We start from the raw sequence: 57,671 nt of genomic DNA on the forward strand, positions 1-57,671 counted from the left end.
CCACTTTTTTACTGTCATACTAATCAATTCTCTCTGCTGCTAGCTGCGTAATCAAAAACTGAGCCTGATGATTCTGTTCACCCGAAACACGATAGGTTGGTTGCACATCTGCACCCCAGCTATCAATACCGCCAACACCGCGAACGGCACCTAAAATCGAGACAACACCGCGTCTCACAGGGGGTAACTCATTCAAATGCGTGGCTGCTTCAAGCTCCAACGGCGAAAAAGGCAGCACTGAGAAAGCAAACGGTTGTGCATTTTTTTCGATTCGCAGTCCTTGTTGTGCCAAATTTTTTAAGACCACCGAATCCGTTTTAATATGCATCCCCATTTCTTGGGGGACTAAATACGGTGTTATCGGCATTCCCGCGATATCATACGTACCAACCTCACCACCGCGCCAGCGGTCTGGATATGTTTCTCCCGATAGGCCTGTGTAGGTGTACCCTTGAAATGGCGTCGGCGTTACAAATCGTAATCCGAACACCGGTAGTTCTGGTAACCCTTTCCGACCAGTATAGTGTGCCGTCACCTGTAATGTTCCGGCCGGCATCACGGTATAGCTAATGTCAACCGTCGTTTGCGGTTCAGTCGCGGTTGTATACGTAAACACAATCGTCACTGTCGTGGCAAATTGCTGGTCATCATAGTGATTATTTTGTGGCGCAATTGGCTGACCAATGGTTTGCTGGTCGACTGACACGACAAAATTGGTAACCGTACTGAATTGGTCAGCACCAAGCCATTGTGCTGACCGGCGCGAGAAACCATTCCCCCGATCGTTATCGGTCGTGGCACGCCAAAAGGCTGGCTTCGGGCCACGGTATAGCCACTCTTGTCCACCGAATCGTAACGACTCCAGACCACCACGTTCATAACTAAATAAATAACTCACTGCCCGATGATGCACGCCAAGGACACCATCTCCGTAAACAATACGTAATGGCTTAGTTGTCAAATTGTTCATAATAGTACGCTACTTCCTGTAAAGCTGGTTTTGGTTGACGGTCAGCAAAGAATAATCCATTACCGGAAAACTCGTAATCTGAATGGCGATCATTGAAGTCACCACCATAACTTAATACTTGTTCACCTGTTATAGCGTCACGTTGCCAAATCGCCTGGTCCACATAGTCCCAGACAAATCCACCTGTGTAAGCTGGCGACTGATTATACAGCGCCATATAGTCATCAAAGCCGCCAACTGAATTCCCCATACTATGCATGAACTCACAGTTTAGGTACGATTTGGCCGGCTTTTGCTGGAGATACGCTAAAATGTCTGCCGGGGATGCATACATCCGACTTTCAACGTCAGAAATCACTGCATTGAATTGGCGATTGTGAAAGACACCCTCATAATGGGTTAACCGTGTCTTATCGTGCTCCTTATAGAATGCATTCATTGCGGCAATATTTTCACCCGCATATGATTCATTACCAAGTGACCAAAATAGAATCGAGACGTGATTTTTAAACTGCTCATAATTGCTACGTGCCCGATCTAGCACCACTTCTCGCCATGCGCTATGACTCCCTGGTACATTCACAGAAGGCCCAACGGCACCCATTTTTTGCCAGGTACCATGAGATTCTAAATTGGTTTCCGCCATAACGTAGACGCCCGCTTCATCTATCATGAAATACCAAGCCATTTGATTTGGATAGTGCGACGTTCGCACCGCATTGATGTGAAACTTTTTAAACAACGCCACATCTTCTGCCATATCAGCCACCGTCAACGCACGTCCACGGCTTGGATGCCACTCATGACGGTTCACACCATTTAAAAATAATTGCCGGCCATTCAACTGAATTTGTTGTTCATCCGTTACCGAAAGCGTCCGAAATCCAATTCGATAAGTTACAAAAGCTAATTCAGCACCATCAGCTGCACGAATAGTCAACTGCATCTCATAGAGTGTCGGCGACTGATGCGACCATACTTGCACCTCCGGGACTGACAACTCAAAAATGACCTCATCATTTGCAAGCGGACGTTGGGTCGTCGCCACCACCTGATTATCTGGACCAATGACAACCGCTTCCAGTCGTGCATCTATTAACCCGGCGTGTTGCACAGTAACCGTCCCCGTTACTTTACCCACGTTGCCAGTAACGGTTGGCACAAGGACACATCTTGTACATCGACTGGTGTGCTTGCTTCTAACCAGACACTCCGAAAAATACCCGAAAAGCGAAACATACCCTGATCTTCTAAAAATGCTGCTGTGCTTAACTTATAAACAACCACCGCTAAAAAGTTCTCACCGGATACCAAGTATGACGTGATATCAAACTCCGCCCGACTGAAACTGTCTTCTGAATACCCGACAAAGTGGCCATTGACCCAAACATACATCGCCTGTTAGACGCCTTCAAATTGCAGTCGCACCGTACGATTCGTAAAATATTCTGGCACTTCAAATGTCCGGGTATATTCACCCACCGGGTTATCGCTAGCTTCACTAAAAATACTGGGATAACTCGTTTCATCTTCATCAATCATTGGTGGTCGCCGATACACATGGCCATCCCAAGGATATAACGTATTAATGTACTGAATTTGCCCAAAACCTTGTAACTGAATATGGCCCGGGACCTGAATAGAAGTAAAATTTTGCCGAGCGACCTGATTCTTTGGCTCAAAAAACGCCGGCGTACGGTGTTGTGGTGTTTCACCATAATGAACTGTCGTAACCGCTGTGACCCATTTCGATAAGCCGATGCCGACTCATATACTGTGTGATCACTACGGGCAGGTAATTTGCCAACCCTAAAAACTGTTGGATCATCCAACCATGCTAACGATGCTTCCATAATTCCCCCCAATCATTTGTAAACGCTTTCAAACTATAGTCTACACACATTTCACAAAATGACCACCCAACTTTTTATACCGTTTTTTACTAATAACAAAACAGCGCCCAAACTGCACCGATAAAACCGGCCGTTTAAGCGCTGTGTATTAATTATTTGCAGTTAGCTTAGTCCGCTGCAACTTCTGAAATCTCAATTGTGTCATCGACCAAATCAGCTTGCAACGTCTTAGCATCCAAGTGATCCAAGTAGAAGTCAGTCACCTTGTCACGAATTTGCTGTTCAATTACACGACGTAGTGGTCGTGCACCCATTGCTTCATCGTAGCCTTCCTCAATCAACCAATCCTTGGCAGCTGGCGTTACTGACAAAGTAATGTCTTTCTTAGCTAATGTGTGGTTCACATCAGCCAACATCAAATCAACAATTTGTTGCAAATCATCCTTAGTCAAATGTGAGAATTCGACAATCGCATTAAAACGATTCAAGAATTCTGGACGGAAGTATGGTGCCAAACGGTCATTAAGCGTTTGGTCAGCAACATCTTGCCCCGTGAGCGCTTCATTACCAAAGCCCGCGTTTGACGTTGCAATCACCACGGTATTCTTAAAGTTGACCGTGTTACCTTGACCATCCGTCAAACGACCATCATCCATAACTTGTAGTAGCAAAGTCAAGACTTGCGGATTTGCCTTTTCAATCTCGTCAAGCAAGACGATGGCATATGGTTGACGACGAACCCGTTCAGTCAACGTGTTACTGTTATCATCGTACCCAACATAACCAGCTGTCGCCCCAATCAACTTTGAGACTGCTGTCAAGTCAGAATACTCTGACATATCCAAGCGAATGACGTGCTCCTTAGATCCAAACATATCCAAAGCTAATTGCTTGGCTAGTTCAGTCTTACCAGTTCCCGTTGGACCAACAAACAAGAAGCTACCGATTGGACGGTTACCATCATCGAAGCCGGCACGGTTACGACGAATTGCCCGTGATACAGCTTCGACCGCTTCATCTTGACCAATAACCTTACCACGCAAACGTTCGTTAATTCCCTTCAAACGCTCAATATCTGAAGCGCCCATTTGGGCAACAGGAACCCCTGTCAAACGTTCAACACTTTCAGCAACATCATTCACCGTCGCCGTCACGTGCTTAGCCTCACCAGCATTATCAATCTGCTCTTGCAGCTTATCAATCGTCATCTTGTGCTTAGCTGCTTGCTCATAATCTTCCTTGTCAGCCGCAGCTTGCTGTAAGTCACGTTCACGCTTAATATCCGCTTCCAAAGACACGACGTCAGCCACTGGATTCTTTGCAGCCAAGTGAGCTGCCGTCATATCCAACAAATCAATCGCCTTATCTGGCAATGACCGTTGTGGAATATATTGCACTGAATAGTCGACCGCAGCCTTCAAAACATTATCTGGAATTTCAACATTGTGGTGCTCTGCATACAAATCGCGAATCCCCAACAAAATGTTGAATGTATCTTCTGAACTTGGTGCGTTAACCGTCACCTCATTGAAACGACGCGCCAAGGCTGCGTTCTTCAAAATCGTGTTACGGTACTCATCTTGCGTCGTGGCCCCAATGACCGTGAACTCACCACGGCTCAAAGCTGGCTTTAAAATATCAGCCAACCCCTTCGAACCAGAATCACCACCCATGGCACCTGTACCTAAAATTTGGTGAATTTCGTCAAAGAAGATGATAACGTTCCCTGCTTCATTAACTTCCTTAATCAAATTTTGGACGTTCTCTTCAAAGCTACCACGGTATTGGGTACCCGCCTCGATACTTGAAAGATCAATTGAAATAATCTCTTTGTTTCGAATTGACGCTGGTACGTCACCAGCAATAATCGCTTGTGCTAATCCTTCAACCACAGCCGTCTTTCCAACGCCCGCGTCACCAACTAACACTGGGTTATTCTTCGTACGACGACTCAAAATTTCGGCTGTTTCCTGAATCTCCTTATTTCGGCCAATTACCGGATCTAACAAACCTTCGCGCGCCTCTTGTGTTAGATTACGACCAAGCTTAGCCAACATACCATCTTGCTTCATCGCACCATTCTGTGGTTCAACCTCTGGTAGGTCATTACCTTCTTGACCAGGAAGACGGCCACTTTGTCGATATGCTGCAAACTCTTCCGGCGTCACTTCACGCCCATTGATCAAATAACGTGAGTTCTCTGAGTTCAAGCCACCCATGCGGCCCATCATGCGGTTGAAAATATCATTCATATCTGAGTTAAAAGCGTCATTGTAATTTGCCATAAGTTTAATTACGCTCCTTTTTTGTTTATTTTCAGTCTGCCAAGGCTGAGACCCCTCTCTCATTACCTTGTAACATTATTATATACCCGTAACAAACTGATTACAAGTGTTTTTTAGCACTCTTTTTAATAGAGTGCTAAAAAACAATCACAACTCTGAATAATCCTTAACAGGTGCATGAAAAAACCGGTTGAATCCAAACGAATTCAACCGGTTTTGGTTTATTTCTCGATTTATTAAATGACAGTCGCGACGGCTTACGCGTGGTATGACGATTTCATCTCATTTGATTGTCCAGCCACCATCAATCGTAAATACTTGCCCTTGGATATACGTCGCCTCAGGGCTCGTTAGGTACAGTGTTAAATCTGCAACTTCTTGTGGATCAGCCCACCTTCCAGCGGGCGTGTCGGCTGCGACTTGCGCTGCCATTGCACCATTGCCAGCAAAATCGGCCGCATTCATGGGCGTATTAATGGCACCTGGTGCAATGGCATTGACGCGAATACCCTTGTCAGCATAATCTAACGCCAATTGTTTCATCCAACCTACCAGCGCGTGCTTCGACATCGTGTAAGCAGCGCCACCACCACCAGCAACTTGACCGGCGATTGATGCCATAAAAACAAACGTGCCATCCTGACGCGCTACCATGTACGGTAGAACCGCCAATGATATTTGAACAGCTGCATACACATTGACCTGCATCAGTTGTTTAATGACCGGGTAAGTGGTTGACAGCGCCGGCTCAAAGGCATCCAGTACACCGGCAGTTGAGAGAAAGACATCAACCTGTTCCAATAGCTTTGCATGCCTTGTTAACCAGGTGGCCAGCTGTTCTTCATCTGCCAAATCTAGTTGAAATGCTCTTAAGCGAGGATGATCAATTGAAATGACTTGTTTATCCAACGCGATGACAGTTGCACCTGCCACCAAGTAAGTCTTCATTTGCGAAAATCCAATTCCGGAAGCTGCCCCAGTCAGCAAAATCGTCCGCCGTTCATAATTTTGAGTAATCATTTATTTTTCCAAATCAACACGACGACTTAATAGGTAGAAAATAATTGCCCCAATAATCAAAGCAGCAAGTTCCCCCAACGCAGTCCAAGCAAATGTTGCCCAGAATGGTGTCTTCGCCATAAAGTATAACTCTGCAGCAACGACCCACATCATCAAGGCATCAATAATTGCACTAATCGCTAAACGTTTCACAACGTTTTTTACTTTGCGTGTCGCAAAGTATGACATCGTCGTCATTGCTAACGTTCCAGCTGTTCCAACGATCATATCAACAATGCCATACGGCGACCAAATGTTAGCGATAAATACACCAATTGTCAGTGCAATGATATAGCGCTTGTTAAAGACCACCAGGTGATTAAACCCTTCTGAAAAGCGCAACTGAAATGGACCATACGATGCAAACGGCAGCGCCACCGTCGCCACGGCATAAAGCGCAGCAATAACGGCAATCAGGGATATATCACGAGTTGAAAAAGACTTCTTTTTTGTTTCCATCTTCAATTCTCCTAGTTTTTTTGAGTGGGATGGTTACGAACCACTGACTTACAGGATAGCAAAATGACACCCGACAAGCAAGCCACGCTTTTAGGACATGGTTGCTAATTTTATCCGATATATGCTACTTTAAAAGAATATTAATTATTAATACGGAGGAATTATATGAAGCGTTTTTTTGAGCGATCATTTATCGTCGGCATCGTCACGACGTTAACAATGGTCACAATTATTAGTATTTGGAATGGAACATGGATAGCAGGCTGGCATCGACGTACCATCTTAGCTACCCTAACCATTGTCCCGTTAACGTTCGTTTTAGCCACTTTGCTGAAAGAGAACGTTACATTGCCACTAGTCATTAAATTACATAACATCTTACCCAAATGGTTTTCAGAACTCGTCCCTCGTCGACACTCCATGGCTATTTTCATCGTAACTGGGAATGTATCAGTCATGTCCTTCTACGGCCTGTATATGTCACATCATTACGATTCACAGCATTTGGTTCTGTCATACTTCATTCAATGGGCCCACACCTTATTATTCGCAATTCCCTTATTATTATTTATCGTGCGACCTCTAATAACCGTCGTATTCGATTTAATTTGGCGTGAGGATGATCCTGCTTAATGTAAATACATACTAAAAGATCGGTCTAGTCCAACAGGCCGGTCTTTTTAAGCCCCAAAATTAGATTTTTATGTGATTTTTTGATAAGCTAGTTCTCATACGTGTACGAGGAGGTCACATGAAAAATTCAAAAAAGACCAAAAAAATCGGCCTATTCCAACTAATCATGCTTGGATTAGGTTCATTGATCGGGTCAGGTTGGCTCTTCGGCGCCTGGGAAGCATCCCAAGTCGCCGGACCAGCCGCCATTATTTCCTGGGTAATCGGTGGTATAGTTATCGGTGCAATCGCTTATAACTACGTCGAACTGGGAACCATGTTCCCGCAATCTGGGGGGATGAGTAAATACGCACAATACACTCATGGCTCATTATTAGGGTTCATCGCTTCATGGGCTAATTGGATTTCGCTCATTACGCTAATTCCAATTGAATCAGTTGCCGCTGTGCAATATATGAGCTCGTGGCCTTGGTCCTGGACAAAATGGACTCAAAGTTTCATGACCAATGGTACGATTACAAACGAAGGGTTATTAGCCGTCTTCTTCTTTATCGTCGTGTTCACGTTATTGAACTATTGGTCAGTCGAATTGCTCACAAACTTTACAAGTTTTATTTCTGTCTTCAAAATTGGTGTTCCGCTATTAACAATCATCATGTTAACTTTATCAGGATTCCATCCTGGTAACTACGGGTCATCACTACATGAATTTATGCCATATGGCACGGCACCAATCTTTGCTGCCACGACAGTATCTGGTATTATCTTCTCATTTAATGCGTTCCAAACCGTTATTAACATGGGAAGTGAAATCGAAAACCCCAAGCGTAATATTGGGCGCGGTATTACTTATTCACTATTAATTAGTGGTGTACTATACATTCTGTTACAGAGTACATTTATTACCGCATTGAAGCCTGACATGATTGCAGCAAATGGTTGGCACGGCATTAACTTCGCCTCACCATTCGCTGATCTGGCTATTCTACTAGGTATTCACTGGCTGTCAGTTTTGCTATATATGGACGCTTTTGTATCACCATTTGGAACCGGCGTATCCTTCGTCGCATCTTCAAGTCGTACATTGGCTGCCATGGTAACCAATAACCACATTCCAAAATTCGTCGGAAAAATCAACGATAAATACGGTACACCCCGTATCGCAGTGGTTGTTAATGCCATTTTGAGCATGCTGATGGTCTCAATTTTCCGTTCATGGGGAACGTTGGCCAGTGTTATTTCAACGTCAACCTTGATTGCCTACTTGACTGGACCAGTAACTGTTATCTCGTTGCGTAAAATGGCGCCCGAATTTACCCGGCCATTTCGTGGTAAAATCCTTAAGTTTATGGCACCTCTGTCATTCGTTCTTGCTTCATTAGCAACGTATTGGGCAATGTGGCCTACCACTGTGGAAGTGATTTTGGTTATCTTACTTGGCCTACCATTCTATTTCTACTACGAATGGCGCAATGGTTTCAATAAAACGAAGCGCGCCTTTAAAGGTAGCTTCTGGATGATTGGCTACTTGATTTTCATTTCGATTATGTCTTATATTGGGTCGAAAGAATTCAACGGCCAAAATTTGATTCATTACCCACTCGATTTCGTGGTAATTATCGTTGGTTCTCTCCTGTTCTATCACTGGGGAACCGGCAGCCACGTCATGACCAAATATTTCAAGCAAGCGCAACGCGTAAACGCAAAGGTTAAATTTAAAAAATAATCAAAAAACCTGATGACTTTAAGATCATCAGGTTTTTTGTATATTATCCTCATTAACTGCGCCATTTCGCCAAATGGCTGGCAGCGGCGTCAACATCTGGCACCCGCAAGCGTTCACCAGTAACTGGCTCTGCGTTCTCAAAGTGCAAAGTACCGATCAACTCACCAACCGTCTTCGATGAAACATAATTGTCTTTGCGATAAGAACTTGGTCGCACACGTGTATTTACCGGTCCAAGGACCAACGCATTCACATTAAAGCGACCTGCCATTTCAACAGCATATAACTCGCTCAACATCAAAACCGCTGCACCGGCCGGTGCAACTGGCCCAGAATATTTGCTAAACGCAGCATCTTCAGCAGACACTCCACTAATAAATGTATAGTTCGAACCTTGACGTAACAATGGCATTAAAGTCTTACTAGCTACAAAATGGGCAGTAAGCAGGCCCTGCATCAACTCTTCCCATTCCGCCTTTGTAATGTCCGTCAAAGCAGCGCCTTGCCACCATCCACCTAGTGATGATACCATGCCATCCAATTGTTCAAAGTGATCAACAATCACATCGTGCATCTTTTGTGCATCTGCTTCATCTGAAATATCGCCAAATAAGTAAAAGACATTCTTCCGGTATGGTTGGTCAACATACCCCAGCGCGTCAAGCGCTTTGTCTTCAGAGCGAGTGGGCACCAGAACGGTAGCGCCATTTTCGGCTAAGTACTTTACAATTCCTTCGCCGACTGCGCCTGTCCCGCCAGCGACCAAAATTACTTTACCTTCATACATATCATTCGCCTCTTCGTTAGTTAATACAATTATATTAACGAAACGAAGGCCGGAAGTGTTATAAAAAGGGCATTTCAAGTCTTAACATCGCCACTCATCACGAATAACCCGCAAAATAGCTTGTGACATTGGCCCCACTTCAGCTCGATCACGTGACAATAAATAGATATCAAAAGTTGGCATATCGACGTCCAAAATATTAATTTGCTTTAGCCCGGTTTTATTTTGCGTTAGCGCCAAAGCCGTAATAAAACTCATTCCCACACCATCGCGCAACACGTTTTTCAACGTTTCAGGGTTTGAGGTTTGAAACAGAATTTTTGGATGCGCGTCGCTCGCTTCGGTTAAACGTTTAAAAATACGGATATGCACAAACTCCTCATCCAGCATGACAAATTCCTCAGCACCAATTTCATCGAAATACATACTGTCCGGTTTCGTCACATCGCCAGTCGCAAACACAAATGGAAATGAGGCAATTTTCGTTGCCGTCACCCCGCTAATACGTATCGGATCAACCGAACTAACCATGCCAAAATCTAACTGACCTGTCTTAATTTGGGACATCAAATCGGCGCTACCCATTTCAACCGTCTCCAAATAAGGTAATAGTTCTAACACGCCCAATTTTTTAAGTAAATCTCGAAAGTAGTACATACCAATGATTGGTGGCAATCCAAAACGCAACTTCTCAATTGACTGTAATGCGACTTCTTCTTTTGTAAAAGCAATTTCTCGCCTAATTTTGACTGCCAATTCATAGACTAATTGACCGGTTTTTGTCAGAACAACCGACTTTTTAGTGGTGTCTCGGACAATCAGCGCCGATTCGAACTCTTCTTCCAAACGTTTTAACGCATACGAAATCGTTGGTTGGGTAACCCCGAATTGTTCAGATACAGCCGTAAACTGTTTTTGCTCTGCCAATGCCGCAAAATAAGTTAAATGTAAGGTTGTCAACGTTGAAAATTTATTATTTATTTTTTGTAGGGAGATGTTTACATATGCGTGGACAAGAAATTTTGAATAACCCCTTCCTAAATAAGGGGGACTGCCTTTACTGAGGCAGAACGCGAAGAATTTGGCTTGACTGGTATGTTGCCAGCCCACGTTCAAACAATTCAAGAGCAAGCTGACCAAGCTTATGCCCAATATCTAACAAAGGTTAATGACGTTGAAAAGCGTATTTTCCTTTCAACGTTGTTCTACTACTTGGTTGATCAACACGTCGCTGAGTTCATGCCCGTTGTCTACGATCCAACAATTGCCGACACGATTGAGAACTATTCAGCATTGTTCGTTAACCCATAAAACGCTGCATTTTTGGACATCAACCACCCAGAGAACATCGAAGCAACGTTGAAGAACGCTGCTGATGGCCGTGACATTAAGTTGTTGGTTGCTACCGATGCTGAAGGTATCTTGGGAATCGGTGACTGGGGGTTCAAGGTGTTGATATTGCCGTTGGTAAGTTGATGGTTTATACGGCTGCCGCTGGCATCGATCCCGCTTCAGTTTTGCCAGTTTCTGTCGATGCTGGTACGAACCGCAAGGAATTGTTGGCAGACCCACTATACTTGGGAAACCGTCACGGACGAGTTCGTGGTGACCAATACTTTGAGTTCATTGATAAGTTCGTTAAGACGGCCCAATCATTGTTCCCAGAGATGTACTTGCACTTTGAAGATTTCGGTCGTTCAACAGCTACGAAGATCTTGAATACGTACAAGAATGAGTGGCCAACGTTTAACGATGATATTCAAGGTACGGGTATCGTTGTCACGTCAGCTGTTTTGGGTGCCTTGGCTATTACGGGTGAAGACATCAAGACACAAACGTACTTGACGTACGGTGGTGGTTCAGCTGGTACGGGTATTGCTAACCGTGTCTTGGCTGAGTTTATGCAACAAGGTTTATCAGAAGAAGCTCGTAAGCACTTCTACATGGTTGACCGACAAGGATTGTTGTTCGACGATGACGAAACGTTGACACCTGAGCAAAAGCCATTCGCCCGTTCATGTTCAGAATTTGAGAACGCTGACGAGTTGACGGATTTGTTGTCAGTTGTTAAGGCTGTTAAGCCAACTGTTTTGGTTGGTACGTCAACTAACCCTGGTTCATTTACTAAGGAAGTCGTTGAAGCAATGGTTACTAACACGGATCACCCAAAGATCTTCCCATTGTCAAACCCTACGAAGTTTCACGAAGTAATGCCAGATGATTTGATCAAGTGGTCAGATGGTAAGGCATTGGTTGCAACTGGTGTGCCTGTTGACCCTGTTACGGCTTCAAACGGTGTCACTTACGAAATTGGACAAGCTAACAACATGTTGGTTTACATGGGTTTGGGATTGGGTACGATTGTTGCTAGGGCTAAGGTTTTGTCAGATGGTATGATTTCAGCTGCTGCCCACGCTTTGGGTGGTATGGTTGATGCCTCACAACCCGGTGCCCCTGTTTTGCCACCTGTTTCACGTTTGTCAGAAATGTCATTCCGTGTTGCGGTTGCTGTGGCTAAGCAAGCAATTGCTGAAGGTTTGAGTCGAGTTGAAATCGACGACGTTGAAGCTGCCGTTAAGGCTGCTCAATGGACGCCTGAATACTAATCGCACATAGGAGTCATTTAAGATGTCTGCATTGCTAACTTCAATCTCATCTGTTGTTGAGATTATTTTTGTGATTGCTTTGGGTTTCTTTCTCCGTAACGGCGGCAAGTTCCACGACTCATTCAAGCACGATATTGAATTTTTGATTATGAAGGTCGCATTGCCCTTAAACATTTTCGTAGGTGTTTTGGACAACTTGACCCGCTCAAAGTTACTATCCCTTTCTGGATCGTTGATTTTTGTTATTATTTCTTTTGCCGTTGGTTACTTGGTAGCTTAGCTATTAACAAAGACTTTGAAGGTTCGTGAAGGTCGCCGTGGTACGTTTATTAACATGTTTGTTAATGCAAACACGATTTTTATCGGATTGCCTTTGAATTTGGCCTTGTTTGGTAACCATTCATTATCATTCTTCTTGGTTTACTACCTAGCAAACACCGTTTCAACGTGGGCTATTGGTATTTTCTTCGTTTCAAGCGATGGACCAAAGTCGGACATTGCGAAAAAGTTTAACTGGAAAAAGTTGTTACCTGCCCCATTGCTTGGGTTTATCGTTGCCTTGATCTGGTTGCTGCTTGATTTGCCATTACCAACGCTTGTTGATAAGACTTTCTCAATGGTTGGCGGTGTCGTGACACCATTGTCATTGATTTACATCGGTATCGTCTTGGCCGACGCCGGATTGAAGTCAATCCACTTTGACCGTGATACCATTGTTGCCTTACCCGGTCGTTTCGTCTTTGCGCCTGCCGTCATGATTGTTGTCATGATGATGTTCAAGCACAATATGACGATTCCTTCTGTCGAGCAAGGAACGTTAATTATCCAAGCGGCCGCCCCTGGATTAGCTGTTTTGCCAATCCTAGTGGGTGAAGCTAAGGGTGATGTTGAATATGCAACAAACGTTGTGACAACGTCAACGGTCCTATTCGTGATCGTGGTGCCAATTTTGATGGAAATTATCACCCTCTTGTAAGAATGAATTCATTGATACCAAATTAACCTTTTAAACCAATCTCATAGAATAAACTTGATGCATCGTGCTATAAACACCTACACGAACTAGCAGAACACTTTTACAAAACAAATTATTGTTTGCTGTTGCGATACACCAAGCGATTGTACCTACCATTTACAGAAATGTATGGTCCTAAAATCCCCCGTTGCCTTACCAGCAACGGGGGATTTTTTATCAGAACAAATTTTTAATTATAATTGGCCCCATGCTGATGAGGCAATTGATGGGAACAAATGTACCATACGCTCAATTTCAGCTTGACCAAATTTAAACTCAATCGCTGGCAACAAGGCATTAATGACATCATCCGCCTTAGGCGACACTTCGGTCGCACCAACCAACTTATGTGCTTGATCAAAAATCAAAATATTGTCACCAATCTTTTCTTGATCAACTTGACGGTACCAATCGTCTGGAATGTGATTTTGGACCATCGTGTACAATTCAGGATTAGCTTCAGCTTCAGCCACCGTCACCCCGACCTGTGCCAAACGAGGCGACGTAAAGACAACAGACGGAATCACTGGATACACAATTGGATCCGTTGTCTCACCGGCAAACGTATGCATCAAGTAAAGTGACTCAAAAATAGCCGTTGGTGTTAACTTAGGTTGCACCTTATCGATCACGTCACCTGACGCATAAATATTTGGTACCGTCGTCCGCAAATAATCGTCAACGACAATTCCCTTTGCATTATAACTAACGCCAACTGTTTCCAAGCCAAGCTCTTCGACATTCGGAATACGGCCAGTTGCGTCTAAGACCCAATCTGTTTCAACCGCCAAATCAGCACCACGCACAACTAGGCCATCTGCGCCCTGCACAATAGCATCAACTTGTGTGTCACGATCGAATACAACGCCACGTGATGTCAAATCAGCAATGATTTGTTCCACGAACGGTTGGTGGTAAGCGCGGAGTGCCTGTGTGCCGCGCATCAAAACAGTGACTTCTGCACCAGCAGCATTTGCCATTGTTGCAAATTCCATTGCAATATAACCCGCACCAATAATTGTCACTCGGTTTGGCATGTCACTCAAATTCAAGAAATCTGAAGAATCATGCGCTAAATCTGCACCTGGGATTGTCAGACGGTTTGGACGCAATCCTGTCGCAATGACAATCTTGTCTGCCGTCTTAGCCTCACCATTAACCATCACTGTGTGGGCATCTGCCAACGTTCCACGACCAAACAACACATCAACATCAGTTGAATCCAACAAGCCTTGGATGAATGCTGGCAAACCATCAATAACATCGTGCTTGTGCGCTTGATTAGCAGGCCAATCAATCTTAACGTCACCTGTTACAACGCCGTGAACATCCTCCATATGACGTTGGAAAGCCACTGGTGAATCTAATACAATTTTTGCGTTGCAGCCACGATTTGGGCAGGTTCCACCGACCAAATCCTGTTCAACAACACCAACCTTCTTCCCTTTCGCTCCCAACGGAATTGCCCCGTCAAATGTACCGTGGCCACTACCGATATACAACACATCATAATCATACGTTGTCATAAAATCTTTCCTCCCGTGGAAATATGCGATTGTTTAGATATAATTGAGCTCTCAAAATCAATTACATTATCTAGTATATCGGAAAAGTAAGCGAATTCATAATATTTAACCTAATACAAAAAGTCGACCTTGATTGATGACAATCAAAGTCGGCTTTCTTAAGGTTTATTATTTAAATAGTGCCCGCGATGCTAACGCAATCAACTCAGTTAATTCATCATTAGAAACTGTTAACCCATTACGCAAACGCGATTGCAATAACCACTGCATCGGTTGCAATGACTGCGCAACAATAATATCCACATTAGCCGTCATCAATAGTTGTTGCTGGTATGCGCGCTTAATAACAGTTAACATTGCCGGTCCCAGCAAAGATCCTTCCCCCTGAATCTCCGTTGGCAGGAATTCTGGATTCGCTACCAACGTTGCCATAAAGGCAACTTGCTTGGGATGCTGCTCAAATGTTTGTGCGTACGCTCGCATCACGACTTCGAATTGTTCTTGTGGTGTCTGGTCATCGTCAGGCACCGCAATACTCCCCACTAACAATGTCTGAACTTTTTCAAATAGTTGCCCCAGTAAATCTGCTTTATTTGCGTAATAAATGTAAGCTGTGGCAACCGAAACACCTGCTCGCTTAGCCAATTTATTAATACTAAAATTCGCAATACCTGCTTCTTCGACGAGGTCATATGTCGCATCTTCTAATGCTTTTATTTTATTACTGTCTCTTGTTCTCATACTCTTATATTAAGGGAGTTTCCCTTTCCGTTCAAGCGTGAATTCGACGCCAAATCGCTCGCACGATAACAACCAGAACAACCGCCGTTAATGCGCCCGTGCTATCAAGCATCACATCCGCAAACATTGGTGACCGACCACCCGTCAAAGACTGATGGAATTCATCCAGGCCAGCATACCCCGTCGCAGCCTGCCACGCGATGAAAGCAGCAATGAACCAATTACCTAGTTGTTTGTGAATAGCCATATACCAAGCCATTCCAAGAATAAAGTAAGTGCTAAAATGCGCAAACTTACGCATAAAAAACTCAACATATTTAAAATAATTTCGCGATGCGTCCGTCACATCCCCACCGTAATGAATTGGGAACTGCGCGAAAACATCCTTTAAGGGTTCGTTGGCCAATACATGGTGCAACGTACCAATTTGACTCTGTTGGGCATAGGTTTGACTACTCGAATAAAAAAGCACCGCCATGATCAAAAAGGCGATGCCATACCAAATGGTGGTTCCTTGTAATTTTCTCATGCCCATATGTTACTAAGCTTCTCTTGGCGCCGTCAAGTGGGCAAAAGTAAGTGTATCAGGTCTTTTCTGATAAGCGACCGTCGACAATTTCATACGTCCGATCTGCAAACTCCTGCAACCGGACATCGTGCGTCACCACAACAACTGCTTTGTGCTGTTGATGTGCAATTTCAGCCAGCAGTTGACCGACCTCGTTTACCCGCTCACTATCTAACGCAGCTGTCGGTTCGTCAGCCAAAATAATTGTTGGATCCGCATATAGTGCTCGTGCCAACGCCACCCGTTGCTTTTGACCACCTGATAATTCATCTGGATATCGGTGCGTCATGGCCACGATACCCAGACGTCTCAAAATACGCTCAAACGGTTTTTCGGCTACATTAGGCGTTTTCTTTACCTGATCAACCAACTTAAATTGATCGGCAACCGTCAAATAAGGTACCAAATTGTACGCTTGTAAAACGAAGCCAATTTTATCAAGCCGTAGTTTCTCTAAATCGCGTTGCAGTAATGCTTGTAAATCTTCGTTCATCAGGCGCACCTCACCCTCAGTTGGTGTTTGCAACCCTCCTAAAATCGTCAAGAGCGTGCTCTTACCAGAGCCCGAGGGACCGATAATCAACACAACTTCACTCGCACGGACTGACATCGACGCATCTTGTAACGCCACGACTTGATTTTCGCCCTGACCAAACCGTTTTGTTACATGGCGAACTGCTAACACTTCCTTTGTCATGATTACCCTCCAATCACACTTGCTGGGTCAATTTTACTAATCAACCGAATTGGTACGATGGTTCCTAACAGCCCCGTCAGCAACAGGCCTAGCGCGATTAGTCCTGTAACGGGCCAACTGATATACACCGGCACGGTAGCTGGTAATAGGGCTAAGGTCATCACAGCCAAACCACCTCCAATAACCACCGCCGTAAGTACAATTGCCCCTGTTTCGAAGATTGTATTGCGAGTCAAAAAACGGTTTGGTATGCCTTGCGCACGTAAGACAGCCAAATTAGGCAATTTTTGAATCGTCAAAATATATAGGAAAATTGTCATAATAATCATCGAAATGATAATCAAAAAGCCAATCATCAGGCCAAACGTGGCTTTTTGTGCCACATACCCGGGTAGTTTATCAATAAGTTGCTTCGTTGAATAGGTTACCAACTCACGCGGTACGTTCGGCGCATCCCCGCGATAAACGGCTAAACTTCCGGCATAATCATTTGAAACACCCTTGATTGAAGACCAAGCTTCTAAATCACCATAAACAACCGGTGCCATATTGTACTGTGCTTGGGCGACATAGCCAACGATCTTATAACGCGTTGCTGATAAGCCTAATGTCACCGTCTCGTGGCGGGGGTACCGTGCATGATTTAACGTCGTATCAACAGCAATTTCGTCCGCATGCTGTGGCAGCCGACCACTAACAACTTGCAACCGGTCCTTCACAAATTCATTTGCATGCAACCCAATAAACTGGACTGACTCACGATGTCCGGCACGTTTCATCGTTGTCGGCGTAATCCCTAAAATTGCTGTGCCACGCTTTTGCTGTAATGACCGCGCTTCTTGCTCAGTTAACAAGGACTGACCAGCATTGCCATTTGCATCTCGTGTCATTACGGCTGATTTAATTTGCCAACTCTCGATGGCCACTGTATTTTCACGTGCAAGACCGATCGCCAATGCGCAGAGTACGAAGACGAGATAACTAATTAACATGACGACCGTGATAACTAGCCCGTATCGCATTTTCTCTTTTTTAATTTCACGCCAAGCTAAGAACATTGGAGCACCTCCCATGATTGATAGCGTTATCATATCAACGAGTTGCCGCTCACGATACTATCAAACGCGCAAAAACGGCTGTCACACCCACAACAGCCGCAACCATTACCGCGACCACTTCAACTACCGTTTGCTTTATGGCTGCCGTTGTGTCCGCCACCATTTGGCGCAATGTCGTCTTGCTCTCAGAAGCCATCGTTTTCGCTGTATTGCGTTCTGGTTTCAAAACAGATGATTGACTACTTTGACTTGAACTTGCCTGAGAGACGATTGTCGCACGACTCAATGACGTTGCTGCAACAGACACGACCTGCTTACTTATTTCTGTTGACTAAGCAGCGACTGTCATTGCAGATGAAGCACGGTTCTTAGCCGATGACACCTCCCGGTTACTTGTTATTGCTGATGACGTAGGCGCACTAACCAACGCTGATTCTGTTACCGTCGAACTGTCTGCGACAAATATAGACTTCGGTGCATCAAATGCCGCCTTATCGATTTCACGTCCGTGTGACGTCAAATCTACCTTTAAAGTTTCATAATCATGCGCTTGACCACCCAACTGGCCACCTGTTGGCGCCATCAAGGTTGAATTTTGGTCATGATTCAACCCTAACGAATGCCCCATTTCATGGCTAATAACCGTTTGCAAATCAACCCCTTGCGTCGCAATTCGAGCTGGATAAACATCTGTAATCTCGGCAGGCGCATATGTAAACGCAACGTTCGGATCAGTATCCCTACTGTCGTCTCTTGTTTTTCAACTTTAACAGTCGCCGCAGCTGAATCATTTGTAACCTGAACAACAGTTGTGCCAGCTAAACTATTCCAGTAGGCGGCCGCCTGAGCTGTTTGCGCGGGATAATCGGCAGAATAGGCCACTACCTCGCCTGTGAATCTAAATTACTGTACTCTCACGTACAGCATGCACAGGCTGCCCAAACGGCAGCGAAGCCACTGTCAGTGACGTGAGAGTACAACTTTAATGGATCGCATTGTTTCTCTCTCCTTAAGAACTCAGCATCTATCATATTACTTTTGTTTTGTAAAAAGAAAGCGAATCGTTTCATGTAATTGCTTACGATATACAAGTGTAATTTTGTTACAAAAAAGACACTTAGCCTAAAGCGAAGTGTCTCTTGTTAAGTCTTGTTATTACGCTTCTCGCGCTGTCATAAATGCACGCGTCATTGGCAACCCTTGTCCTGCAGGTCCCTTTGTCATCAAGAATTGAATAACATCAATGTTACCCGCTTCAAATGATGCCGCACTACCTTGCAAATACAAGTCCCATGCCCGTGCAAACGGTTCACCATGTTCAGCAATCGTCTCGTCATACACGTTGTGGTAATTTGCCGTCCAAGCTTCCAATGTTTTTTGGTAGTGGCGTCGCAATGGCTCAATATCATCCATTTGCAAACCAGCTTCCATAATATGCGTCACATTTTCTGCGATATTTGGTATATAACCACCTGGGAAGATATACTTTTGAATAAATGGATCGACACCAGCACCATAGTGTTGTCCCGTAATACCGTGAATCAATGCACGCCCATTAGGGACGAGATACTCAGCAACCTTCTTAAAGTACTCACCAAGGTTCTCTTTTCCAACGTGCTCAAACATGCCGACTGATGTGATGTAGTTAAATTGCATATCCTTGATATCACGGTAATCCATCAACATGACGTGCACCTTATCTTCAAGACCCAATTCCTTAACACGCTCTTGCGTTAAGGCATATTGCTCTTCAGACAAAGTCACACCATAGGCATCTAAGCCATACTCTTGGGCGGCCGTAATAATCAACGTTCCCCAACCTGAACCGATATCCAATAACTTCTTACCAGGTTCAGCGTGCAACTTATCCAAGATGTGGTGCACCTTGGCAACTTGCGCTTCTTCAAGCGTCATATCATCACGTGCCCAATAAGCAGCTGAATAAGTCATCGTCTTGTCTAGCCACTTATTGTAGAAGTCATTTCCGATATCATAGTGACTATGAATATCTTCCTTAGATGCTTGCTTATCGTGGCCATGCAACATCTTCGTCAAAGTCCCCTTAAAGCCACTTTGGTTTGTTAGAAAACTACCTGACTTACGATAAGCCGACGCAATCAATTCTTGAATACTACCTTCAATTTCAATGTCACGACTCATATAAGCCTCAGACAAAGTCAACGTTGGCATTTTAGCCAGCGTCTTAATATCCAATTTTTTATTTAACTTAATGTGGACCTTTGGCAGGCCCTCGCCATAGTTTTCAGTCTTGCCATCCCAGTATGTCACCATAACCGGCATGTCAAAGGCATTTGCTAAAAGCTTACTTAAAACATTTTTTTCTAACATCCCTGCAATACACCTCAACTAAAATTAGATACTAACGTCATTCTACTCTTTTATTTTGGAAAACGTATTAGTATTGTATTAAATTTTACTTATTTGGCATTAATAGTTAAGGGTATAACTTATATTAGATGCCCGACACTCCAAAGTACAAGCCGTCTGGATTGGCGAAATTAAAAACTCTTTGCAGTCCCATCTCAACTAGTTCTCCTGTTTCAATCCCTAGACTTTGCATTTTTCCATACAAGGTCTCAATATCATCAGAATGCAACATCACTGATGGCACGTTATCTGCTACCTCAGGGGAGTTCTCTTTAATAAACGCCAAATCAAAAATGTTAAACGCAAAAGCGCCATCTTCACTAGGTGCCATTTGCACCATTTCTGTTGTTTCCATATCTTGGCGATCACGCTCAACAAAACCCACAGATTGCCAGAAATTCGCCTCACGGTCCACATCCGTCACATATAACATCACTTCAACATCATTATTCATCTCTTTATGCCTACCATTCTGACTTTTCTAAATCATACCATAATGGCGTAAAAAAAAGCATCTACGTAAAACGCAGATGCTTTCTTTAAGACTTAAGGCAAAATGCAGATTACCAAGAGGCCTTCTTAACACCAGGGATCAAGCCCTTGTGTGCCAATTGACGGAAGTTCAAACGTGACATTCCGAACTCACGCATGTAAGCGTGAGGACGTCCATCAATCTTATCACGGTTGTGCATACGTACAGGTGAGGCGTTGCGAGGCAACTTTGACAAACCTACGTAATCACCAGCAGCCTTCAAGGCAGCACGCTTCTCAGCGTACTTCTCGACAGTTGCTTCAATCTTCTTAGCCTTAGCGATCTTTGACTTCTTAGCCATGATTACTTAACCTCCTTGAACACAGTAACACGACGCAACTTTGGAGAGTACTTCTTCAACTCCAAGCGGTCTGGTGTGTTACGACGGTTCTTAGAAGTTAGGTAGATACGCTCACCAGTTTCGGCGGCTTCTAACAAAATGTTAATGCGCATTAACATAACTCCTTGAATTTAATTTGTGAGGTGCCCCTCACCACTAATTTGAACGACAGGATTAGCTGCATTGGGCTAATCCCCAAGCTTGCGCCGTTACAATATAGCTAGTAAATTACAAATAATTATATTACACAGTTTGTTCGCAAATATCAAGTGTTTTGACCAAAAAAGTGACAAGTAATTTTACTTGACACATATTTAGTTGCCAAACAAACATAAAATAACCATAGGGTATCCTTAAAAAAGGTGCACCGAAAAATGATATATATTAAGGGACAGCCTTTCGGAACCCGTTTAAAAAGCCACCAATCCTCGGAGCTTTAATCGGGAAATTGGTGGCTTTTATTAGTTTAATTAATCTGTCACAGTGGCTGTTTCGTCACGAATCTCAGGCGTGTCATCAATGACACCTGAATCTCCACGCAACACAACCCCGCCAAACTTCTTAACATCCAAAACCATGTTAGGAATCATGTAGTCCTTTGAGTAACCCTTGATTGGCAATGGTCCGATGTTTGAATCGATTGTTTCGTCGAACCATGGCAACAAAGGTTGGTCCTCACGAATAATGGCAAACACGAATGAAACTTGCATGGCAACCTCACCGTGGTGTGAATATGGTGACACACCATCTTCATACATCATCACCAAACGGCGACCAGGCTCGGCCTTCAAAATAGGGTTAATCTTCTCCAATGCAGCATCAGTAATTGTCAAATACATGATTTCTTCCTCCTTCAGATTTTGTCTGAATTCATTCAATTTAATTGTTTCATCTCTTTCAACAATTAAAGTATAGCACCCTGAATTTTGAGCGGTTGAAAAAAGGCACACTTCTGTCACGATACCTAATTACCAGAGATCATCAGTCCGCTAAGCGCATAAAATACCAACTCATTAGACCAAAACTAGCTGCTAAGACATCAAGTGCTAAGACATCAAAGAACCCTGCCAATGGCCAGCCTAATAGCGGCACAATAAATTGCAAGACATGGAACAAACCGAAAAGAATTGTTAGCAACTTCAGCCCATTAGCTAAAGAATCCATTTCGCGGCGCACACTAGCAATTGCAACGCGCCAGAGCGACCAAATAAGCACAATTACCAAGCCACCAAACACAACATCACGGACAATGACACCACGTGCTAGCACTGCCTCTGTGATCGAATTCAACGGCCAAACTAACTGTAAAATCACGGTTGCTAACCAGACAATCACTAATTGTTGCATTGCTGCAGACAACGTTTTGTCTTGCTCATACCGGGCAAAACGCCACACAGCAACCAAGGTTAATAATATTAATAGCCCTGCCACTAACTCTAACCCGTGAAAACCACTTGCAAACATCGCATCCGGGGCAGTCAGCACCGCTAATGGGTATTTCGCTAATTTATAAGTGGGCCAAACAAATGTTGCGATAACACTCTCTAACATTAAAATAATTGCGCCAATTAACCCAGCGCCTAAAACAAATTTCCGTTGCCACCATTGTTGCATGTCATCACCTCGTTTAAATCAATAGTTCCATTGTACAAAAAAACGTCCAGATGCGCCTAGCACCTGAACGTTTTCTTGTCGTCTCATTAAGGTTTACTTCATTTTAGTTGTCCGGATTTCTTCGAACTGGCCGTCAAAGACGTTTGTTCGATTGGCTGAGGCCCCCATTTTATCAAATGGCGTCACATGATCCACTTTAACAACAACGCGCTTCAGACGGTGCTTACCGTAAAACCAAAAGCCGATCGCTGCAATTATCAAAATTGTTAGCATTTAATGTCCCCCTTATTCATATACAAAGTATACCTGGCGAACCTTAAATTTTACTTTCCTGCTTGTGCCTTAAGACGTTCAACATCACGGGCAATTTCTAGTTCTTCATTGGTTGGGACTAACAACACCGTTGCACTTGATTCGGGTGTTGAGATAATACGCTCTACACCACGAACATTGTTTGCTTCCTTATCCATTTCAATACCAAGGAACTTTAGACGCGCAATAATATCCTCACGCACATTAGCGGCATTCTCACCGATACCAGCTGTGAAGACAATACCATCAACACCACCCATTTCAAATGTGTACTGGCCAAGGTAACGCACCACACGATTCAAGAACATATCCAGTGCCAACTTTGCGTGTTCATTTGTATCAGCCACTTCTTCTAAGTCGCGCATGTCTGAGGACAACGTCGAAACGCCTAACAACCCTGACTTATTGTTCAAAATACGCAACATTTCAGCGTTTGAAAGGCCCTCACGCTCTTGAATGTAGTAAATCAAAGATGGGTCAACGTCACCTGAACGCGTCGCCATCATCAAACCAGCCAATGGCGTGAAGCCCATTGAGGTATCAAATGATTTACCATCTTTAATTGCCGTAATTGACGCCCCCGCACCTAAGTGCAACGTAATCAGCTTTAACTCTGACAATGGCTTGCCCATCATATCAGCTGCGCGTTCAGCAACATAGCGATGTGAAGTCCCGTGCGCCCCGTACTTACGTGCCCCATACTTCGCGTAGTACTCGTATGGCAATGGGTACAAATAGTTTTCGCGAGGCAAGGTCTGGTGGAACGCCGTATCAAACACCGCGACTGAAACCGCGTCGGGCAAGAGTTCTTGGAACACTTCAATTCCCGTCGCATTCGCTGGATTATGCAACGGTGCATAATCCGCCAAACGATGAATCTTATGAAGTACCTCGTCATCAACAATCACTGATTTGTTGAACCATTCACCACCTGCCACAACACGGTGACCGACACCGGTGATTTCGCTCTTATCTGCGACATTTTGGGTGCGGAACTGTTCCAGCATCTCTTCAATGGCTGCTTTGTGATCGGCAATGTCGCGCACAATTTCAGTTTTTTCCCCATTAAACTTCATTGTAAAGACACTCTCAGGCAAGCCAATTCGTTCAACTTGACCCTTTGCGATGACCGTTTCGGCCGGCATATCTAGTAGTTGAAACTTCAATGAAGAAGATCCCGCGTTAATTGCCAATGTTTTTGCCATATTTCATGTGCTCCCTGTTTGCAATGGATATCATCCAATTTATTGGACTAATTATAACATGTAAGCGTTATCATGACTAGTCCATTCCAGAAGATGCTGAAGGATTGACAATCAAAAAAAGCCAGGCAGGCCATTAATAGGCATACCCGACTTTTAATCAACATTGATTACTTGTTATTCAATTCAATAATCTTCAAAATTGTGTCAACCGCTTGGTTCATCACCTTTGTTGACACATATTCATAACGGCCGTGCATGTTCTCACCACCAGCAAACAAGTTTGGTGTAGGCAAGCCCAAGAACGTAATCTTTGAACCATCCGTGCCACCACGAACTGGCTCAATAACTGGCTTGATATCCAATGCCTTCATGGCCGCTTCAGCCAAATCTACCGGCGTCATATCATCCTTAAGAATTTCACCCATATTGTAGTATTGGTCATTCATCTCAAGCTTAATACGCTCAAGGCCGAACTCACCATTCATCTTTTCGACGATATCACGCAAAATTTGCTTACGTTGCTCAAAAATAACGCGATCGTGATCACGAATGATGTAAGCCATTTCAGCTTCTTCTGGCGTACCAGTCAACTTCAAGATGTGGAAGAACCCTTGACGACCTTCTGTCAATTCAGGGCGGTCTCCGGCGGGCAAAGCTGCGTGCAAATCCATGGCAACTTGCAACGCATTGACCATCGTGTCCTTGGCTGAACCAGGGTGTACGTTACGACCTTGAATCTTGATCGTTGCTGCAGCAGCTGAGAAAGTTTCCCATTCCAACTCGCCCAATGGACCACCATCGACCGTGTAAGCAAAATCAGCACCAAATTCAGCCACGTGGAAGTTATCGGCACCAATACCAATTTCCTCGTCTGGGCCAAAGCCGAAGACAACCTTACCGCGCTTGATATCAGGGTTAGCAATCAAGTATTCGGCTGCTGACACAATTTCAGCAACCCCAGACTTATCATCCGCACCCAACAATGTCGTCCCATCAGACGTAATCAACGTGTGACCCGCATACTTCTTCAATGATGGGAAATCAGCTGGTGACAACGTGTACTCTTCGTTCAACTTGATATCTGATTGACCATCATAGTTTTCAACGAATTGTGGGTTAACGTTTTCTGAGTTGAAGTCAGCCGTATCAACGTGAGAAATAAACCCAATCGTTGGCACATCAGCATCTGTGTTCGCTGCTAATTCAGCAAATACATAACCGTCAGCCATAGTACGAACGTTTTCTAGTCCCAAGTCCTTTAGTTCTGTTGCCAAATCAGCCAAAAAAACAACTTCCTTTGGATCTGATGGCACCGTCGTCGACTCTTCGTTTGAACGCGTGTTGACCTTTGCGTAACGTACAAAACGGTCAATTAAGTTTGGATATACTGTTTCTGTCATGTCTATTACCTCTTATCTATATTAAATATATGTGTAAGGATCGGTGTTCTGCGCTGAAGCAAAGACATCGGTCAGTTGCCAACCATTTTCTGTTTGCCAAGTTATCACTAGGTCGACTAACCTGGCCTTGGCAATGGCCTCCATGTGATGATCTGGATCAATCACGACAAAATCATCAGCCAATACATCGTGAGCGGTATGGTAGTAAAAATCTGCTGTCACATAGGCATCAGCCCCCGCTGCCAATGCTGCCGGATATTCGCTACCCCCATCACCACCAAGGACAGCAATACGCTTCAACTGGCGGTTCATATCATTGGCGATAACGCGAACATGGGCAACTTGAAATAAGTCACGCACAAAGGTTGCATAATCCGCAACCGTTTGTGGTGTTGCCAATTCACCAATTCGTCCGAGACCCGTTTGGCCATCTGAATTTGGAATGAGGGGCTTAACCTGTTCCAGTTGCAAGGCACTGGCCAGCCAATCATTCATGCCACCCGCTGCTGCATCTAAATTCGTATGCGCCGCATAAACGACAATGTCATGCTTAATCAAATCAGCATACATACGATTCTGCGGTACTGATAAATCTAAATTCTTAGCCGGCCGGAAAATCATTGGGTGATGGGCAAAAATGAAATCAACGTGCTTGTCAATCGCTTCTTGCACGACTTCTGGTCGGACGTCCAATGCGGTCATCACCGTTTGAATCTCTTGCTCTGGATCGCCGAGTTGCAACCCGATTGGATCGCGTTCCCAAGCTAATTCGCGGGGAGCATAAGCTTCAATTCGTGCAATTAATTCTTTTGCCTTCATTCTCCCAAGACCTCCCCAATATCACGTTGCATCGCTTGATACTCTTGATAAGCCGGGGTGTCCTGCTTATTAGCATCAGCTAACTTCGCCATAATCACACCAATGCGTTCATATTCACGTTGCCACTTCGTTAGCCACGCCTCTGGTCGATTAATCAAGTTATAAGGACCAAATTGTAGCGCTTGCTTATCGTAAGTTACATGACCCGGTACCGCAACCAAAATTTCATAGAAGTGACCATCATCAGCCACAACCGTTTCGTCGGTTAGCTGGTAACCGTTATCCATCAACCATGTTCGCACCACATCAATATCAATATTAGGTTGCAGAATGAGCCGCTGGTAACGTTGGACATCGGCATGGCCAGCCGTTAGAATCTGGGCAATTAAGCGGCCACCCATTCCAGCGATTGTGACCGTGTCAATCAAGTCTTCGGGTTGAACTGCCGCCAGGCCATCAGCCAAACGGGGCACTAACACATCCCCTAACCGATGCCGATTAATTTCATGTTGCACATTATCTAACGGCCCCTGCGCGACTTCACCTGCAATCGCAAATGAAATCCGCTTATTCAACAAGAGATTTGCTGGCAAATAAGCGTGATCTGAGCCAATATCAGCCAGGCGGGCACCACCGGGTACATACGACGCAACCGTCGCCAACCGTCGTGACAATTGCAATGCATCCATTCGCATGTCCTCGTTTCCATTAAGTTTATTACAAATATATTAGCACAAATAACGCCGGCCTGCTAACAGGTCGGCGTTTCTCATCATTTTTGTTTAATCTTCAATTTTGATACCCGACGTTTTTGTAGCCTCGGTCGTCGGCCAACTGACCCGAAACTACGTTCAGATTGCAAAATATTACCATCCTTGTCTGAGTGATCTTTAATTTCATGACGCGTGGCCGCAATATGTAACGTATCTGCTTCGTAATCCACCTTCACGTCTGACTTATCAGCACCAGGGATATCGGCAGTGACTTCAAAGCAATCATCCTTCTCAACAACGTCCGACTTCATATCAGTGCCAAACGTTTGTGAGTGTGCCAATGACGCATCTATTTTATTAAGCAATTCCCCTAGTGTTTCATGTCGTCGACGTAACAATTCATGTGCCATGCATTTAGTCCCCCATTTTTCTAACATGTTTACCCTTTATTTTTAACACGTCAGTTAACTCAGACAATAGCGATAAGACTCGGCTTCACAAACTGTTTAACTTCGTTACGTAGCCATGGTATTTGTGTGAATAAAAAAGCCCATACCGTAAAGTATGAGCTAAAAATTTATAGGCCCTTTTCTTCCTTAAGTTGGTCGTAAAGTTCGGCCATCTCGTAGTCGTTTGGTGCCAATTGCGTGTAGTTGAATAACGCCTCTTCAGCCAATGCTGTCTCACCTTCTTCGCGGAAGTAGTAGTAGGCTGGCTTCAAGAAGTTAATGTTGTCCAAGAAGAATGGCAAAGCGGCGTTCCAGTACTTCGTAGCCATCTCGAAGTCCTCCAAAGCCGTGTAGCTTTGTGCCAAGTTCCAGTACAATTGTGGATCGGTTTCAGAATCATCTTCACCTAAGAACGCATTCAACAAGTTAATGTTTCCCACGTGATCACCCATGGCAACCAATAGTTTTGAATAACCAATCGTCAACGTCAAATCTTCAGGATTATTCTCAAGCGCTTCACGATAAATACGATCAGCTTCTTCATCTTCTCCTCGGATTTGTGCAACAGCTGCTGCACGTTGGTAAAGCGCGGTGTTAAAGGCGTCAACCGCGATACCAGCCTGGTACGTAATCAACGCTTGTTCTTGATCATTTGTATCTTCATACAATTGGCCAAGTGGTTCATACAACCCAGCGTATGATGGATCGATTTCTTGCAATTCCTCTAGGGCGTCGATCGCCTTATCGGCCGTTTCAGGGTCCGCCGCATATGTCATTCCCAATTGGAAACGAACATCTGGTGTCAAGTCAGTCGTCTTGATTTGCTCGAGGTAACCCAAAGCGTTCTTGAAGTTACCTACGAGTGCGTACGCTACACCAATACGTGACGCAATGTCCAAACCAGAGAATCGACGCTCGCCAGCTTGTAGCAACTCACGGTAGAACGGAATGGCTGTGTTATATTGTCCAGTCGCAAAGTAAAACTCAGCCAAGGCAAACTTAATGATTGACTCTTCTGGTGCCAAATCATAAGCTTCACGGAGCTTTGCTTCAGCCGCTTCATTCAATCCTTCAGTTTGATACAAGTCAGCTAGCACTAACAATGATTCAATGTAAGCATTTGACTCTGGTGAAATTTCAGCCAAATAAGCAATCGCTTCATCTGTCTTATCCTCGTCAATTGCAATATCAGCCAACGCCGTACGCAATTGATCTTCATCCGGATACTTCTCCAACAACTTCTGGTAAGCACGCTTCGCTTGGCTTGAGAATCCCAAACCATATAGCTCCTCGGCCAATGAGTAAACTGTGTCATCGTTATCATAACGCAATGACGACGAAAATGACTTCTTTGCATCCTCCAATTGTCCACCAGACAATTCATCAAGCATGCGTTCTGCAAATGTTGCCATAAGTACCACTCTTCCTTCTTGTTTAAAGTCAACAATTTATCATACAGAAAACGCGCCAGGATTGCCAATAAAAAGGGTTTCCTGACGCACTTTGGCTACTTTGTTTCTGTTGCCGTCGCTTTCGCCTTAGCACGTGCTTTTTCTAGCAACGCTTGACGTAACGACTGCTTTTGATCACGCGTTACAGCACCCTTAGACGCTGCCCCACGCGCGAAGTCATTTGACTTGATGGTTCCCTTACCCATTCTGACATACCTCTCTTGTATAAAACGGTACTTATATTATATAAGTACCACGTCCTTACTTCAAAGATTTGTTCGTCAACGTAATGACATTCGCAACTGAGGCCTCTTTAACTGTCTTGGCCTTAATTTGAACGTCATCCCCAGCTTGTAACAACAATGCAGTCTGCGCCTTTGATGGATCTAACGTAAAGAGCTTGTCATTGTCAACTAGCTTAAAAATAACAACTTGTTTGTCATCAAGCGTCGCATTTGCATTGACGCGCGCTACCTTACCAGTGATTGTTTCCGTCTTGATGCTGTCGTCGTTGGCGCTGGCAGTTTGGACGCTACCCGCTAACGCATTTCGGTAAGAAGCCAAGGCATCGGCAGCATTTGCTCCTTCACCAATAACATTTTGGTCCGCCCCCTTAATGTAGGCATACTCGCGGAAGCGTTCGTTTTGATCCATCATCGACACAACCCAAGTTGGCGTACCATCAATGTTCATAATAACCGGGTTTGAGCCGTGCCACTTATTCTGCGGATGCAATTGCTTAGCAACCTTCATCGCCCCATCCGAATCCATGATACCAACGTTCTTACCAACGTAGAACGTCAAGTCACCAGTCCGCGTATTAATCAATGAGTATCCCTTATCCGAATCAGCGTTCGATGTTACCGTCGTAAAGTCGTCGAAGTATGAGATTGACCGATCATTATTAAAGACCGGTGTCACACCACTTTCTGACCCGTTTTCAGTGGGCTTAATTTGGTTCTTGTGGCGGAAATTGAAGGCGTATGGGTTACCATACGTGCGGTTCATCCGTGTAGCTGCCTCTGGGGATACTCCAGCGTCCACCCACTTTGGCAAGTCCTTAGTTGCATAAACCGTCGTCTTACCTGTGTCCGCATTGGTCAACGACACATGAATATCATTAAACACCAACTGTCCTGCCCAACGAACATTCAACAGGGTTTGCACCCAGTATGGTTGCCCATCGTTGTCGATTTCCAAAATTGGTTCACCAACTTGTTCAAACTTTGGATTGCGCATATAAATTTTGCGTGCAATATTATGTGAGAACCAGCTGGTTTCAGAGTAATCCAACTTTTCTTTGACAAAGTGAGCTGTGTCGTTAATGTCAGTCGCTGAAATGATGAAATATCCCGGCAACGTGCGATTTATAAACCATGACATAAACCCAGCGAATTCAACTGGTGCCACGTAATAAGGCTTGCCGTTGATGTATTGGGCTGACAAATCCCCCAAACGGTACATTGATGAATCCGGCACTTGTGAAAAAGCCTTCTTCATCATGTTCTGCGATGCTTGTGCTGAAAGCGCAATTGGCTGATCGTCTTTTGTCAAAGGCGCCTCTTTTTCCACCGTTGCTTTGACAGAGTCATACATTGGCCGCACAGTGACTGCCTGCGAAATACCGGCCGCTAATGAAATCACAAAGGCAACAATTGGAATCACAAACGGCCAAATGGTTAATCCGGCAAAACTAATGCGGCTGCCACGCTTAGTTACTCGTTCAACAACTTGCGCTGAAGCACCGGCAAACAGTGTCCATAGCACAAGAGCCGTTGTTTCAATGGCCACTGGACTCACTAACTGCGAGAGTGTTGGTACCGGCATGAGCCAATACACATAAATCACATTTAGAACCGTCACAGCAATAAACGTCCAAATTGTTAGTTTAGAAATCTTGAACTTAATTGCCCAGACTAACGCAACCAACGCCGTTAGCTCGAGCACTAGAAATGATGTTAACATATCCTACCCCTAATCCACGTAATACCTTAATACTACCTTAGTTCAGACGTGGTGCCTAGACAGAAAAACGCCGACTATTTGTCAGCATTTTTCTGGGGTTCCTTATTCTGAATCGTATTGTGACTTCAGGTTTAGTTTAGGCAATTCTGCATGTTGATGGTCGAAATCCAACACCGGAATACCGTGTGCCATCGTATGGGCATTTCGGTGTTCAAACTGCGCTTCTTCCCACGCCGCATCAGCTTCCTGCCACGACCCCGTTTGCGCCAAAATCTCACGATATTTAGCTGGCATTTGTTGCGCGCCGATGTCTGCATGCGCTTGTAATGCTAGATTAAATACTGCGTGTGGTTCGGCCAACCAAGCAAACAGGCCAATCGTGTCAATTTCCAACGGAGTATAATCCATTTCAGTGACCGGCGTGAATGTATCTGGTTCAAGGTGCATCGCTTTTGGCGCAACCAGCATCTTCGGTGCAGGTTCCCACTCAAAGAAACCTGCACGTCTGTTGATGGCGTCACACGGTTGATTGTCACAACCCCTAACTGGTAGCCCATTGCAAGTCCTAAGGTATACTCATCCGGTAATGGTTCGTCAGCAGACACCATTAAAAATTCAGTCACATCTGTGGCTGGTTCATATGGAAAAGCTAACAACACTTGCTGTCCAACATGGCATCGTTGGCGATTGGTTGTGCCACAACAAGAGCTTTCATTACTCATTCCTCAATCTGTTTCAGTTTCAATCTTCAAAAAGTTCCGCCAAGCGGTTCATTAGGTAGGCTTCAGCCGCTTCTACGGCATCTTCTAATTCCTCAGCATCATCTTCAGTAAAATTTCCAACAGCCTCGCGATTATGTAAATTATGGATCGTTAACAATGTTGTGCGCTCGCCGTCTGACAATCCTGTATGTAGATTCTCCAAAGCGAGACTCACCATGTCATCGGTGGCTGGCAATTCAGCAAACACTAAAAATGATTGCATAATCTTACGGCGCTCTGATTCATATTCAGCGTGGATGTCCTCTTCCAGGCCTTGGGATTTGGCAATTTCTGTTGTTTCACGCTCGGTCACTTGGTCTAGGTACAAAACCGTCCCTAGCTCTATATCAAATTCATCAAACGTCATATCAACCTCCTGTACGTTACTGTGGCCCTTATTGTAACATATTCACAGAAGTAAGTTAGTCAATCAAACCAGTATAATCGTTGATCAAAGCGCCCAAGCCACTATGATACAATGATCTTTAGTTAAATCCTCGGGGGGCCTATGATGGTGATGGAAAATTACTTTAATGCGCTACGTGAAAAAATCGGCCATGATGAAATCATTATGCCAGGTGTCGCCGGTGTTCTATTCGATGCCACACGTACAAAAGTTTTGCTGGAAAAACGTGGCGATGGTGAAGTCGGCTGGAGTCTGGTTGCCGGCATGCAAAACCTGGGCGAATCTTCAGTGACCACGATTATTCGGGAATTTAAGGAAGAAGCCGGCATCGATGTGACGGTAACGGCTCTAATCGGCGTTGACTCAAATTTTCACCACACTTTTCCAAGCGGTGATCAAGCCCAAATACCAATGACCTTGTACGAAGTTAAACAGACTGGTGGTGACCTGCGAGCGGATGGGGATGAGACCTTGGCACTCGCGTTCGTCCCGCTAGCTGATAACCCTAAAATGTACAACAGCCAACACCAACTAGTTATCGAACAATTGCAGCGTCAGGTACCTTATGGTTGGTTCTTCTAATAACCATAACCAACTGCCACTATTTTTCGGCACATTAACAAACGGCCAGCCCAGAAAATACTGAGCTGGCCTTTTCATTGATAGTTAATCTATTACCTGACCAATCGTTGCCAATACATTAGCCCGGTAATCTGTTGACGTCGCATTTAATTGACGCATCTTGTAATAGGCATCCTTATAATCAAAATCACCACGGCGCGTTGCTGCGTAAACCATTAACAAATTGCAGACATCAGTTAACGAATCCATCGGACGCAACTCGCCACTCGCTTCTAACGTACGAATGTCGGTCATATAATCTTCATGATCAAACTCATACCACGTTTGCACCTGCAACAAGACCCCCATCGCCCATCCTTCTTCGCGAACAATTAAAGACATCGTTTGTCCTGCTCGCATCTTCCGTAAAACATTGTTGAATCGGTTGCTCACATTCAGAATACTTGTCGCAATTAATGCCATTTGTCATTACCTCTAAATCAAAATCTTTCTGAATTTATCTTACCACAAGTTTGTGAAATAAAAAACAAAAATTACAACAAACAGCAATTGAACAAGCTTACAAAGCGGTTTTTAATTGTGAAAACTTTTTCATTTTGTGATTAGCCCGACAAAATGAAAAGGTATCTGGCTTAAAATCAGCCAGACACCTTTTATCACAGCAGTTAGTGGGCACGTCAGCAGTCTAAAACCCACCGACATTCCCAGACTGCTTTATTGTTTACTTATCTTCTGCCAAAAAAGCATCAATTTCTGCCGGCGAATCAACCAACTCTACGTGGATCAAACCACGCTTCAGTTGTAACTCAGTTTCCTTTGTCAATCGGGTTGCTTGCTTCTTTGCTAACTTTTCAGACTTCTTCATGAGACGGCCTCTTTTCATTTAATACCTTTATTATACACGACGAGGCATGCTCTTAATTTTCATTTGTTCGATGCAACTTTGCAAAGCACGTCATCACCCAGTGTTCAACATCAGCTGCCACCGTTGAAAAGGTCACCGCATACCAAACACCTAGTACCAAAGCCATCAATCCAACTGTAAACATTACTGACCACACACCGCTGATACCCATATTAGGGAAAACAAAATAATCCAGTAACATAAAAATTATGGGACTAGCAATCACCAAGGTTAAGGTCATCATTAAATCATTTTCGTGTTGGGTCCGGGCTTTGTCGGCCGCCAGGTGCAAATCATGGGTTAACTCATGCAAACCCGTCGCAGTCAAAATTTGCACCCGGTCCTGTACCGCAATCGGTAAAGCTTGCTTAATCAAAATGGCAGCCATCATGCTATCACCTGCAGCACGTGGCGCCAAGAAAAGAGTGCGACGCTTAGGTAGCATCGCGTACAAATCCGTTGCATTTAATTTTTCAGCATAAATATCATCTTCACTTTGAGCAAATAAGATTATTTCGTCTGCCAATGGTTGTACAACAAAAAACATCGCACACACCTCCATCACTAAGCCGTTAAATTTCTCTCTGAGAGACCATTATTCCCCTATTCATTAACAAAAGCAATGCGTTTGTTCTAGAAATTCCGGTAAAGCGGTTTCATTGGTTTAGACCATTCTATATGTCAAACGACTGCGTCCATCCCCGAGTTTCGTAACAACCATCTGCTGCTGAATTTGGCGTTTCATTGATTCCACGTGCGAAATGACACCAATCAAGCGACCACTTTGCTCGACCATCGAGAGCGCTTCCAAGGCCTGATTCAATGTGTTACTGTCCAATGAACCAAATCCTTCATCAATAAATAGTGCATCAATTTTGGCACCACCAGCCCGTTGTTGCACAATCTCTGCCATCGACAGCGCAATCGACAACGCTGCAATAAATGATTCACCACCTGACAACGTACTTGTCGACCGGACCTTACCCCCATCCTGATCATAGATATCAATATCTAGCCCATTCTGGTTCGCTCGTCCTGCCTGTCGACTTGATAGCACAAATTGGTATCGACCACCTGATAAAGTACCAATATAGTGTTCGTTCGCATAACTTAAAACTTCATACAGGAAACTACGTAATACATAAGGTTCCAAACGAAGATGTAACAAATTATTACCATCGACCACCTGAGTCAATTTAATCAAATCAGCCGACTTTGCTGTAATGGCATCAATGTCTGTTTGCAATTTCGAAATTGTAGTCTGTTGCTGTTGCAAAGCCTCCAATAGCCATTCTGCTTTATTTAAACTTTCGGTTGCTTCAGCTAAAGCAGTTTGCTTTTGCGTCAATTCAGCTTGTAACTGTGACAAATTGGGCCGTTCTTGGCCAGCAGTTAACGTCTGACTCTGCGCAATGGCTGTCGCGACCGTCTCACGTTGCGTGTCATAAGCAGCTATTTGCCGTTCTAATTGGATTAATTCATCCGGTTGATTCTGAAGGCGTGCTAACAATACCTTAAACGCTCGTTCATCCGCAACCGGACCGTCAGTAATCGCAACACCGAGACGACCCTTTGCCCCATCTAATGCCGCTTGGTACGTCTCTTGCTCTTGACTTAGGACTCTCCGTCGCTGCGAAAGTTCTGCCTGCGTCTGTTCAGCAGAGCGAATTTTCTCGTCAGCGATCTGGACAGCTTGTTGATGGATCGCAATTTTTTCAGACAACGCCTGTTGTTCGACCTCATAATCACTGACTGTTGTAAGCTGACCGTCCGAATTCAGATCGTCTTGCTCACTGTCATTTCCAGCCATCTGCGTCGTAATGCCCGATAATTGCGTTTGCGTCCGTGCTAGATTAGTCTTAACAAATGCAATATCCTCCGTCATAGTCGCTAATGTCTCTGTCAGGTGTTCTTGTTTAGTGACCTGATCTGATAGGTGCTGGCGTACTTGTGAAATGACAGTCTGTACGGTTGACGTATCATACGTATCTGGCAACAAATTGTTTGGAAACACGGTTGCCCATGCTGTGAAAAATTGATTATACTCACGAGCAAATCCGTCTCGTTCTGACATAAGTTGCTTTGCCAACGCATCATATTGTTGTTTGGTTTGTGTGGCGTCCGTCGTCAAACTTGCTTCAGTCGCGATTGCTTGTTGCTCGGCAGTCTCAGCCTCATCAACAGCCGCCATAGCCACCTTAATTTCAGCATACGAGGTGCTACCAACGTGCGGGTCAGCTCCCTCGCCAGTATAAATCTGACCACAAACCATGCAAGCCTCACCAATTTTCAATTCACTGTGAAGTTGTTTAATCATGAGTTCCCGGCGTAATGTCGCCTTCGCTTCACGCATCGAAATGACATCCTGCAGATTAGCTTTAGCCGTATCTAACTTACGTGTCACCTGCATCAAATTCTCAGCCTGTTGCGCGACCTTTTTTTCAGTCTGTTGCAATCGTTCATCAGTCCGTTGTAGCTCATCAGCTTGGGCAGTAAAAACCAACGATTGCTCACGCGATGCTGAAACAGACGCTACTTTCGCCAAAGACGTTTGTAGCTCAACTTCCTTGGCAGTTAATTCAGTCAATTCGGCCGTTAACTGGGCTTCGTTAGTTTGTAGCGTTTGCCGTTGCTGGGCCAACTGAGTTGCTTGCGCAATCAGCATTGCCAGACGCTGCGCATTAGGCAACAAAGTTCGTGTAATTCTTGTCAAACGTGCTTCAGCAGTTTTGATATCAGCTGCTTGTGTTAAAAGTTCCGCTTTAGTAGCCATCGCCACTGACAGGCTATTGGTTGTAGTGGCTTCGCGTATCGCCAACTGTGTTAATTCAGTCGCAACCCGCGCTAGTTGTTCTTCATATCGCGTCACATCATTCACGATGCTTTGCTGTTGGGTTCCCCACTGCAATAGCGTTGCTTGCTGCCGTTGCTCATTAATTTGCTCGGCTTGTTCATCAAGCTGTTGCTGCTTAGCCGTATTTTCAGCCAACAACTCAAATTCACGATTTAATTGTTCGGCGACTTTCACCCGTTCCTGCGATTGCGCAACGGCCATAGTTGCCGTCGTCTTTTCGGTGTCTCGGGTCGTCACTATGTCTGTTGACCGCGCAATATAAACAGTTAAAGCGTTAATTTTCTCAACGGCCGTCGGTACGCTTTCTGCAATTGCTGGATCATCCCACGAAATTTGTGACAACGCCACATCTCGTTGGGTCTCAAGATTCGTAATTTGTTTTAACGTGTCTTTTTGTTGTTCCTTCAACGACTCTGTGAATTGATTAAAAACTTCCGTACCAAATAGACTCCGCAAAATGGTCATCTTATCATCGCTCTGGGCGGCCAAAAATTCACGGAATTGATTCTGTGGCAACAAAATGATTTTACGGAATTGGTCTGCATTCAGATGCAATAATTCTTGAATCGCATCCCGCACAACCGGAATTTTCTCACCCATCGCTGCAATAGGCACTTGCAAAGTTTCATCAACTTCAGTCAATGACACTTCGGCTTTGCGTTCAGTGGTATCATCGTCTGATTTCGCACCACGCTTTTTCTTTAATTGTTGCGTCGGTTTGCGACTAATTCGATAGTACCGCCCGTTGTGCTCAAACCAAAAAGTCACAACCGTTTCTGCTGTTGTGGGCGCAAATTCACTGCGCATTTCCTCTGGCTTACGTTCACTGGTCCCTTCCCCAAACAAGGCGTAGGTCATTCCATCAAACATTGTTGTTTTACCGGCACCGGTATCGCCAGTGATCAAAAACAATTTCGATTCTGTAAAACGCTCAAAATCGACCGTCGTTTGTTCATAGGGCCCAAAATATTGTAACGCTAATTTAATTGGACGCATCTTTATCCCTCTTCCTGCTGGCGTAACTGTACTAGTGTATCTGCGATAACACGTTCTTGCGCTGCGGTTAGTGATTCTTGTGTGACTTCTTGGTAGAAGGTCGCAATCAAATCATCATCGGACACATCCTCGGCAACGACTTTTGGAATAACCTGATTAACCATCGTGAGTGCAGGTAAGTCATACTGTACTTCAACGACATCCCCATAAATGTCAACCAAGGTTGCACGTGCATTCGTTGTGTGTGCAACGCCCTGAATACGAATACTAAAAAAATTGGCGTGGTTTCTAGCATACTGTTGATAAAATTCAGGATTTATCAAGGTCTCAAACGGTGCTGATAGGACAATCAAATCTTTGGTCGGTGTAATTGGGTACCAAGTTGTGTGAACCGCGTCAGATGTAATATCGACAATAAAGACACCCTTCTCAGTTTGCGCTTCCTTGGTATTGAATTTGACAGGTGAGCCAGCATATTGAATTGTTGTGGTTGGACTAGCTTCGCGTAAATGCAAGTGTCCCAATGCCACATAGTCAAATGCCGAAAATTGGTCGGCAGTAATCCCCTTTAATCCACCGACGCGTGAATTCGTTTCACTGGTAAATTCATAATCCGCATTGCCTGCGCCTGTCACATAATAATGGGTTACCAAAATATGTTGCTTTTGTGGATCAAACGTCGCCACCATATCTTGCACAATCCGGCTCATAACCTGTTCAATACTTTGGTACGCCGCCAATTCGTCTTCTGGGATTTGATAATAAACACGTGCGGTTGTCGGTTCAATAAATGGTAGTAAATAAATTTGCGTTTCTGGTGTTTCCACTGGTTTAAATGCACCCGCTAGCGTTGTATTTAGGAATAACTCGGTTTGCTCACGCCACTCATGGCCCGCTCCCAAACGTGTCGCACCATCGTGGTTCCCAGAGACTGCGTAAATCGGTAAATGATGGGTCAGATTCATTTCTTTCAGCATCCGCTCCAAGGCCGTCACTGCCTGTGTCGATGCAATCGCGCGATCATAAAGGTCGCCAGCAATAATGACCCCGTCGACTTTTTCGGCAATCGCAATGTCTAATATCTTTTTAAAAGCAGCTTCCTGCTCTGATAACAAACTGAAGCCACCTAATTCTTTACCGATGTGCCAATCAGCTGTATGTAATAATTTCATGTGTCTCTCATTTCTCAAATGAAAAAGGCGACCAAACACGCACCGCTTGTTTGGGTCACCTTTCAGTGTCTTACAATGTGTCGACAATCTCGTCAAACTTTTCTTGGATACAGTCACGTGATGCTAATAGCTTTTCTTGCTCATCAGTTGTTAAGTCTAGATTAGCTTCTGCTAACACGCCGTCACGGCCAATCACCGCCGGGTATGACAAATAAATGCCCATATCATCACGTCGGTTCGAAACCACTAATTCTGCGTGCGCATCAGCCATCACAGCTTTTGCAATCCGAACCGCAGTCGTTGCGACACCGTAACTCGTATAACCTTTGCCGTTTAACACGGTAAAGCCTCCCTTACGCGCTTCGGCTTCGATACCGGCCAAATCAATATCACCAGCATCGGCCAGCTTAGCAATTGGCTGACCAAGCACTTGCACCGTTGACCACGCGACAAATTGCGAATTACCGTGTTCACCTAAGTTATAACCGGATACTGAACGAGGGTCCAAGTCCAACGCCTCGCCCACAGCACGTTGCATACGCGCCGTGTCTAGCAAGGTTCCCGTACCAATCACCTTGTGTGTTGAAAAGCCAGTAACTTGCTGGAATAATGCGGTAATAACGTCGACCGGGTTTGAAATCACAATCAGAACCCCGTTAAAGCCCGATTCTTTTAAATTGGTCCCCACCGATTGCACCATACTACTCGTAAACTTTAGTTCCGCAAATCGATCACCGCTTGGATTGTCCTGTTGCAACTTAATGTTCCCTAACGTCGAAATCACAACATCCGCGTCTTCCAACACTGACCAATCATTAATTGTGATATTACCATGCATTTCTAAATTAGCCATCGCATCTTGGAAGTCCAGTTGATCCGCCATTACCTTACGCTCGTTTGCGTCGATAAATACGTAATCATCTGCAACCCCTTGTGCAATTAACGCGTGTGCCACTGCACTACCGACGTTCCCCAACCCGATAATTCCGACTTTACGTGCCATATCATCCTCCAAAGTTTTAATAATTTCATTATACCGAAAACGGCCATCGTTCTCCACCGAACAACAGCCGTTACCTTTATGCTTTAAATAAATGTTTCGTTGCCGCCATCAACAATGCGGCTGCAATCATCAAAACCACCAAAATTAGATAAACAATATTCTGAATTTCGCCAGCTGGATTTGCCGTAAAGGCCATCCCGTAAAGCATTGGCCCAAACGCAGACATGAAGTAGCCACCGGCCTGAGCCATTCCGGATAGTCGCGCAGTTTCAACTGGTGAATCCGTCTTTGCAGCAAACATAGTCATCGTGTAAAGGAAGAAGAACGATGTCGCAAAACCAATCAAGACGGTTAATGTCCACCAATATACCAGCGATGACGTATCCTGATTAAACAACATGACTGCCCCAGCCAGCGACAGCGCACCCGCAATAGCAATTGCCATCATCGTCCCACGACGACGCATGTGAACAAGAATGTTTGGTACGATTATCGAAATTGGCATACCGATAAATGAGTAAAACGACATAATAACTGAAATTGCCCCTGCTGACACGTGATGGTGAGCCATCATCGTTGGTAACCAAGCAACTCCCGTGTAATTAATCGTGGCCTGAATCCCAAAAACAATCAAGAAAGGCCAAGCCCGTACATTGGCCCAAATACGCTTCTTAGGCGCTACGTTTTGTTTTTCAGTCGCGGTTGCTTTCACTTTTTCTGGCACCAACCGTGCCGTATAGAACCAGAAGCCCAAGACAATTGCTGGCAATAGCACCAGCAACCACATCACGGCATGCCAACCGAACATCGCAACAACCGGTGCAGTTAACAAACTAAACGCGGCTGAACCTACCATAATCGTGAGTGAGTAGAGCGATGTATAGACCCCAACTTTATGTGAAAAATAAGCAGCCACAAATGAAGGCATAAAGACATTCAAATGGGCAATACCAATTCCCACAAACACCGTGCCCAACAACATCGTTGGCATCGTCACAACTAGTCGCAGTGCCGTCCCCAGAAAAATACTTGCAATTGACAAGAATAATGCTTTTTTAAGGCCAAACACAGCCATTGTTTTGGATGCAAAGTTTGAGATTAATAAAAATATCACCAATGGAATCGTTGTTAATATACCTAACTGACCGCTAGGAACACCTAATTCCTGCGATATTTGTGACAACATCAATGGCAATGTTGTAATTGGCGACCGCATAATTAATCCGATCAGCATGACACTTGCCGCTAATGCAATGCCCGTTGGTAAAACTTGTTTCTTACTCATGTACCCGCTCCTAAACCTTTTAAATCAAGGTATCTAGCATACCATTGTTTCAGATATGAAAAAAGCCACCAGACGTCTCAATCCGGTGACTTTTTTGTTACTTTGCAAAGTTAGTGACTTTTAGGCATCAAAATCTTGCGCAACGGTACGCTCAGCAACAAAGCCAAGATAAATCCGGCCAATACTTGCATGATGTTAGCTGGCACATCGGCTAGTCCCGCCAAAAAGGCTGGGCCAAGCTGCATTTTTGCACCACCGTTCAACCAGATTAAGAATGAACCGGCTAACCAGTACCCAACGACCATCACCAAACCGCCTAAGAAATTGCCGAAGACGCGCTTCCCAATCGAAGGATTTAACCCATACTTACCAATCACCCAACCTTCACCACCGTGAATAAGTAATGAAAAGATCATCCACTGGGGATAGCCAGCAAGCAAATCAAGCAATAAACCCGTTAACCCACCGACCATTGCGCCGGTTCTTGACCCATAATGCCAAGCTGCGATAAAAATACCAGTTTCCACCAATGACACAAAGCCTGTTGGCGTCGGTATCTTGGCGACATAACTTAAGACAATATTGATAGCGACAATCACGGCCGCGATGGTTAATTGTTTCGTTTTCATTTTATTGTTCCTCACTCAAACGTCTCGCGGCCTGCCAAACATTACCAACCGGCAACGCGTCGTTTAACGGTACCCCATGTTTGATACCTTCATACACAAATGCTTTTGCATCTGAAACTGCATGCGCCGTTGTTGCCCCAGCAGCTAACTGACTAGCTATCGCAGAAGAAAACGTGCAACCAGCCCCATTATTGTAGGCATTGGCCACCTTTTCTGTCTTAAAGGTCTTCAGCCCATCAGCCGCCACTAAAACATCAACTGCTTCTTGGCCGGCTAAACGCTTACCACCTTTCACCACGACCGATTTGGCGCCCATTTGCTGCATGATACGAGCTGTCTCAGTCATATCTGCGGCTGTTTTAATCGGTCGACCGCTTAACAACTCTGCTTCAACTAAGTTCGGTGTGGTAATGGTCGCCAACGGCAATAATTCTGTTTGAATGGCTTTCACCAGTTCATTGACATTCGTCGTGTTTGTCTCTTTAAAAGCCATCACCGGATCAATTATAACTGGTAGGTGACTGGCATACTCTTTTAAATACTTCGCAACCAGTTTAACGTGCGCAACGGTCGGTAGCAAGCCAACCTTCACACCAGCAATATCATCAATCGCAAAAATGGCGTCAAGCTGGGCTGCTAAAATGGCAATCGGCACGGGATGAATGGTGAAATCATCTGGCGTGACAGTCGCAATGCTGGTGATAGCACTAAGCCCAAAGTAACCATATTCATTAAACGTTGCTAAATCGGCTTGAATGCCCCCACCAGCCAAAACATCCGAACCTGCAATCGTCAACATTTTTGTTGGTTTCAATCTGCCATACCTCCACATTGATATCAATAAAATTAAGTTTAGCACATAATTTTATGAGAATGTATGAAAAAATAAAAAGAGTGAATATCATCATTCACTCTTTCCATATTATCAACCTTTTAGGCCCCACGAATCACCGTGAATACCAGTATTACAGGTTTTAAATTACTTGATGGCGTCCTTCAAGGCCTTACCAGGCTTAAAGGCAGGAATCTTTGATGCAGCGATCTCAATTTCCTCACCCGTTTGTGGGTTGCGACCCTTACGAGCTGCACGTGTACGAACTTCGAAGTTACCAAAACCAATCAATTGTACCTTGTCACCCTTTGCCAAAGTATCTTGGATTGATGCAAAGACAGCATCAACTGCTGCCGTTGCGTCCTTCTTAGTCAAACCAGTTGTCGTTGCAACGTCGTTTACCAATTCTTGCTTGTTAGCCATGTTAATATCCTCCTGCTTAGTAGCTGATTGGGATTCCCAATGTACGAAATGAAACTCGTTGTTCCCTTATTTCGATATTTAGAATAGCATAGTTACCCGACCTTAACAAGCGATTGTTTGCTTAAAACGTTGATACAGCGCGCTTTTCAGCCTTTTTCAACAAAAATTCATGTTTTGTCATCATTTTGCGTACAAAAAACGAAAAAGCACCAAATCCGAACGGACCGGTGCTTTTTGCTCACTTGCTTACGTACGAGCACGCTTAATCAAGTGAATTGGTGTTCCTGTAAAGTCGAATGACTTACGAATTTGATTCTCAAGGAATCGCGCGTAAGAGAAGTGCATCAATTCTGGATCGTTAACAAACACCACAAAAGTTGGTGGTTGAATGGCAACCTGTGTCGCATAGTAAACACGCAAACGCTTACCATTGACCGTTGGGGTTGGGTTCAAAGCTAACGCATCCATAATCACTTCATTCAGCGTTGCAGATTGCACACGCTTTTGGTGGTTTTCGTTAACCTGCTTAATCAACTCAGGTAACTTGTTCAAACGTTGCTTCGTCTTGGCTGAAACGAAAATAATTGGTGCGTATGACAAGTATTGGAACTCATCACGAATCTGATTTTCAAAGTCAGACATCGTGTGATTGTCCTTTTCGAGCGTATCCCACTTATTAACCACGATGATAATGGCACGACCAGCTTCGTGCGCATAGCCTGCAACGTGCTTGTCTTGCTCACGAATACCTTCTTCAGCGTTCAAAACCATCAAAACAACGTTGGAATCATCAATTGCACGCATTGCGCGCATCACTGAATACTTTTCAGTTGATTCATAGACCTTACCACGCTTACGAATACCAGCAGTGTCAACCATGACAAACTCATCACCGTCAGCAGATGTAAAGCGCGTGTCAATGGCATCACGGGTCGTTCCTGAGATATCAGAAACAATGACACGTTCTTCGCCCAGGATGGCATTAACAAGTGATGACTTACCAACATTGGGACGTCCAATGAATGAGAAGCGGATTGAATCATCATCAGCTTCGGTGTCCGTTTCTGGGAAGTGTGAGACAACTTGATCTAACAAGTCTCCCAACCCAGTTCCGTGAGAACCTGAGATTGGGAATGGATCACCAAATCCCAACGCATAGAACTCATAGATTTCTGAACGCATTTCAATGTTATCGACCTTATTAACGGCCAATACGACTGGCTTTTTTGAACGGTACAAAATTTTTGCAACGCGTTCATCAGCTTCTGTTAAACCTTCTTGCGCAGAAACCATGAAAACAATCACATCAGCTTCATCAATCGCAATCTCAGCTTGTTGAACAATCTGCGTCATAAATGGCTCATCAGCCATGTCAATTCCACCGGTATCAATCAGACGAAATTCGCGGGTCAACCATTCTGCGCGCGTATAAATACGATCACGCGTAACGCCTGGCGTGTCCTCAACAATTGAGATACGATCACCAGCAATACGGTTAAAAATAGTTGACTTACCGACGTTTGGGCGGCCGACAACGGCCACAACAGGAAATCCCATGTTACCCTCTTTTCTGTCAGCGCACCGAAGCGGCCGACGTGTTCATTACTATTTTCGATTATACTGTTTAATACAGCATGTGTCTGTTATCGTGTGACCAGCACAAAAAATAGCCCATTTACGAAATTAAGCGTGCGTTAGGACAACCCAACACACGCTTAATTTTTTAAGCTATTAAAAGCTGATTAGTTGAAGTCCTTGAAGATATCTCCAAAGGCATCACCCAACGTAGCTGAACCCTCTTCTTCTGAAGTTGAGTAGTTAGTTGGAGCTTGTTCTTGGCGAGGACGACGTTGGCGACGAGGACGATCGTTGTTTGATTGACCTTCTTCGCGAGCAGGAGCCTCTTCCAAAGCCTTGATTGACAATGACAAACGTTGCTTATCAGGGTTTACTTCCAAAACCTTAACCTTAACCTTGTCACCGGCCTTCAAAACATCACTTGGGTTAGCGATGTGCTTGTGTGAGATTTGTGAAACGTGAACCAAACCTTCAACACCAGGGAATACTTCAACAAAGGCACCAAAGTCAACAACGCGCTTAACAGTACCTTCCAAAACAGTTCCTTCTGGAGCTTCTGAAGCAGCAGCTTCCCAAGGACCAGGTTGCGTAGCCTTGATTGACAATGAGATACGTTCCTTTTCAGGATCCAATCCCAAAACCTTAACCTTAACATCTTCACCAACTGACAAAACGTCTGAAGGTTGTGAAACGCGCTCGTGTGAGATTTCAGATACGTGTACCAATCCGTCTACACCACCAAGGTCGATGAATGCACCGAAGTTAGTCATGCGGGCAACCTTACCTTCAACGACATCACCAACTGACAATTCGTTGAATACACGTGCCAATGCTGCTGAACGCTCTTCGTTCAAAACATCACGACGTGACAAGATCAAGCGGCTGTCAGCAGCGTTGATCTCAATAATCTTCGCGCGAATAGTCTGACCCTTGTATTGGTTCAAATCTTGCACGAAACGGTTCTCGATCATTGAAGCAGGTACGAATCCACGTACACCTTCAACGTCAACAACCAATCCACCCTTAACGACTTGCGTTACAGGTGCTTCCACAATGTCATCAACATTGTGCTTGCTTGCGATTTCTTCCCAAGCACGACGAGCTTCCAAACGACGCTTTGACAATAGGTATGATCCACCTTCCTTGTCAGAACCGATAGTTGAAACCACTACCAAATCCAAAACGTCTCCTACCTTGACAAGGTCATTAACGTTAGCATCACGGTCAGCCGTCAATTCGCGCATTGGGATAACACCCTCAACACCGGCACCTTCGATACCTACGATAACTTGACGAGCATCGTCAATTGCCAAGACTTCACCCTTAACTACATCGCCAACTTTAACTTCGGCTACGCTGTCAAGAGCTGCCAATAGCTCGTTGTTCTCTTCGTTCATTACAATATATCCTCCTGGTCACACGACTCTAGTAACTATTATACCTAATCCTTTTATAAAATACTAGTAGTCACGGCCAACTTTCTTTACTAATTTATATTATTTGTTTGTTTTTGTCGCGATGATATCCTTGACTGCTGCCACAACACCATCAATTGACAAACCGGTTGTATCTAGTTCAACTGCATCGTCAGCCTTCTTGAGTGGTGAAATTTCGCGGTGTGAGTCAAGATAATCACGCTTTTCAATCGCAACTTCCAACTCAGCCAACGTTGTGTCCATGCCCTTGGCTTGGTTTTCCTTAAAACGACGTTGGGCACGTTCAGCAACTGATGCAATCAAGAAAATCTTAACTTCCGCATTTGGCAAGACAGTTGTACCAATATCACGGCCATCCATCACAACGCCACCCTTAGCCGCAATGTCGCGTTGCAAATCGGTCATTGCTTCGCGAACAGCCGCATACGCTGAGACTGCTGAAACATTGGCTGTCACTTCAACAGAACGAATAGCTTCGGTCACTTCTGTGCCATTCAAGAAAACCCGTTGCACAGGTTCACCTGGTTCAAAAGTAATCGTTAGGTCTGGTAATAATGCTGTGACCCCTGCTTCATCTTCTGACTTAACGCCAGCCTGAAAAGCAGCTAGTGTAATTGCGCGATACATAGCACCAGTATCAACATACACAAAGTTTAAATCTGATGCCAAAATTTTGGCAATCGTTGACTTACCTGCTGATGCAGGCCCGTCAATCGCAATTTGAATCGGATTCATTTCAGTAAGTTCCTCACTCGTTAATTTAACAACTAATTGTACGCTATTTCAGAACAAAATAAAAGAGACACATGATCATTGTGTCTCCTTATTTTTACTTCACTTTTAGCGATTGTCCGTAGTAACTCGAATAATTTGCCGCCGTTAAACCTGGATTCAACGAGTAAAGTGCTTCAGGGGTTGTCCCATTCGCAACAGCAAAACTGTACAAAGTACCTGATTCGAATTTTACACTTCCTGCCTCATCAGCTTCTGATGAAGAAGATAACGCTGATGACGAACTAGCTGATGACGAGGATGCCTCCTCAGAACTCATGCTACTTGTCTCAGCATTCGCAACGCTTTCAGACTCAGCAACCGCCTTAGACGATGCTGCGGCTTCTTTAGCTGCTTTTTCGCTGGCTGCCTTTGCTGCCTTTTTTGATGCCTGTGTGGCTGCCTGCTTTGCCCGTGACTCTGACTTAGCCGTTTCCGTTACTTTGCTTGTAGTCGTCGTGGTCTTAGTTGATGATGCAGCTGGCAATTCCGTGTTAGTGGTCGCATCTACCGGCTTATTCAACGCTTGCAAATACTTGTAAACGGGCACAAATGACAGAGCAATCACAATCAATACCAAAATTCCAACAACCATGCTGACACGTTGTGACTTACGTCGATTTTGTGTACGTGAGTATTGCTCAGGCGTGTCTTCTTTAAAAGACGCTTCCCATGGCTGCTGTTCATTATTTTTCTCGGTCATGATTGGTCTCCTTACTTCTCTTTTGATTACACCTTAGTCTACACTAATGGCTCATCAAAATTTAGTGTCACACCCATTCCTTAACCTAAATTAAAAAGTTTTGCCACTTGCGTACGCCAATCCGTCACACCAACTGGTTGTTCATCCTGTGTCGTCGCAACTAACGCAAGTTCTTCAGGGTGCCAATCATGTGCGCCGACCGACTCAGTGTTTGCTGCACCAATCGTCTCATCCCCAAAGTGCGTTAGTAACGTCGCGCGGAGACCAGACGGTGACTTAGCATACCCAACCAAACGCGCCAAATCAGCCTGACGTTGTTGCCGACGCTCATTAAACATGTCTGCAATTTGATCTGCCGTTAGTCCTTGCTTGGTGTAAAAGTCTAACAAATTAGCCTTATCTTTACCGATTTCATCTGTTCCAAAGCGCTTTTCAAGATAACCAAAAATCACTTCACGCGTTGGAATTGTACTATCGATCATATGAAATTGCATCGTTTCATCACCGGGCACATACAACAAAATAGCCGCTGATTGCTCGCCATCACGCCCGGCACGTCCAATTTCTTGTAAATAATTTGCTAAGTCATTGCTCAAATGATAGTGAATGACATAGCGAACATCGTCTTTATCAATTCCCATACCGAAGGCTGATGTTGCTGTAATCACATCGATTTGTCCCAACATAAACTGTTGTTGAATGCGGTAACGCGACATTGTATCCAATCCCGCATGGTAAGCAGCCACACGTTGGCCGGTTGTCTCACGCAACCATTCGGCCATTAAAGTCGCTAGCTTACGACTCGAAAAGTAAACAATCCCTGGTCCTTTCAACTGCCGCACTAATTCAGCCAAGCGTTCATGCTTTTGACTTTCGTTATCTAGCTGCTCAGTGTGCAAATAAATATTTGGACGATCCACTGATTGCCGATAAATAAACCAATCTTCTGGTACTAACCCAAATGGTGATGTGATATTTGACATCATTTGAGGAGTTGCTGTCGCCGTTAATAACAAAAGTTGTGGTTGGCCAAGCTTCTGATGAACCTGTGGCAGAGCCAGATAGTCGGGCCGAAAATCAGGTCCCCAACTCACAATCGTGTGTGCTTCATCAACAACCAGCAAATTAATCTTCACTTTCCGTAAAGCTGATTGGACCACCGTTTGACCAAGCATTTCAGGAGACACAAACAAAAACTTGTATTGGTTCAAGCCCCGCAAAATCGTACGGCGTGCATCTTGTGGCAGTGTTGAATTTAACGCAACCACCTTAGACTCACCCGCATAATTCAAACGGGCCACTTGGTCTTGCATCAAAGACAGCAATGGTGTCACGATAACAACTAACCCTTCGCGCAGATTACCCATCATTTGATAAATAAGTGACTTACCACCACCAGTTGGCAACATCGCCAATGTATTTTTACCAGCGGTTAACGCTTCCAACACCTCTGCTTGACCCGGCTTAAAGCTGGTAAAACCAAACTTGTCAGTCAATACGGCGGTCAATGCTTCCTTATCCACGAGCAGCCACCTCCATTTTGGTTAAGTAAATTTCATATAAACGGAACAAGAAGAACTCACGCGGATCATCTGAAGTCCGCACCGTTGTAAATTCCCATTCCTCAATTGGGCCAACCAATTTTTCTTCAAAGTAACTCACAACATCTGGCGTTAAGTAGTTTTTATAAGGAAAATCACGAATTGGTAGCCAAATAGCCGCCGTTAATAAATGCTCACGGATTGTCCCAACTTTCAAGCGACGGCTCTTCACCATTTCGTCCATTGGACGTCCTGCGACTACACCGTTGTATGACGCTTGTACGCTGTTTGGCAACAAAGGCCGGTGTGCAACTGAATCCCACAACAGTTTTAAGGGAGTATTCGCCCCGCGTTGTAGTTCCTCAGACCAAATAGCATACTGATCTAATTGCCAGAAATAAAAATCTTCATCCGTCCAGGGTGCTGGGAAGCCAAGTTGTTCAAAATTGAAGCCTGGTGTGTTGTGACCGACCCATGTGGCAACCAAACGATCAGCATCCGCTTGTGGCCGACGCTGTAAGAAACGCTGAATTGTTATAGCCCAAGTGGCAACCAGGCGTGGCGAATTCATATTTGCGTACCATTGCTTCACCGCCAGCATTGTGCGCGGATCGATTTGCAAAGGATAATACTTCTTATTTTCGTATGCGACCTCAGAGACGACCTGGTTTGCTAGCCAAAAAGCTTGCATAAATGTCAGTACGTCATACTTGAGCAAAACAGCTAAGTGCTCGGGCACGTAATGCGCGGTTTGGTATGCCGTTTGCGCTGCCTGACCGGCTGCAGTCAACACGTACTGGCCTTCTGTCACTTCGGACAGTAACCCCTCAGTTACCAACGTTGCAATACGCTGATCAAAAGCTGCCCTATCTAATCGAGGCATCAAACCCGAGATTTGCAATAAATCATAACGCAGACCCCAATACTCCGTTGACACCGTTGCTTGACGCTTCAATAAACCAAAAATCACCCTGTGTCGGCGAGGTTCATCTGCCGAAAACAGGGTGATCAAGAAATCATTTGTCAACTGCTTGACCACCTCTCACTATTTTCTACTCAGTTTAAAGAAGAAATATCAGTCGTGCAAGCAATTTAGGATAAAGTGGCCGGTCATAGCGCAGGTTCTACCCAACAACATGACAAACCATCATTGAAATTAATTTAATTGAGAATGAGTGTTCGTGATGACACGTCGCAAAGCAACAAAGACCAGACCGGCCACTGCCGTTAGGATGACGCCTTCAATCAAGTTAAACGGAATTACCATCCAAAGCAAATATGTCCCTAGACCAATCGTTGCCTTAATATCGAAATTAGCAAACATCGCATACAACGGCACCGCATAAACATAATTCAAGATGACCATCGCCAACGTCAATCCAACTGTTCCCAAGATGGATCCCGCGATAAAGCGTTTAACGGTCAACTCACGGTGTCCCACCATCAACATAATGACCGTCAGTAAAACGCCCATCGCGACAATGTTCATTGGTAACCCAATGTAGTCATTCACACCCGAATTATTTAAAAGCACCTTCAATAGTGAGCGTAAAATTAAAATTGCATAACCACTCTTTAGATCAAGCATGAGTGAACCAATCAAAACCGGCACAAACGAAAAATCAATCTTTAAAAAAGTTGCACCAGGTATTAATGGGAATTGTGGAAATACCATTAATACAAACGAAATGGCCGCCAATAAGGCGATAACCGTTAACCGACGCGTCTTGTTCATGAAACAAATCCTCCACCTGGCATATTAAAAGGCCGGTTTCTTCACGCCAGGGCGACGTAAAAAAACCGACCATTACCAGTCAATTTATAAGTTCTTCTGCATACCAGACTTTACTGTCGGTCATGGAATCACACCATGTCAACCGCATTCGCGGGTCGCGGACTTACTGCATTGCAGCTTACCGCCGGTCGGGAATTTCACCCTGCCCTGAAGATATTAAATTATTGGTGTAACCTTACCACGCATTAACCATCTAAGTCAACCTTGTGACGGAGTTTGTCATATGTGTGCTTTTCATTATTCAACAAATCATAAATCCGCCGAATTTGCGGTGCAAACCACTTCAGTGTCAAATCTTGGGTGCCTTGCAACGTTTGAATTTGTAGGCGTCCTCGAATTAAACCCGTATCTGGATTAATCGTATTCACTTGATCCAGAGTCATTCGTAATGAATCCAAATGGAATGGGCGCCAATGTGCAAAATACAGCGTTCCTGAATCACCAAGCGCAAAAGCATACCACTTATAGTGGCCGGTTGGCTCACCAGCATCCGTCAAGCCAGCCATTTTAGTTAAAAAGGCCACCACAACCGTTTCATCATCAGCCAACGAGCTCTCAATATTTCTGAAATGCTTACGTCCTAACCAGCCCATTGGCTTCCACAGTAATGGCCAGCCAGCAACCTTGTGACTTTTTGCGAAATCATACATGCCTTGGCCAGTCTTCATAAAATTACGACCCGTTCTTGTATCCGGTGTTGCCATGGTCTATACCTCCATCTTTCGTGCGTATCAGCATTATTGATCAAACAGAAATGACCCGTTTGTTAATATTCTATCAGAAATTTACCCTTACAAATCTTCCAACGCTCTAACGTGAACGACTGCCCGTAAAAACAGTCAACCACTCGAACAACCAAGACTATCCCGCCGGTGACTAGTGGCCAAATAAAAGCCAACCCAGTGCCGATTAATTCAATTGTAATCAAGCCAATTCGACTACGATTCACCCGTCGCATCCGCTTTTGTACAACTAGATTTGCCAGGTGCTTCGACACGATGTGCTTAAGTTGAACAACGCTCCCACCGATAAGACATAAACTAACGCATAAGTCACACTTGGCGCAACACTATTTGGAAATTCACCAAACCAGGCAGTCGTTATCGGCACCAATGACATTGGTAACGGTGTCAATACATTAATCCAGAGCAACCCACTATCAACTTTCTTTAAGTTGCTGATAATCAGATGGTGACTAACCCAAAAACTCACAGTAATAATAAAGCTCACCAAATACGCTAAAAAGGTGCTCATCCAGGCATCATTCATAATCGCCGTCCAATTACCATGCGATGGTATCTTTAAATCCAATACCATAATCGTAATGATAATTGCGAAAACTCCATCACTAAATGCTTCTAATCGTCCTTTTTCCATCATCCTCTACTCCTACAAAAAAGGACGGCCAAAGCCGTCTTTTTTAGCTTACCAACGTCCTGCAGACTTTCGGTATTGCTTGCCGGCCTTCAAGGCTTGCACTTCTTCATAACGTAATGGGCGGTATTCACCAGGTGTCAACCCCGCTAAATCAAGCATGCCGTAACGTTCACGGGTCAGCTTCAATACTTCGTGGCCAACCGCCTTCATCATTTCCTTGACTTGGTGGTACTTACCCTCATGAATCGTCAACTTGACAATTGCTGTGTGATTCTTAGTATTCGTCGACGTGATTTCAGCACGAGCAGGCGCAGCCTTAAACGTTGTATAACGGCCATTTTGCTTTGTTCGCACCGTCACCCCGTGACGTAATTGTTCAAGTTGTTCGTTCGTTGGGATGCCCTTCACCTTTGCAACATAGACCTTATCGATGCGGTAACTTGGGTGCATCAAGCGGTTTGCAAGCTCACCGTCATTAGTTAACAGCAAAACCCCTGTTGTGTCATAATCTAAACGGCCTACTGGATAGACACGCTCTGGTTCATCCACAATATCCATTACCGTTTGACGGCCCTTATCATCATTTGTCGTCGTAACGACTCCACGTGGCTTATTCAATAAGAAATAAACCAACTTTTCTCGTGAATCGATTGGTTCACCACTTACTTCAATTTTATCTGATGGTTCTACCTTGGTACCTAACTCACGAACAGTCTTACCATTCACTGTCACTTTTCCGTCTAAAATCAATTGTTCAGACGCGCGACGTGAGGCAACACCCGCTTGAGCCATTACTTTTTGCAATCGTTCTGCCATAGGTATTAATTATCTCTTTCTGCTGTTTCAGCTAACTCAGACAAATCAACGTCAAACGGTGATTGTCCGCTTTCTTCAGGCATTAACGGTAAAGCAACATCTTGCTTTGCCCGTAATGCATCTAGTTCTTCTGCGGTAACAAGGGGTGGCAATTCTTCTAAATCGCCCAAACCGAAGTAATTCAAGAAGTACTCTGTTGTACCATATAGAATTGGTCGGCCCGGTTCATTGGCACGCCCACGACCTTCAACTAGCTTACGCAGCGCTAACTTTTGAATCGCCGCTTGTGATTGTACACCGCGAATCTCATCCACTTCGACCCGCGTAATCGGTTGTTTGTAGGCAATAATTGCAAGTACTTCTAATGAAGCTTGTGAAAGCGCCGTCGTTAACGGTGCCGTAAAATAACGATGCATCGTATCAGCTAGCGACGTCTTTGTGACTAGTTGATACCGTTCATCAGTTTTTAACACGTCCAGCGCGCTACTATCATCAGTCGCATACTTCGCCGCTAAATCCTCAAGCAACCCAATCACAGCTGGCTTTGCAAAATCAGTGGCTGCCGCCATTTCTGCTACGGTGATACCTTCATCCCCAGCCACGAAGAGCAACCCTTCAATCTGCTGTAGACTATTCTTCATCGTCCAGTTCCTCATTCTCATCATATGGCACGTCACCCAGTTGTAACTGGATGGTGCCGAATTCATTTTCCTGTGTAACAACCAAATTTTGATGACGCACAAGTTCGAGCATCGCCAAAAAGGTCGTTACAAGTTTATCACGACTATCATCTTCACCAAAGAATGATGCGAACGTACGCTTTTCGCTAAGAGTCATATCTGCCATCATGCGTGACATTTGCTCGCGAATTGACCAAGTCTCGCCGCGTAAAGTTCTAGGCCGCACTTGCTTTTTCGCCCGATTAGCAACCATTTGATTGAACGCCAGTTGCAAATCAAAGAGACCCAAACTTTCAGGGAGCGGCGCCACCTCAATATCTTCCGGAATAGCCATCGGCGCCCGCGAAAATTGTAATTGTCGACCCTCTTCACGTTCACGCAAATCGTCAGCTACCTGTTGATAACGTTGATATTCTAGTAGTTGGGCCGTCAATGCTTCACGAGGATCCTCCTCATACACAAACTCCGCCAGACCCTGATCGTATGTCAATTCTTCGTTCTTAGGAATCAAATATGCAGATTTAATCGACATCAAAGTTGCAGCCATTACCAAAAACTCGCCTGCAATATCTAAATTGCGTTCTTCGGCTTGATGCAAAAAATCTAAATATTGCTCAGTGATGGCCACGATGGGGATATCTAAAATATCCATTTCATTTACTTTAATTAGATGGAGTAATAAATCAAGTGGGCCATCGAACTCATCCAAATGATAGGTTACTGCTTCAGCCATTCGCTAGTTTCCGCCATTCCGTTAAAATCGGTTGAGTTGCAATGGTGCCCACTAGCACTTTTTCTGCATACCGCATTTGCAGCGCTTCATAGATTTCTGCACCAACCTGATTACGTTCATTTTCGGCAACTTCAGGGCCAAAAACCACTAAACGTAATACCGCGGAGTCGAAAATCTTCTCGATACCAACCACTGCCACGTAATGCTGGGTTATTGGAGACTGCCACAACAAAATGTCTCGGCAATTGTCAGCTTGATACCATTCAATCTCACGTTGCACCGATGCAACATCGTGTAGGCGTGGCAAATATGAAAGCAAGCCCATTGCAATTTTGGGTTGATCTTTTCGAACAACGACTAACATGTTGCCTCCTTAATCAAGCGCGCGGGTGACTCTTTTGATACACCTCAGTCAAACGCTTATTTGAAATATGTGTATAAATTTGGGTCGTAGATATGTCAGCATGCCCCAGTAATTCTTGCACAATGCGTAAATCTGCCCCATTTTCCAAAATATGAGTAGCAAAAGAGTGACGTAAGGTGTGTGGTGACACATCTTTAGTAATACCCGCAGCTATCACCCACTGTTTAATGAGTTTCCACACACCCTGTCGCGTCAATTGGTGACCATGATCGTTTAGGAAAATCACCTGTTCATCCTGCTGTCGGCCAAGAAAGGGGCGTCCAGCCGCTAAATAACGTTGTAGCCAATGCGTCGCAACATCACCAATCGGAATAATACGTTCTTTATCACCTTTTCCGATCGTTTGAATCAATCCTAAGTCGAGGTGTAAATTATCCAAACGCAAATTCACTAGTTCACTCACGCGCAAGCCAGTGGCATACATCACTTCTAACATCGTTCGATTGCGCAGACCCAACGTTGTATTGGTATCTGGTACCGCCAACAGCGCTTCCACTTCGCTCAATGTTAAGACAGCTGGTAAATGCTGTGCCTTTTTGGGTGGATCAACTTGGGTCATCGGATTCGTTGTTGTCCAACCACTATCAGTTGCAAATTGAAAAAACTTCCTTAAAGTCGACACCATGTGAATCACAGAGTTCCGTGACTTCCCCTGTATTTCCATTTCACCTAGAAAAGCCATTATCGTAAAACGATCAACTCGAGTGAGTGGCAATGATTTTTCCTTGTCGATTAAATAAGTAAAAAAATGTGTCAAATCTTGCCGGTATGATGTACGCGTGTTGGCCGACAACCCCCGCTCTACCGTCAAATAGCGCAGGTAGTCAACCATATTATCTTCGTATGGACCTACCTGTTTGGACATCTTACTCGCCGTCACTCTCTTCAATCAAGAACAGCCCATTTTCGTTTTGGGTAATCTTGCGTTGCTTGTACAAGTTTCCAACCGCCCGCTTGAACTGTGACTTTGACATACCAAAATACTTCTTAATTTGCTTTGGGTCTGACTTGTCTGTAAATGGCAAGCTCTTTGTTGATGAACGCTGTAACAACGTCAACAACATCGCTGCATCATCAGAAATTGCCTCATATGCACGTGGTCGTAACGACAAGTTCAAGACACCATCATCACGGACACCGATAACACGCGCATCGACTTCCTCACCAAGACGAGGTTCGCGTTGACGTTCATCCGGGTGAATAAAGCCAAAGTTATAGTCCGGTGTAATGACCAGCGTACCAACCATCTTTAAACGGTAAACCGTCGCTTTAACCTGCTTGTTCTTCATATCTGTCTTAGCTGGAATACGTACTGCTTGCAAGATGTCTGACGAAGCAAGTTCACCCCACAAACGATCCTTCTTATCAATACGCAATGTAATCATCAACTTGTCACCACGTTGAGGCCACAATTCTTTAATCGTTGGCAACTCGTCCAACGACACAACAACATCCTTATTTGGTAACCCAATATTGACAAACACGCCCAAATCACGTCGGACATCCGTTACAGTGCCCCAAGCAAAATGCCCCAAGCGAACGACTGGAATATTTTTTGTGATTTGCAAATTATGCTTCTCATTTTCGTAAGCAAACCCTGAAACAACGCCACCAACCTTAAGTGGCTTCAACAATTCCGCCTTGTCGATTTCATACGTTAAACCATCAACTTGTGCGAAATAGTACTTGTCATTTTCATCTGTCACCTTAGCTGAGATGATATCGCCAATTTTGTGTGTCATATTTATTTTCTCCATATATCTCTTTACATCAGCTGCATCAACCACTCACAGGTCGTCCGATGCCACAGCGCTGGCAAAGCCGTTTTCACTGACATGCCGTCAGTCAACCTATTTTCTGTCTGAACTCTAGTTTACCAGATGCCCGTGATAATATGTAAACTAATTCTGCATTTTTGCACAATTTTTGTTAAACTAAGTAGACATTAAATTTTGAAAGCGAGATTTCCCCTCATGAAGGCAGTTGGAATGGAACCCCAAGTCTTGATCGACATTCTGGTCGGTGCCAAGATTGGCGTTGTTTACCCCTTTGGAACTGATCACCGCGGTGATTTAGTTGTTACATCATACGCACTTAAGCAAGCTGGTTTACCATCAAGTATGGCCGGTGCTGTTGTGCAATTGGAAGACGTTGAAGAAACGGCCCCAGGCAACTTTGTTTGGAAGTTCAACCCAGACGTGACGTTGATTCGTCCTTTTAAGGTCCACGGCACAATGGAATTGTTCGATGTCGATGGTGACTTGATTCACGCTGAACCAACAAACTGGTTCAACGTCGAAAGGGAGAACGAAGGCCACGCGAAGATTGCTGCCTGGATGGACAGCTACGTAGCTACGCACCCTGACATCGACCGTATTCCTCGCGCCGAAATTCCTGACGATATCGCTGCATTGGCTATTTCATTCGATGAATGGCGTGAAGACTACTTCAACTTCTTGTTTAAGCCATTGAAGGCGCAAAAGCAAGAATTGCGTACAAAGCGCTACGATGTTGACCCATTGTAAGCATATTTAAAAAGCTGCCGGAATCGCAAAGATTCACAGGCAGCTTTTTATTTTCTACTGTACTTTTTTGATAAGTGGGCGCATCATCAATGGCGCAATCAAAGTTGATGCAATGATTACGACAACAATTTCACCAAAAACTTTACCAGATAAAATACCGCCTGTTGCCCCAATTTGAGCGATCACCAACGCCATTTCACCACGTGACACCATACCGGCGCCAATTGCATTGCTAGTGTGCTTATCAAGCCCTGCCATTCGTGCGCCGATACCA

At 44.5% G+C, this 57,671-nt stretch carries 60 protein-coding genes, 3 pseudogenes and 2 riboswitches (1 of these 65 running past the window's edge); of the genes and pseudogenes, 5 read left to right on the top strand and 58 right to left on the bottom strand.

Annotation, left to right across the window (positions count from 1 at the left end; genetic code table 11):
• Nucleotides 1-19: 19 nt before the first annotated feature.
• The 5 genes and pseudogenes from EST42_RS06970 to EST42_RS06990 form a co-directional block, all read right to left on the bottom strand.
• Nucleotides 20-970: a beta-galactosidase small subunit gene (locus tag EST42_RS06970; RefSeq protein WP_134644814.1), complete on the bottom strand. Its 951-nt coding sequence runs from the start codon at nt 968-970 to the stop codon at nt 20-22.
• Nucleotides 951-2,823 (bottom strand): annotated as a pseudogene (locus EST42_RS06975) (glycoside hydrolase family 2 protein). The gene EST42_RS06970 and the pseudogene EST42_RS06975 overlap by 20 nt, the downstream one beginning before the upstream one ends.
• 167 nt (nt 2,824-2,990) lie before the next feature.
• Nucleotides 2,991-5,108, bottom strand: coding sequence for an AAA family ATPase (locus tag EST42_RS06980; RefSeq protein WP_134644815.1), 2,118 nt, complete (start codon nt 5,106-5,108; stop codon nt 2,991-2,993).
• Between the two features lie 282 nt (nt 5,109-5,390).
• The gene (locus tag EST42_RS06985; RefSeq protein WP_134644816.1) at nt 5,391-6,128 is read right to left on the bottom strand and encodes a 3-oxoacyl-ACP reductase; all 738 of its coding nucleotides are present in this window, start codon (nt 6,126-6,128) and stop codon (nt 5,391-5,393) included.
• Entirely contained in the window at nt 6,129-6,626 is a 498-nt protein-coding gene (locus tag EST42_RS06990; RefSeq protein ID WP_134644817.1) for a QueT transporter family protein, read from the bottom strand. It abuts the gene before it with no gap.
• A gap of 5 nt (nt 6,627-6,631) precedes the next feature.
• Nucleotides 6,632-6,676, bottom strand: a riboswitch (PreQ1 riboswitch).
• A 701-nt stretch (nt 6,677-7,377) separates the two neighbouring features.
• Here EST42_RS06990 and EST42_RS07000 point away from each other — a divergent pair.
• On the top strand, nt 7,378-8,985 hold the full coding sequence (locus EST42_RS07000) for an APC family permease (protein ID WP_134644819.1): 1,608 nt from the start codon (nt 7,378-7,380) through the stop codon (nt 8,983-8,985).
• A gap of 52 nt (nt 8,986-9,037) precedes the next feature.
• On the opposite strand, the gene EST42_RS07005 is transcribed toward EST42_RS07000, so the two are convergent.
• Entirely contained in the window at nt 9,038-9,772 is a 735-nt protein-coding gene (locus EST42_RS07005; RefSeq protein WP_134644820.1) for an SDR family NAD(P)-dependent oxidoreductase, read from the bottom strand.
• Nucleotides 9,773-9,853: 81 nt separating this feature from the next.
• Nucleotides 9,854-10,732 (bottom strand): LysR family transcriptional regulator, encoded by an 879-nt coding sequence (locus EST42_RS07010; RefSeq protein ID WP_134644821.1) that lies wholly within the window; start codon nt 10,730-10,732, stop codon nt 9,854-9,856.
• Between the two features lie 44 nt (nt 10,733-10,776).
• Here EST42_RS07010 and EST42_RS07015 point away from each other — a divergent pair.
• Nucleotides 10,777-12,378: pseudogene (locus tag EST42_RS07015) on the top strand (malolactic enzyme).
• Nucleotides 12,379-12,400: 22 nt separating this feature from the next.
• Nucleotides 12,401-13,354 (top strand): annotated as a pseudogene (locus tag EST42_RS07020) (AEC family transporter).
• Between the two features lie 233 nt (nt 13,355-13,587).
• Here the strand turns inward: EST42_RS07020 and EST42_RS07025 are convergent.
• The 25 genes from EST42_RS07025 to EST42_RS07135 form a co-directional block, all read right to left on the bottom strand.
• Entirely contained in the window at nt 13,588-14,919 is a 1,332-nt protein-coding gene (locus tag EST42_RS07025; protein WP_134644822.1) for a dihydrolipoyl dehydrogenase family protein, read from the bottom strand.
• Between the two features lie 168 nt (nt 14,920-15,087).
• Complete coding sequence (locus tag EST42_RS07030) at nt 15,088-15,660, bottom strand: TetR/AcrR family transcriptional regulator (protein WP_010371619.1); 573 nt, start codon at nt 15,658-15,660, stop codon at nt 15,088-15,090.
• Nucleotides 15,661-15,691: 31 nt separating this feature from the next.
• On the bottom strand, nt 15,692-16,195 hold the full coding sequence (locus tag EST42_RS07035; RefSeq protein WP_425335778.1) for a VanZ family protein: 504 nt from the start codon (nt 16,193-16,195) through the stop codon (nt 15,692-15,694).
• Between the two features lie 49 nt (nt 16,196-16,244).
• The gene (locus EST42_RS07040) at nt 16,245-16,925 is read right to left on the bottom strand and encodes an ABC transporter ATP-binding protein (RefSeq protein WP_134644824.1); all 681 of its coding nucleotides are present in this window, start codon (nt 16,923-16,925) and stop codon (nt 16,245-16,247) included.
• 2 nt (nt 16,926-16,927) lie between these two features.
• Nucleotides 16,928-17,983, bottom strand: coding sequence for an FtsX-like permease family protein (locus EST42_RS07045; protein ID WP_134644825.1), 1,056 nt, complete (start codon nt 17,981-17,983; stop codon nt 16,928-16,930).
• 49 nt (nt 17,984-18,032) lie between these two features.
• Nucleotides 18,033-18,290, bottom strand: a complete 258-nt coding sequence (locus tag EST42_RS07050; RefSeq protein WP_134644826.1) for a hypothetical protein — start codon at nt 18,288-18,290, stop codon at nt 18,033-18,035.
• A 24-nt stretch (nt 18,291-18,314) separates the two neighbouring features.
• Nucleotides 18,315-18,635 (bottom strand): hypothetical protein, encoded by a 321-nt coding sequence (locus tag EST42_RS07055; RefSeq protein ID WP_167711163.1) that lies wholly within the window; start codon nt 18,633-18,635, stop codon nt 18,315-18,317.
• Entirely contained in the window at nt 18,596-18,865 is a 270-nt protein-coding gene (locus EST42_RS10565; RefSeq protein WP_167711165.1) for a hypothetical protein, read from the bottom strand. The genes EST42_RS07055 and EST42_RS10565 overlap by 40 nt, the downstream gene beginning before the upstream one ends.
• A gap of 273 nt (nt 18,866-19,138) precedes the next feature.
• Nucleotides 19,139-20,332 (bottom strand): SAM-dependent methyltransferase, encoded by a 1,194-nt coding sequence (locus EST42_RS07060; protein WP_134644828.1) that lies wholly within the window; start codon nt 20,330-20,332, stop codon nt 19,139-19,141.
• A 124-nt stretch (nt 20,333-20,456) separates the two neighbouring features.
• A complete protein-coding gene (locus EST42_RS07065; RefSeq protein WP_134644829.1) occupies nt 20,457-20,825 on the bottom strand; it encodes a VOC family protein in 369 nt (122 codons plus the stop codon).
• Nucleotides 20,826-20,934: 109 nt separating this feature from the next.
• On the bottom strand, nt 20,935-21,204 hold the full coding sequence (gene rpsN / locus EST42_RS07070) for a 30S ribosomal protein S14 (RefSeq protein ID WP_010371640.1): 270 nt from the start codon (nt 21,202-21,204) through the stop codon (nt 20,935-20,937).
• Nucleotides 21,205-21,206: 2 nt separating this feature from the next.
• The gene (gene rpmG, locus EST42_RS07075; protein WP_002827335.1) at nt 21,207-21,356 is read right to left on the bottom strand and encodes a 50S ribosomal protein L33; all 150 of its coding nucleotides are present in this window, start codon (nt 21,354-21,356) and stop codon (nt 21,207-21,209) included.
• Between the two features lie 357 nt (nt 21,357-21,713).
• Nucleotides 21,714-22,082, bottom strand: coding sequence for an iron-sulfur cluster biosynthesis family protein (locus tag EST42_RS07080; RefSeq protein ID WP_010371650.1), 369 nt, complete (start codon nt 22,080-22,082; stop codon nt 21,714-21,716).
• Nucleotides 22,083-22,224: 142 nt separating this feature from the next.
• Nucleotides 22,225-22,857: a hypothetical protein gene (locus EST42_RS07085; RefSeq protein ID WP_134644830.1), complete on the bottom strand. Its 633-nt coding sequence runs from the start codon at nt 22,855-22,857 to the stop codon at nt 22,225-22,227.
• Between the two features lie 93 nt (nt 22,858-22,950).
• A complete protein-coding gene (locus EST42_RS07090; protein ID WP_134644831.1) occupies nt 22,951-23,130 on the bottom strand; it encodes a hypothetical protein in 180 nt (59 codons plus the stop codon).
• Between the two features lie 50 nt (nt 23,131-23,180).
• The gene (locus EST42_RS07095) at nt 23,181-24,374 is read right to left on the bottom strand and encodes an acetate/propionate family kinase (RefSeq protein ID WP_134644832.1); all 1,194 of its coding nucleotides are present in this window, start codon (nt 24,372-24,374) and stop codon (nt 23,181-23,183) included.
• Between the two features lie 167 nt (nt 24,375-24,541).
• Nucleotides 24,542-25,774, bottom strand: coding sequence for a peptidase T (gene pepT, locus EST42_RS07100; RefSeq protein WP_134644833.1), 1,233 nt, complete (start codon nt 25,772-25,774; stop codon nt 24,542-24,544).
• A gap of 21 nt (nt 25,775-25,795) precedes the next feature.
• On the bottom strand, nt 25,796-26,593 hold the full coding sequence (locus EST42_RS07105) for a Nif3-like dinuclear metal center hexameric protein (RefSeq protein WP_134644834.1): 798 nt from the start codon (nt 26,591-26,593) through the stop codon (nt 25,796-25,798).
• Complete coding sequence (locus EST42_RS07110) at nt 26,590-27,282, bottom strand: tRNA (adenine(22)-N(1))-methyltransferase (protein WP_134644835.1); 693 nt, start codon at nt 27,280-27,282, stop codon at nt 26,590-26,592. The genes EST42_RS07105 and EST42_RS07110 overlap by 4 nt, the downstream gene beginning before the upstream one ends.
• A gap of 83 nt (nt 27,283-27,365) precedes the next feature.
• Nucleotides 27,366-27,716: an Hsp20 family protein gene (locus tag EST42_RS07115; RefSeq protein ID WP_245150426.1), complete on the bottom strand. Its 351-nt coding sequence runs from the start codon at nt 27,714-27,716 to the stop codon at nt 27,366-27,368.
• A gap of 167 nt (nt 27,717-27,883) precedes the next feature.
• Entirely contained in the window at nt 27,884-29,167 is a 1,284-nt protein-coding gene (locus EST42_RS07120) for a tetratricopeptide repeat protein (protein WP_134644836.1), read from the bottom strand.
• Between the two features lie 95 nt (nt 29,168-29,262).
• Nucleotides 29,263-29,412, bottom strand: coding sequence for a hypothetical protein (locus tag EST42_RS10570; protein WP_167711167.1), 150 nt, complete (start codon nt 29,410-29,412; stop codon nt 29,263-29,265).
• A 55-nt stretch (nt 29,413-29,467) separates the two neighbouring features.
• Nucleotides 29,468-31,171 carry a hypothetical protein gene (locus tag EST42_RS07125; RefSeq protein ID WP_134644837.1) on the bottom strand — a complete coding sequence of 568 codons (1,704 nt, stop codon included), beginning with the start codon at nt 31,169-31,171 and terminating at the stop codon, nt 29,468-29,470.
• A gap of 102 nt (nt 31,172-31,273) precedes the next feature.
• Entirely contained in the window at nt 31,274-31,639 is a 366-nt protein-coding gene (locus tag EST42_RS11155; protein ID WP_245150427.1) for a hypothetical protein, read from the bottom strand.
• Between the two features lie 273 nt (nt 31,640-31,912).
• Nucleotides 31,913-32,299: a hypothetical protein gene (locus tag EST42_RS07135; RefSeq protein WP_134644838.1), complete on the bottom strand. Its 387-nt coding sequence runs from the start codon at nt 32,297-32,299 to the stop codon at nt 31,913-31,915.
• 150 nt (nt 32,300-32,449) lie between these two features.
• Here EST42_RS07135 and EST42_RS07140 point away from each other — a divergent pair, with 150 nt between their 5' ends.
• Nucleotides 32,450-32,920 carry an NUDIX domain-containing protein gene (locus EST42_RS07140; protein WP_245150428.1) on the top strand — a complete coding sequence of 157 codons (471 nt, stop codon included), beginning with the start codon at nt 32,450-32,452 and terminating at the stop codon, nt 32,918-32,920.
• 84 nt (nt 32,921-33,004) lie between these two features.
• Here EST42_RS07140 and EST42_RS07145 read toward each other — a convergent pair whose 3' ends face one another.
• The 25 genes from EST42_RS07145 to EST42_RS07260 all read right to left on the bottom strand — a co-directional run bounded on the left by EST42_RS07145 (nt 33,005) and on the right by EST42_RS07260 (nt 56,614).
• On the bottom strand, nt 33,005-33,382 hold the full coding sequence (locus EST42_RS07145) for a hypothetical protein (protein WP_134644839.1): 378 nt from the start codon (nt 33,380-33,382) through the stop codon (nt 33,005-33,007).
• 259 nt (nt 33,383-33,641) lie between these two features.
• Entirely contained in the window at nt 33,642-33,785 is a 144-nt protein-coding gene (locus EST42_RS10575; RefSeq protein WP_010371691.1) for a hypothetical protein, read from the bottom strand.
• A gap of 52 nt (nt 33,786-33,837) precedes the next feature.
• Complete coding sequence (locus EST42_RS07150; protein WP_134644840.1) at nt 33,838-34,371, bottom strand: hypothetical protein; 534 nt, start codon at nt 34,369-34,371, stop codon at nt 33,838-33,840.
• A gap of 117 nt (nt 34,372-34,488) precedes the next feature.
• Nucleotides 34,489-37,674 (bottom strand): AAA family ATPase, encoded by a 3,186-nt coding sequence (locus tag EST42_RS07155; RefSeq protein WP_134644841.1) that lies wholly within the window; start codon nt 37,672-37,674, stop codon nt 34,489-34,491.
• Between the two features lie 2 nt (nt 37,675-37,676).
• Nucleotides 37,677-38,846, bottom strand: coding sequence for an exonuclease SbcCD subunit D (locus tag EST42_RS07160; protein WP_134644842.1), 1,170 nt, complete (start codon nt 38,844-38,846; stop codon nt 37,677-37,679).
• A gap of 70 nt (nt 38,847-38,916) precedes the next feature.
• The gene (locus EST42_RS07165; protein WP_134644843.1) at nt 38,917-39,849 is read right to left on the bottom strand and encodes an L-lactate dehydrogenase; all 933 of its coding nucleotides are present in this window, start codon (nt 39,847-39,849) and stop codon (nt 38,917-38,919) included.
• A gap of 76 nt (nt 39,850-39,925) precedes the next feature.
• On the bottom strand, nt 39,926-41,134 hold the full coding sequence (locus tag EST42_RS07170) for an MFS transporter (protein ID WP_134644844.1): 1,209 nt from the start codon (nt 41,132-41,134) through the stop codon (nt 39,926-39,928).
• 110 nt (nt 41,135-41,244) lie between these two features.
• Complete coding sequence (locus EST42_RS07175) at nt 41,245-41,763, bottom strand: ECF transporter S component (RefSeq protein ID WP_010371707.1); 519 nt, start codon at nt 41,761-41,763, stop codon at nt 41,245-41,247.
• Between the two features lies 1 nt (nt 41,764).
• A complete protein-coding gene (locus EST42_RS07180) occupies nt 41,765-42,562 on the bottom strand; it encodes a bifunctional hydroxymethylpyrimidine kinase/phosphomethylpyrimidine kinase (protein ID WP_425335779.1) in 798 nt (265 codons plus the stop codon).
• A gap of 180 nt (nt 42,563-42,742) precedes the next feature.
• Nucleotides 42,743-43,018 carry an HU family DNA-binding protein gene (locus tag EST42_RS07185; protein ID WP_010371713.1) on the bottom strand — a complete coding sequence of 92 codons (276 nt, stop codon included), beginning with the start codon at nt 43,016-43,018 and terminating at the stop codon, nt 42,743-42,745.
• Nucleotides 43,019-43,264: 246 nt separating this feature from the next.
• Entirely contained in the window at nt 43,265-44,575 is a 1,311-nt protein-coding gene (gene der / locus EST42_RS07190; protein WP_043707484.1) for a ribosome biogenesis GTPase Der, read from the bottom strand.
• Between the two features lie 185 nt (nt 44,576-44,760).
• Nucleotides 44,761-45,993, bottom strand: a complete 1,233-nt coding sequence (gene rpsA / locus EST42_RS07195) for a 30S ribosomal protein S1 (RefSeq protein WP_010371718.1) — start codon at nt 45,991-45,993, stop codon at nt 44,761-44,763.
• A gap of 99 nt (nt 45,994-46,092) precedes the next feature.
• A complete protein-coding gene (gene cmk / locus EST42_RS07200) occupies nt 46,093-46,767 on the bottom strand; it encodes a (d)CMP kinase (protein WP_134644846.1) in 675 nt (224 codons plus the stop codon).
• Between the two features lie 94 nt (nt 46,768-46,861).
• Nucleotides 46,862-47,506 carry a LysM peptidoglycan-binding domain-containing protein gene (locus EST42_RS07205; protein ID WP_134644847.1) on the bottom strand — a complete coding sequence of 215 codons (645 nt, stop codon included), beginning with the start codon at nt 47,504-47,506 and terminating at the stop codon, nt 46,862-46,864.
• A gap of 80 nt (nt 47,507-47,586) precedes the next feature.
• Complete coding sequence (locus EST42_RS07210; protein ID WP_134644848.1) at nt 47,587-49,029, bottom strand: RecQ family ATP-dependent DNA helicase; 1,443 nt, start codon at nt 49,027-49,029, stop codon at nt 47,587-47,589.
• On the bottom strand, nt 49,022-50,074 hold the full coding sequence (locus tag EST42_RS07215) for a YpbB family protein (protein ID WP_245150430.1): 1,053 nt from the start codon (nt 50,072-50,074) through the stop codon (nt 49,022-49,024). Before EST42_RS07215 ends, EST42_RS07210 begins: the two co-directional genes overlap by 8 nt.
• Before the next feature lie 129 nt (nt 50,075-50,203).
• The gene (locus EST42_RS07220; RefSeq protein WP_134644850.1) at nt 50,204-50,782 is read right to left on the bottom strand and encodes an ECF transporter S component; all 579 of its coding nucleotides are present in this window, start codon (nt 50,780-50,782) and stop codon (nt 50,204-50,206) included.
• A gap of 87 nt (nt 50,783-50,869) precedes the next feature.
• A riboswitch (FMN riboswitch) is annotated at nt 50,870-51,001 on the bottom strand.
• 26 nt (nt 51,002-51,027) lie between these two features.
• Nucleotides 51,028-51,546 (bottom strand): hypothetical protein, encoded by a 519-nt coding sequence (locus EST42_RS07225; RefSeq protein ID WP_134644851.1) that lies wholly within the window; start codon nt 51,544-51,546, stop codon nt 51,028-51,030.
• A gap of 268 nt (nt 51,547-51,814) precedes the next feature.
• Nucleotides 51,815-52,222 (bottom strand): TMEM175 family protein, encoded by a 408-nt coding sequence (locus EST42_RS07230; protein WP_245150431.1) that lies wholly within the window; start codon nt 52,220-52,222, stop codon nt 51,815-51,817.
• A 45-nt stretch (nt 52,223-52,267) separates the two neighbouring features.
• Entirely contained in the window at nt 52,268-53,035 is a 768-nt protein-coding gene (locus EST42_RS07235; RefSeq protein WP_010371741.1) for a pseudouridine synthase, read from the bottom strand.
• Between the two features lie 5 nt (nt 53,036-53,040).
• Nucleotides 53,041-53,676 (bottom strand): SMC-Scp complex subunit ScpB, encoded by a 636-nt coding sequence (gene scpB, locus EST42_RS07240; protein WP_134644852.1) that lies wholly within the window; start codon nt 53,674-53,676, stop codon nt 53,041-53,043.
• Nucleotides 53,666-54,448 carry a segregation and condensation protein A gene (locus EST42_RS07245; protein WP_134644853.1) on the bottom strand — a complete coding sequence of 261 codons (783 nt, stop codon included), beginning with the start codon at nt 54,446-54,448 and terminating at the stop codon, nt 53,666-53,668. Before EST42_RS07245 ends, scpB begins: the two co-directional genes overlap by 11 nt.
• Nucleotides 54,441-54,812, bottom strand: coding sequence for a reductase (locus tag EST42_RS07250; RefSeq protein ID WP_134644854.1), 372 nt, complete (start codon nt 54,810-54,812; stop codon nt 54,441-54,443). Before EST42_RS07250 ends, EST42_RS07245 begins: the two co-directional genes overlap by 8 nt.
• Before the next feature lie 13 nt (nt 54,813-54,825).
• Complete coding sequence (gene xerD, locus EST42_RS07255) at nt 54,826-55,737, bottom strand: site-specific tyrosine recombinase XerD (RefSeq protein WP_134644855.1); 912 nt, start codon at nt 55,735-55,737, stop codon at nt 54,826-54,828.
• A gap of 1 nt (nt 55,738) precedes the next feature.
• Nucleotides 55,739-56,614 (bottom strand): CvfB family protein, encoded by an 876-nt coding sequence (locus EST42_RS07260; protein WP_134644856.1) that lies wholly within the window; start codon nt 56,612-56,614, stop codon nt 55,739-55,741.
• A gap of 231 nt (nt 56,615-56,845) precedes the next feature.
• On the opposite strand from EST42_RS07260, the gene EST42_RS07265 reads away from it, so the two are divergent.
• Nucleotides 56,846-57,397, top strand: coding sequence for a hypothetical protein (locus tag EST42_RS07265; protein WP_134644857.1), 552 nt, complete (start codon nt 56,846-56,848; stop codon nt 57,395-57,397).
• 54 nt (nt 57,398-57,451) lie between these two features.
• Here the strand turns inward: EST42_RS07265 and EST42_RS07270 are convergent, their stop codons facing one another.
• Nucleotides 57,452-57,671 carry the final stretch of a cation:proton antiporter gene (locus EST42_RS07270; protein WP_134644858.1) on the bottom strand. The gene runs 746 nt beyond the window's last position, so 220 of the gene's 966 nt are visible here — the last part of the coding sequence; the start codon falls outside the window, past its right edge — the gene reads right to left on this strand; its stop codon occupies nt 57,452-57,454.

This window comes from Weissella cibaria (assembly GCF_004521965.1).
In the GTDB taxonomy this organism is placed as follows: domain Bacteria; phylum Bacillota; class Bacilli; order Lactobacillales; family Lactobacillaceae; genus Weissella; species Weissella cibaria_A.

Coding starts and splice junctions, on each gene's coding strand:
- EST42_RS06970 (WP_134644814.1), bottom strand. CDS start 970: ATGAACAATTTGACAACTAAGCCATTACGTATTGTTTACGGAGATGGT.
- EST42_RS06980 (WP_134644815.1), bottom strand. CDS start 5,108: ATGGCAAATTACAATGACGCTTTTAACTCAGATATGAATGATATTTTC.
- EST42_RS06985 (WP_134644816.1), bottom strand. CDS start 6,128: ATGATTACTCAAAATTATGAACGGCGGACGATTTTGCTGACTGGGGCA.
- EST42_RS06990 (WP_134644817.1), bottom strand. CDS start 6,626: ATGGAAACAAAAAAGAAGTCTTTTTCAACTCGTGATATATCCCTGATT.
- EST42_RS07000 (WP_134644819.1), top strand. CDS start 7,378: ATGAAAAATTCAAAAAAGACCAAAAAAATCGGCCTATTCCAACTAATC.
- EST42_RS07005 (WP_134644820.1), bottom strand. CDS start 9,772: ATGTATGAAGGTAAAGTAATTTTGGTCGCTGGCGGGACAGGCGCAGTC.
- EST42_RS07025 (WP_134644822.1), bottom strand. CDS start 14,919: ATGACAACGTATGATTATGATGTGTTGTATATCGGTAGTGGCCACGGT.
- EST42_RS07030 (WP_010371619.1), bottom strand. CDS start 15,660: ATGAGAACAAGAGACAGTAATAAAATAAAAGCATTAGAAGATGCGACA.
- EST42_RS07035 (WP_425335778.1), bottom strand. CDS start 16,195: ATGGGCATGAGAAAATTACAAGGAACCACCATTTGGTATGGCATCGCC.
- EST42_RS07040 (WP_134644824.1), bottom strand. CDS start 16,925: ATGACAAAGGAAGTGTTAGCAGTTCGCCATGTAACAAAACGGTTTGGT.
- EST42_RS07045 (WP_134644825.1), bottom strand. CDS start 17,983: ATGTTCTTAGCTTGGCGTGAAATTAAAAAAGAGAAAATGCGATACGGG.
- EST42_RS07060 (WP_134644828.1), bottom strand. CDS start 20,332: ATGTTAGAAAAAAATGTTTTAAGTAAGCTTTTAGCAAATGCCTTTGAC.
- EST42_RS07065 (WP_134644829.1), bottom strand. CDS start 20,825: ATGAATAATGATGTTGAAGTGATGTTATATGTGACGGATGTGGACCGT.
- rpsN (WP_010371640.1), bottom strand. CDS start 21,204: ATGGCTAAGAAGTCAAAGATCGCTAAGGCTAAGAAGATTGAAGCAACT.
- rpmG (WP_002827335.1), bottom strand. CDS start 21,356: ATGCGCATTAACATTTTGTTAGAAGCCGCCGAAACTGGTGAGCGTATC.
- EST42_RS07080 (WP_010371650.1), bottom strand. CDS start 22,082: ATGTATTTGACAATTACTGATGCTGCATTGGAGAAGATTAACCCTATT.
- EST42_RS07085 (WP_134644830.1), bottom strand. CDS start 22,857: ATGCAACAATGGTGGCAACGGAAATTTGTTTTAGGCGCTGGGTTAATT.
- EST42_RS07090 (WP_134644831.1), bottom strand. CDS start 23,130: ATGCTAACAATTTTGATAATTGCAGCGATCGGCTTTTGGTTTTACGGT.
- EST42_RS07095 (WP_134644832.1), bottom strand. CDS start 24,374: ATGGCAAAAACATTGGCAATTAACGCGGGATCTTCTTCATTGAAGTTT.
- pepT (WP_134644833.1), bottom strand. CDS start 25,774: ATGACAGAAACAGTATATCCAAACTTAATTGACCGTTTTGTACGTTAC.
- EST42_RS07105 (WP_134644834.1), bottom strand. CDS start 26,593: ATGAAGGCAAAAGAATTAATTGCACGAATTGAAGCTTATGCTCCCCGC.
- EST42_RS07110 (WP_134644835.1), bottom strand. CDS start 27,282: ATGGATGCATTGCAATTGTCACGACGGTTGGCGACGGTTGCGTCGTAT.
- EST42_RS07115 (WP_245150426.1), bottom strand. CDS start 27,716: ATGGCACATGAATTGTTACGTCGACGACATGAAACACTAGGGGAATTG.
- EST42_RS07120 (WP_134644836.1), bottom strand. CDS start 29,167: ATGGCAACATTTGCAGAACGCATGCTTGATGAATTGTCTGGTGGACAA.
- EST42_RS10570 (WP_167711167.1), bottom strand. CDS start 29,412: ATGGGTAAGGGAACCATCAAGTCAAATGACTTCGCGCGTGGGGCAGCG.
- EST42_RS07125 (WP_134644837.1), bottom strand. CDS start 31,171: ATGTTAACATCATTTCTAGTGCTCGAGCTAACGGCGTTGGTTGCGTTA.
- EST42_RS11155 (WP_245150427.1), bottom strand. CDS start 31,639: ATGCTGGTTGCGCCAAAAGCGATGCACCTTGAACCAGATACATTCACG.
- EST42_RS07135 (WP_134644838.1), bottom strand. CDS start 32,299: ATGACGTTTGATGAATTTGATATAGAGCTAGGGACGGTTTTGTACCTA.
- EST42_RS07140 (WP_245150428.1), top strand. CDS start 32,450: ATGGAAAATTACTTTAATGCGCTACGTGAAAAAATCGGCCATGATGAA.
- EST42_RS07145 (WP_134644839.1), bottom strand. CDS start 33,382: ATGGCATTAATTGCGACAAGTATTCTGAATGTGAGCAACCGATTCAAC.
- EST42_RS10575 (WP_010371691.1), bottom strand. CDS start 33,785: ATGAAGAAGTCTGAAAAGTTAGCAAAGAAGCAAGCAACCCGATTGACA.
- EST42_RS07150 (WP_134644840.1), bottom strand. CDS start 34,371: ATGTTTTTTGTTGTACAACCATTGGCAGACGAAATAATCTTATTTGCT.
- EST42_RS07155 (WP_134644841.1), bottom strand. CDS start 37,674: ATGCGTCCAATTAAATTAGCGTTACAATATTTTGGGCCCTATGAACAA.
- EST42_RS07160 (WP_134644842.1), bottom strand. CDS start 38,846: ATGAAATTATTACATACAGCTGATTGGCACATCGGTAAAGAATTAGGT.
- EST42_RS07165 (WP_134644843.1), bottom strand. CDS start 39,849: ATGGCACGTAAAGTCGGAATTATCGGGTTGGGGAACGTCGGTAGTGCA.
- EST42_RS07170 (WP_134644844.1), bottom strand. CDS start 41,134: ATGAGTAAGAAACAAGTTTTACCAACGGGCATTGCATTAGCGGCAAGT.
- EST42_RS07175 (WP_010371707.1), bottom strand. CDS start 41,763: ATGAAAACGAAACAATTAACCATCGCGGCCGTGATTGTCGCTATCAAT.
- EST42_RS07180 (WP_425335779.1), bottom strand. CDS start 42,562: ATGTTGACGATTGCAGGTTCGGATGTTTTGGCTGGTGGGGGCATTCAA.
- EST42_RS07185 (WP_010371713.1), bottom strand. CDS start 43,018: ATGGCTAACAAGCAAGAATTGGTAAACGACGTTGCAACGACAACTGGT.
- der (WP_043707484.1), bottom strand. CDS start 44,575: ATGGGATTTCCTGTTGTGGCCGTTGTCGGCCGCCCAAACGTCGGTAAG.
- rpsA (WP_010371718.1), bottom strand. CDS start 45,993: ATGAACGAAGAGAACAACGAGCTATTGGCAGCTCTTGACAGCGTAGCC.
- cmk (WP_134644846.1), bottom strand. CDS start 46,767: ATGAATCCGATTCAAATTGCGATTGACGGGCCTGCATCAGCAGGTAAG.
- EST42_RS07205 (WP_134644847.1), bottom strand. CDS start 47,506: ATGACCGAGAAAAATAATGAACAGCAGCCATGGGAAGCGTCTTTTAAA.
- EST42_RS07220 (WP_134644850.1), bottom strand. CDS start 50,782: ATGAACAAGACGCGTCGGTTAACGGTTATCGCCTTATTGGCGGCCATT.
- EST42_RS07225 (WP_134644851.1), bottom strand. CDS start 51,546: ATGGCAACACCGGATACAAGAACGGGTCGTAATTTTATGAAGACTGGC.
- EST42_RS07230 (WP_245150431.1), bottom strand. CDS start 52,222: ATGATGGAAAAAGGACGATTAGAAGCATTTAGTGATGGAGTTTTCGCA.
- EST42_RS07235 (WP_010371741.1), bottom strand. CDS start 53,035: ATGGCAGAACGATTGCAAAAAGTAATGGCTCAAGCGGGTGTTGCCTCA.
- scpB (WP_134644852.1), bottom strand. CDS start 53,676: ATGAAGAATAGTCTACAGCAGATTGAAGGGTTGCTCTTCGTGGCTGGG.
- EST42_RS07245 (WP_134644853.1), bottom strand. CDS start 54,448: ATGGCTGAAGCAGTAACCTATCATTTGGATGAGTTCGATGGCCCACTT.
- EST42_RS07250 (WP_134644854.1), bottom strand. CDS start 54,812: ATGTTAGTCGTTGTTCGAAAAGATCAACCCAAAATTGCAATGGGCTTG.
- xerD (WP_134644855.1), bottom strand. CDS start 55,737: ATGTCCAAACAGGTAGGTCCATACGAAGATAATATGGTTGACTACCTG.
- EST42_RS07260 (WP_134644856.1), bottom strand. CDS start 56,614: ATGACACACAAAATTGGCGATATCATCTCAGCTAAGGTGACAGATGAA.
- EST42_RS07265 (WP_134644857.1), top strand. CDS start 56,846: ATGAAGGCAGTTGGAATGGAACCCCAAGTCTTGATCGACATTCTGGTC.